Raw genomic sequence first — 55,129 nt, forward strand, 5'->3', positions numbered from 1 at the left:
CCTGGACCAATATCGACGGCTCCTACGGCAGCGGCACGCTGGATGCGGATGGCATCTTGCGTGGTACTGGGCATTACCCGGATGGTAGGAACAGCACCTTCGTGCAAGAACCATCGGGTGTTCTCACGACAGACTTCTTTGATGCGAACGGAGTTTTCTTAAACAGGCAAATAGAGAATGCTTGGGGATACACGCGAATAGAGTACTTTGATGCCGCCGGAAACCTCATCGAAGAACACTGGCGTGACGCATACGGGGCGTATGGCATCAAAACGTTCCAGCTTGATGGATCGAGCAGCGGAACTAGCTATTACCCTGACGGTAGTTACGAGACGTTCACGGACGACGGACATGGTTCATCCACCGGGCATGAATACTCCGCTGACGGTACTGAATTGAGCTATTGGTGGGGGGCACCCGACGGCAGTTATGGTTATGACGATTTTGATGCCTCTGGCGCCATAAGCGGTGGGGTCTATAACGTTGACGGTAGCCACAAGAGCTACACGAACGACGGGCATGGCAACATCACGACGCAGTTTTTTGATCCCGACAACAACCTGCTCAGCTATGTTGTTGTGAGCGATGATGGGCAGGGAAATGTCCACACTTCCACCTTTGATGCCACAGGAAACCTGATTTCTGAAGCTTGGCAGCACGCCAACTCTGCGCCTGAGGCTAACCCTATTACGGCAGAAGCCGCACAGCAAGGTGCTCTCTACACATTCCATATTCCGAGCGGCAGCTTTACTGACCCCGATATCGGGGATGTGTTGAGTTACAGCGCCAATCTGTCAGATGGCACCGCACTCCCAGCATGGCTGACATTCGATGCGCAGACACAGACGTTCTCTGGCACACCGCAAAACGCCGACGTGGGGCAGCTGCTGTCCATCGAAATCACGGCGACGGATCCTTTGGGGGAAAGTGTTTCGCAGACCTTCACCTTGAATGTTTCCAACGTCAACGACGCCCCGATGGTGCAGGAAGTTCTTATCCCGCAAGCCGCTCAGCAAGGTGTTGAGTTCAGCTATACCCTACCGCAGGGTGCATTTTCTGACATCGATGTGGGTGACAGTTTGAGTTACAGCGTTGAACTGGCGGATGGCACTGCGCTGCCGGATTGGTTGCATTTCGACGCCGAAACCCGCACGCTCAGCGGAACACCGGCCAACGAGGATGTCGGCAGTCTCGCGCTTAAAGTGACGGCAACCGATGCGGGTGGCTTGAGTGCCAGCCAGATCGTCAGTCTGGATGTTTCCAACGTCAACGACGCTCCAGTCGCAGATTCTTCAATCACGTCGCAAAATGCGGCAGAAGACAGTCTCTGGAGCTACGTCATTTCCGCAGATGCCTTTACGGATGTGGACGTGGGTGACAGTCTGAGCTACAGCGTGACACTTGCCAGCGGCTCTCCTTTGCCGAGTTGGCTGAGTTTCGATGCGGCAACCCGCACGCTCAGCGGAACCCCCACGAATGACGATGTCGGCCATCTCCTGCTCAAAGTCGTGGCTACTGACAGTGGCGGACTAAGTGCCAGTCAAGCCTTCGGCCTGAACGTTACCAATGTCAACGACGCACCGCAAATCGTCCTCATCGTGGTGGACCAGACGGCGGTGGAGCAGCAGGCCTTCAGCTATACCGTGCCTAGTGGTGCGTTCGTTGATGTCGATGCCGGGGACACGTTGAGCTATAGCTTGAGTATGGCCGACGGATCAGCACTCCCAATGTGGCTGTTCTTCGATGCAGCAACCCGAACCTTGTCGGGAACCCCGACTTGGGGTTCGGTGGGTGGATTAGACCTCTTGCTGACCGCGACCGATTTGGCGGACGCGTCGGCATCACAAACCCTCCATATCCTTGTTCAATCGCGGTCCGGAACGACGACGACCGTTGTGGGTACAGACGGCAACGATGAGCTTAATTTCTACTACTCTGGAGCTTCGGGTGTCATCGTCAAAGGCCTTGGTGGGGATGACGTCCTGGTCGGGACCGAAGGAGCGGACTATCTGTTCGGTGGAGATGGGGTTGATCAGCTCTATTCCTGGGAAGATGACGACTACATCGATGGAGGTGGCGGCGACGACAACATAGCCGGTGAACTGGGCAATGACATGCTCCTGGGCGGCACGGGGAATGATTCCGTCTATGGTGGCGCAGGTAACGACATGATCTATGGCCAAGATGGTGAGGACTTTTTGACTGGCGCCGATGGCGACGACTACCTGGATGGAGGTGCCGACTACGACAACGTAAACGGTGGCGCGGGCAACGATACGCTGCTTGGTGGCGCGGGCGGCGACGTGCTGTACGGCGATGAAGGCAACGATATTCTCTACGGCCAGGACGGCGACGACTACATGGGGGGCAACGATGGTGATGACACACTATATGGCGATGCCGGTGCCGACTGGCTGGTCGGAGGGGTCGGTGCCGATATCCTGGATGGCGGAACAGGTGCTGACTTCATGGAAGGCGGTGACAGCAACGACACCTATTACGTGGACGATGCCAACGACTCCATGCAGGAGAACGCAAACGCAGGCATAGATACGGTGATCAGTACCGTAACTCACACCCTGAGCGCCAATGTTGAAAACCTGACCCTTGCGGGGACCAGTGCGATCAACGGGACGGGTAACGCTCTGAGCAACGTCATTATCGGAAACAGCGCTGCCAACACTTTGAACGGCGGTGCTGGTGCCGACACTATGATCGGTGGTGCAGGGGACGACCTTTACGTCGTCGACAATGTCGGCGATGTGGTCACGGAGTTGAGTGGAGAAGGTGTCGACCTGGTCAATTCTTCAATCACCTATACCCTGGGCAGCAATCTGGAGAATTTGACCTTGACCGGCACCGGTGTCATCAATGGCACCGGAAATGCCTTGGACAATGTCCTGATAGGCAACAGCAAGGCCAACGTCCTGACGGGCGGTGCCGGGAATGACACCTATATTGTCGGCACTGGAGATACCACGATTGAAGCCGCTGGGGAGGGTGTCGATACTGTGCAGAGCTCGATCGCTTGGACGCTGGCAAACAATGTGGAGAACCTCGTTCTCACAGGAACCTCTGCCATCAACGGGACTGGCAACGCGCTTGACAACGTCTTGACCGGTAACAGTGGAGTCAACGTGCTCACTGGCGGGGCCGGCAACGACACGTATATCGTTGGCACTGGAGACACCACGACCGAGGCGGCAGGAGGTGGTACTGATACCGTGCAAAGCAGTGTCACCTGGACTTTGGCGACCAACGTGGAAAACCTGACGCTGACGGGTACGGCTGCTGTGAATGGCACCGGCAATACGGCTGACAACCTACTGCTGGGCAATACGGGCGCCAATACGCTGACCGGCAATGCAGGCAACGACACGCTGGATGGTGGTGCCGGCGCTGACATCCTCGTCGGCGGTACGGGCAACGACACCTACTGGCTGGGTCGCGGTTACGGCACCGATACCATCCAGGAGAACGATGTCACGGCGGGCAACACGGATTTGGCGAAATTCGGTGCCGATATCGCAACCGATCAGCTCTGGTTCCGCCAGGTTGGCAACAACCTTGAAATCAGTGTCATCGGCAGCGGGGATGCCTTCACAGTCAAGGACTGGTATCTCGGTAGTCAGTACCACGTGGAGCAGTTCAAGACGGCCGATGGCAAGACGTTGCTGGATAGCCAAGTGCAGAATTTGGTGCAGGCCATGGCCGGCTTCGCCCCGCCTGCAGCCGGGCAGACGACCCTGCCCCAGAGCTATGAATCGACATTGAACCCCGTCATTGCCGCCAACTGGCAATAAGACGTAGTGGGATCTCAAGGGCGCCTGGCCGCACGCTAGGCGCCCTTGTTTTTTTGCGGACCGAGCTGGAAAGTCTAAAAATTGTCGAATTAACGACATTTGACTGGATTTTTGAGTTGTCGGACCCCAATTTTTTTGAAAATAGGCCTAAATAACCTCTCATTTCTGCCGTTAACCAATGTACGTAACAGGATAAAAGCCTCCCGCTTTTCGGGCAGAGGCGAGAGCCCATCATGCAACTACCTAACATTGAGCGAACTGCCATCCGGTCGGCCGGCTCGGAGGTAGTTGTGCCCGCCGCCGCCAAGGTGATCCCGGTGGCGCCGGTGAATCCGCCGGCCCCTGTGGTGCAGGAATCCGCCAGCGTGGTGAATGACATCAACCCGGTGGTGCAGGCCCAGGCCAACCAGGCTGCTGCCGCTCAGGCCGACAACTCGTCCCAGGACTGGACGCAGCGCAAGGAAGCCGTAGCCCGGCAGGAAGAAGCGCCGCCCAAGGAACCCGTGTCCAAGATGCTGATTGACCACATGCACGCGGTCTGGAATGCCAGCGCGCGCGTGGTCGAGATCTGGATGCAGAACAACCCGACGCAGAACCCTGGTGTCAGCCAGCAGGTGCAGTCGCAGAACCAGGCAGCGAGCCGCTATGTTGATCCCCAGGCGACGCCAGGTGTGGTGGCCAAGGAAGTGCTGACCTACTCGCCGACCCGGATCAAGAAGACCGAGAAGCCGGAATAGACAGCCAGCTGGATATGGCCCGAAGCGGGGCGATAACATCGGGGCATGCTGCACAAGACCGCCCTCGTCCTTTTCTCTGGCGGGCAGGATTCCACTACCTGCCTGGCCCACGCGCTCAAGTCCTACGAGCGCGTTGAAACCATCGCCTTTGACTACCGCCAGCGCCACCATGTGGAGCTGGAAGCACGCGTGCAGGTGCTGGCCGAGATCCGTCGCCAGTTCCCGCACTGGGCCCCGAAGCTGGGGCAGGACCACATGCTGGATCTGGCCGTGCTGGGTTCGGTGAGCGAGACCTCGCTGACGCGCGAGGTGAGTTTCAAGATGGAGTCCAGCGGCCTGCCCAACACCTTCGTGCCGGGGCGCAATCTGCTGTTCCTCACGCTGGCTGCGGCTGTGGCCTACCGGCGCGACCTGCAGGTCATCGTGACGGGTGTGTGCGAGACCGATTTCTCGGGCTACCCCGATTGCCGCGACGACACCATGAAGGCCATGCAGTTGGCGCTGTCGCTGGGCATGGACAAGCGCTACCTGATCGAGACCCCGCTGATGTGGATCGACAAGGCTGACACCTGGCGCATGGCGGAGTCCCTGGGCGGCCAGGCCCTGGTGGACTTGATCGTTGAATACACCCACACCTGCTACATGGGCGACCGCACGCATCGCCACGCCTGGGGCTATGGCTGCGGCAGCTGCCCGGCCTGCGAGCTGCGCGCGCGCGGCTGGGAGCGTTACCGCGCGGCCCCTCAGGCCTGACGCAGCTGGAACAGCGCCAGGGTTTCGTCGCTGCGTCTTTCCAGTGTCCAGGTGCTGTTGTGGTACGCGGCCACACTGTGGCGGTGTGCTATTGAAACAATAGCGCCATTGCCTGACCTCACCATCTCGATCAGCTTGCGGTAGAGCGTCTTCTCGGCCTCTTCGTCGAGTGCGCTGGTGGCTTCGTCGGCAAACACCCAGGCTGGCTTCTTGAGGAAGACGCGCGCCAGGGCCAGGCGTTGCTGTTCACCACCCGAGAGTTTCTGGCCCCAGGCGGCTACTTCGTCCAGCTGGTCGGCCAGCTGCGGCAGCAGGGCTTCGTGCAGGGCTTGCTGCAATGTTGCGTCGTCGTACTTTTCGGCGGATTCCGGATAGGCCAGGGCGTCGCGCAGGCTGGCGTTGGGGAAGTAAGGCCGCTGCGGAATGAACATGCTCGATGGCGGCATGGCCACCTTGCCCGAGGCCAGTGGCCAGATGCCGGCCAGCGCACGGAACAGCGTGGACTTGCCGCTGCCCGAGGGGCCGCTGAGCAAAACGCTGTCACCCGGCTGTACCTGCAGCGCGGTATGCGCCAGCAGGCGGCTGCCGGTGGGCAGGTCCAGCGCGAGGTCCTGCACCTGCAGGCCGGCATCACTGGCGGTTTCATGCTTCAGCGCCGCGGCCTGGCTGGCTTTCTGGATCGCGGTCTCGAAATGCGTGAGCCGGTCGGTGGTGGCACGCCAGGCAGCCAGACTGTCGTAATTGTCGATGAACCAGGAGAGCGAATCCTGTACCCGGTTGAAGGCCGAGGCGATCTGCATCACCGTGCCCAATTGGATGGCACCGCTGAAAAAGCGTGGCGCCGCCACGAGGAAGGGGAACACAGTGGAGGCCTGGCTGAAGGTGGCGGTGAACATGGTCAGGCGCTTTTGCGCGTCGATCAGCTGCAGGTAGTTGTGCAGCACATGACCGAAGCGCAGGTTCAGCTGCTTGTACTCCACGGATTCGCCGCGGTCCAGCGCGATGGCTTCGCTGTACTCGCGTACACGCACCAGGTTGTGGCGGAAGTCGGCCTCACGGCGCTGCTGTTCGTAGTTCAGCGGGATCAGGCGACGTCCCACATAGTGCGTGAGCACCGTACCCACCGCGCAGTAGAGGATGGCCACCCAGAGCATGAAGCCGGGGATGGCGAATTCGCTGCCGTTCCAGCTGAAGGTGAATTCGCCGCTGAGCGCCCAGAGGATGCCGACGAAGCTCACGAAGGTGACCAGGGCGTTGAGCAGGCCCATGCTCAGGCTCACGGTGCTGCTGGTGAAGAGCTTGAGGTCCTCCTGCATGCGCTGGTCCGGGTTGTCGGGCGACTGGTCGGGCGCGAGTGAGGCATAGCGCGTGAGCTCCAGGTGGTAATAGACCTGGTGGTCCAGCCAGCGCCGCATGTAGTGGCGCGTCATCCAGGCACGCCAACGCATCTCCAGTTGCTGGGTCAGGTAGAAGCGGTAGACCGCGATGACGATGTAGATCAGCGCCAGCACGGTGTAGCGCATCATCTGTTCCAGGAAGACCGGGTAGTTCTTATCCTGCAACGCGTCATAGAACAAGCGATTCCATTCGTTGAACAGCACCAGCGTGTACACGAAGGCCAGGTTGAGTCCGACGATGGAGGTTAGCAGGGCGCGGGCTTTCCACTTTTCTTCCGACTTGAAGTAGGGCAGGGACAGGGCCCAGGCACGGGTGAGGAAGGCCTTGAAGTCGGCCGCTTTCTGGAGCAGGGACATGGGGGAGCTCACTAAAAGACAGGGGATGGTCAGCTGTTGGAGACGCCGCTGTCCACGTGGCCCGAGGGCACGTGCCGCGCGGCGGATTCGATGTGGCCGGTCTGGTCGTCAAAGAAGAAGTCGGGTTCGAACTCGCGCAGGAATTCGCCCTTGGGCAGGCCGCCCAGGAACATGGCCTCGTCCACCTCGATATGCCAGTCCATCAGCGTACGGATGGCGCGCTCGTGCGCGGGCGCACTGCGTGCGGTGACCAGGGCGGTGCGGATGCGCATGTTGGGCGTGCCTTCCTGTTGCAACCGGTGCAGGGCGGCCAGCAGGGGCTTGAAGGGGCCGGCCAGCAGCGGCTGGTGGGCCTTGTCACGTTCGTGCTGCTGGAACGCAGAGAGACCCTCGGCCTGGAACACGCGTTCGGCCTCGTCGCTGAAGAGCACGGCGTCACCGTCGAAGGCGATGCGGACTTCGTTCGGGTGCTTGTCCTGCGCGCGCACCGAATGGGTGGCCACGGTGGCGGCGGGAAAGCCCTGGCCCAGGGCAGCGCGCACGTCTTCCGGGTTGGCCGAGAGGAAGAGGTTGGCGTGCAGGGGCTTGAGGTAACGCCAGGGCGACTGGCCGCGCGTGAAGCTGCCGCGCTCGATCGGCAGGCCGTAGTGCTGGGCCGAGCGGAACACGCGCATGCCCGAGACCGGGTCGTTGCGCGAAAGGATGACCACTTCCACGCGCTGGGCCTGTGCGTCATTGAAGGCCAGCAGTTTTTTGACCATGGAGAAGGCTACGCCGGGCTTGGCCGGCTCGTCCAGCTTGTCGAGCTGGAGCTTCATGTAGGCGCGGTCCTTGTGGGGGCCGTGGCCGTGCTCGAAAACCTTGTTCTCTTCCTCGAAGTCGAACAGGGCTCGCGAGGAAATGGCGACGACCAGCTTGCCGTCCAGTGAGGCTCCCATGGGGTTTCCTTGTGTACTTGTCGCTACCTGGACAACCCGGCGATCATTTGCCTGCGTTGCGTATGCATGCAGACGATCTTAGCGCCGGCATGGCTTCAAGCCATGGGGGCTTGCCCTCAGGCCCAGGAGTCGATCAGCGGCTCGGCCTGCTCGATCAGGAACCTCTTGAAGGACTGCGCCGCCGGTGAGAGTTTTTTCTGGCTCAGATGGGTGACGTACCACTTGCCGACAATCGGCATGCCGCTGATGTCCAGCAGGGCCAGGTGGCCGGCTGCCAGCTCGTGGCGCACCGTTCGCATGGAGAGGAAGGACAGGCCCATGCCGGCCATGACGGCCTGTTTGATGGTCTCGTTGCTGGGCATCTCCATGGCCACCTTGATCGGGATTTCGTACTGTTCGAACAGGCGCTCCATGGCCGCGCGGGTGCCCGAACCCTGCTCACGCACGACAAAGGGATGGTCCTTGAGAATGTCGAAAGCCATGCGCTTGCGGCGCACCAGTGGGTGGTCCGGCGGGGCCACGATGCTCAGCGGGTTGCTGGCGAAGGGGGTGGCCTCGCAGTCCAGGTTGGCCGGGGCGCGGCCCATGACCACCAGGTCCAGCTCGTTGCGCGCCAGCATGCCCAGGATGTTGTCGCGGTTGTCGATGCGCAGCGCGATATCGATGCCTGGCATGAGCTTGGTGAAACGCACCAGCAGCATGGGCACGAAATATTTGGCGGTGCTGACGATGCCCAACTCGATGCGACCCTTCTTGGCCCCCACGTGCTCGGCCATGCTGGCTTCCAGGTCCTTGAGCTTGCCCAGAGCGGCGATGGCATGGACCAGGAACTCGTTACCGGCATGGGTGAGCTGGATGTTACGGCCCACCGGTTCTATCAGCGAAAGGCCGAAGGCCTCTTCCAGCTGACGGATCTGCATGGACACGGCCGGCTGGGTCACGAACAGGCGCTCGGCCGCCCGGGAAACGGATTTTTCGCGGGCGACTTCGATGAAGGTTTGCAGCTGCTTGAGCGTGTAGTTGCGCATGGTTTGATCAGACTTTCCTGATGCCTATTGCTGCGAAGATTATATTTCCTGATGAATCGAGGGGGATTTCAGGTCGGCAGTTGCAGCTGTTCCATGTCGATATGGCGCCCGAATTGTTCGGCCAGGAACTGCTCGCCGCGTTCCAGGATGAAGTAGCGCAGGGCCTCGGCCGCCGGTGACAGAAGCTTGGACAGGGTGTGCACCACGTTCCAGGCGCGCACCACCGGGCTGCTCTCGATTTCCAGGACGGCCAGCAGCTGGTTATCGAGTTCCAGGCCGATGGTGTGCAGCGAGAGAAAGCCCAGTCCCATGCCGGCCATGACGGCCTGCTTGATGGTTTCGTTGCTCGACATCTCCATGGTGAGCTGGTGCTCGAAATTGGCGTCCTTGAAGAACTGGTCCAGCGCCGCGCGTGTGCCTGAGCCCTCTTCGCGCCGGATCAGCTTGTAGCCCTGCAGGGCCTGCAGGGGCGGGTGGCCACGCTGCAGCAGGGGGTGGCCTGGTGGCGCCACGAAGACGTGGGGGTGAGCGGCAAAGGGTTCGGCGCGGGTGGCCATCTCGCGCGGCGGGCGGCCCATGATGGCGATGTCCACTTCGTTGGCCTGCAACATGCGCACCAGCTGGTCGCGGTTGCCGACGATGAGCCGGATGTCGATGCCTTCGTGCTCGCGCTGGAAGGCGGCCAACAGGCGGGGCAGAAAGTATTCGGCCGTGCTGACCATGCCGATGGTCAGTGTGCCGACCTCCAGCTTCTGCAGACGGGCTGCGGCGTCTTCCGCGTCCTTGAGCGTGGCCAGGATCTTGCGCGCAAAGACCAGCATGTACTCGCCGGCCGTGCTCAGCGTCACCTGGCGGCCCTTGCGTTCGAACAGTGGCATGCCCACGTGGCCTTCCAGCTCCTTGATCTGCATGGTCACGGCTGGTGGCGTGAGGTGCAGGGTCTGGGCGGCTTTGCTGAAGCTGAGCTGGCGCGCCACTTCGCTGAACACCCTTAGCTGGCGGAAAGTGGCGTTTTTCATTAAGCAATACCTGAATCCACAAGTAATGAATATTGAATATACCTTATTTGACAGATTTCTTACAGTCGATCGGGAAGAGCACGGCGCCGGAGCAACGGCGTCGGGCCCAGCACCCGTTTGCCGACCGCGAACGTAAACTGTCCAGCAGCACTCTGAGCGCCATCCATGCGCAGGGCAATCTGGTCAGCCGAGATTGTTTCGAACCGAGTGAGAACCGCCATGCCACAAGCCATCCTGCAAGCCCTGATCTTCGACGTCGACGGCACCATCGCCGACACCGAGGGCGCACACTGCACGGCCTTCAACCAGGCTTTTGACGATCTCGGCCTGGGCTGGCACTGGGACGAGGCGCTTTACACTCGGCTGCTCGAGGTCTCGGGCGGCAAGGAGCGTGTGCGTCACTACTGGAAGCAGGTCAACGCCGACCTCAAGGCCATCGACTCACAGGCCGTGCAGGACACCATCGCCCGTATCCACGAACTCAAGACTGCGTACTACGAAGCCGCCATCAACAGCGGCAGCATCCATCTGCGCCCGGGCATCCTCAACCTGTTCGACGAAGCCGCCAGCGCCGGCGTGCAACTGGCCATCGCCACCACGACTTCGCCGGTGAATATCGCCGCCCTGCTGCGTCGCGCCATGGGCCCGGCCTGGCGCCATGCCTTCGCGGCCATCGGCGATGGCTCCACCGCACCGCTGAAGAAGCCGCACCCCCTGGTCTACGAGCAGATCCTGCAGACCCTGCAGCGGGACCCGCGGGCCTGCCTGGCTTTCGAGGACTCGGGCAACGGCCTCAAGGCTGCCACCCTGGCGGGGCTGGCCACCGTGATCACGCCCACGCAGTACACACACCACCATGACTTCAGTCGCGCGCTGCATGTGCTGCCCGATCTGGGGGGAACGCACCTGGCCGATCTGCAGCAATGGCACCAGGCGCACTGGTCCGGCGAGCGACTGCTGAGCGTGGAATAAGCGCATGCCCCTGGTCCGCCCCACCACCCTGACCCAGTTCCTGATCGAGGAGCGGCGCCGTTTCCCGGATGCCCGCGGCGACTTCAACGCGCTGATTCTTGACGTGGCCCTGGCCTGCAAGGCCATCGCACGCGCGGTGGCTTTTGGCGAGCTGGGCGGCGTGCTAGGCTGCCATGTGGGGGAGAGCGGCACCACACTGAATGTGCACGGTGAGACGCAGCAGAACAGCGACATGCTCAGCAACGAGCTGTTCCTGCGCATGAATGAATGGGGCGGCAACCTCGCCGGCATGGCCTCGGAGGAGCTGGAGCATCCGCACCAGATTCCGGCCCAGCATCCGCGCGGCAAATACCTGCTGGTCTTCGACCCGCTGGACGGTGCCGACAATATGGACGTCAACGTGACGGTGGGCAGCATTTTTTCCGTGCTGCGTGCACCGGCCGACGTGGTGGCCCAGGGCCGCGACGTGACTCAAGAAGATTTCCTGCAGCCCGGTGCCCGGCAGGTGGCGGCCGGTTATGCGCTCTACGGCCCCACCACCATGCTGGTGCTGACGGTGGGCAATGGCGTGCACGGCTTCACGCTGGATCCGAATCTGGGTGAGTTCATGCTCACGCATCCGAAGATGCAGATCCCTGCCGACACGCAGGAATTTGCCATCAACGCCTCCAACAGCCGCTTCTGGGAGGCCCCCATCAAGCGTTATGTGGATGAGTGCCTGGCCGGCAAGACCGGCCCGCGTGGCAAGGATTTCAATATGCGTTGGATTGCGTCCATGGTGGCCGAGGCACATCGCATCCTCATGCGTGGCGGTGTCTTCATGTACCCGCGCGACAGCCGCGACTCCCGCAAGACCGGGCGTCTGCGCCTGCTTTATGAGGCCAATCCGATCGGTTTCATCATGGAGCAGGCCGGTGGCCGTGCCAGCACCGGGCGCCAGCCCTCACTGGGTGTGCTGCCGTCTTCGCTGCACCAGCGCGTGGGCCTGATCTTCGGCTCGCGCCATGAGGTCGAGCGCATCGAGCGCTACCATGCCGAACCGCAGCGGATCGAGAACGACAACCCCCTGTTCGCCGAACGCGGTCTGTTCCGCGTCTGAGCCAGGAGCCGCGCGTGCCTGAATTTTTAAGCTCCAGGAGACCTTTGTGTCTGAACGTCATCCCATCATCGCGATCACCGGATCCTCCGGCGCGGGCACGTCCACCGTAACGCGCACTTTCGCAAATATCTTCCGGCGCGAGGGGGTCAAGGCCGCCATGGTCGAAGGCGACAGCTTTCACCGCTACGACCGCAAGGAGATGAAGCTCCAGGCGGCCGAGGCCGAGAAGGCCGGCAACAAACATTTCAGCCATTTCGGGACGGATAACAATCTCTTCGGCGAACTCGAAACCCTGTTTCGCAGCTATGCAGAGTCGGGCCGTGGCCGTGCGCGCAAGTACCTGCATGACGAGGCAGAAGCCGCGCCCTACCAACAGGAACCGGGCACCTTCACGGCCTGGGAAGACCTGCCACCCGATACCGACATGCTGTTCTACGAGGGCCTGCACGGCGCCGTGGTCACGCCCGAGCACAACATTGCCCAGCACCCGGACTTGCGCATCGGAGTGGTGCCGGTGATCAACCTGGAGTGGATCCAGAAACTCTGGCGCGATCAGAACCAGCGCGGCTACAGCACGGAAGCCGTGACGGACACCATCCTGCGCCGCATGCCCGACTACGTGCACTACATCGTGCCGCAGTTCGCGCACACGCATGTGAACTTCCAGCGGGTGCCCATGGTGGACACCTCCAACCCCTTCATCGCGCGCGACATCCCTTCGCCGGAGGAGAGCATGGTCGTGATCCGCTTCGCCAACCCCAAGGGCATCGACTTTCCCTACCTGCTCAACATGATCGACAACTCCTGGATGAGCCGCGCCAACACCATCTGCGTGCCAGGCGGCAAGATGGAACTGGCCATGCAACTGATCTTCACGCCTTTCATCTGGCGAATGATGGAACGGCGCAAGCGCGCTCTGGGCGAGGCCGTGTAAGCTCGGCGCGTTTTCCCGATCCACCAGCGCCATGCCCGCACCGAAGTCTTCTTCTGCTTTCGACCTGATCCTGTTCGACCTCGACGGCACCCTGGTCGAAACAGCGCCCGAAATCTGCGACGCCGTCAATGACACCCTGCGGCACTTCCAGTGGCCCGAGGTACGGCAGGACCAGGTGGACCGTTGGATCGGGCACGGCACGCACGAACTGCTGGTCCAGGCCCTGGCCCGTGTGCGCGGGCTGCCTGAGGAGAGCATCCGTCGCGAACCCGGCTTGCCGGACGTTGCCGCCGTGTTCATGCAGCATTACGAACAGCGCTGCGGCACGCGCAGCCAGCTTTATCCCCATGTGCGGTCTGTGTTGCAGAACCTGCGCGCGCGGGGTGTGCGTCTGGCCGTGGTCACCAACAAGGAGACGCGTTACACCGAACGGGTACTGGTCGCGCATGCGCTGACATCCCTGTTCGAGCGCGTGGTCTGTGGCGACACGCTACCGACCAAGAAGCCCGATCCGGCGGGCATCCTTGCCTGTCTGCAGCAGTTGGGTGTGCCACCAGAGCGTGCCTTGTTTGTCGGTGATTCGTCGATCGACGTGGCCACTGCGCGCAACGCGGGGGTGCGGGTCTGGGCCTTGCCTTACGGCTACAACATGGGTCAGCCGATCGAGGCCTGCGGGCCGGACCGTGTGATTACCGATGTTCGGGCGCTCACAGAGGGCTGAAGCTCAGCCGAACTTTTCCAGCAGGCGCGTGGATTTCTCGATTTCCTCGATGGACCGCTCGCCGTTTTCTGCGTCGTAGACGGCTTCGATCATGGTGCAGGCCATCATGCGGTAGAAGGCCTTGTCCATGGCCTTGCGCGCAGCCGACATCTGCAAGGCCACGTCTTCACAGCTGCGGCCTTCCTGGATCATCTCTACCAGACCACGCACCTGACCTTCGATGCGGCGCAGGCGGTTGACCACGTCTTTCTGGTGATCGGCGCGGTAGACCGCCGCAGCGGTCTTGGAGGTTTCTGCAGCAGGGGCGGTGGGCTTACGGGGCATGGCAGCAGTCAGTTCTGGCTGGGGAATCCCGCAGTGTGCCAGAGAATTTCATATGCTTCGCCCGTTGTCCCGGACGGGCGCTTGGACTACCCTAGCGGGCATGCGCACCCCTTTGATTCTGCTGGCCCTTCTTCTGGTTGAGGGCGCCCAGGCCCAGGTTCCTGCCATGTTCAAGGACGCCGACCTCGGCTTGGGCGAAAAGCTGATCATCGAGAACAAATGTGTGGCCTGTCACCAGCAGAAGGCTGGTGGGGACGGCAGCGCCATCTATCGGCCCGCCGGGCGCATCTCGACGGCGGGTGCCCTGCGCGGCATGGTGGAGCACTGCAATACCGAGCTCAACCTGGGGCTCTTTCCCGAAGAAGTCACGGCGGTGGCAGCCGTGCTCAACCGGGATCACTACCGTTTCAGTAAATAGGCGTAAGGCCTCGGCCTGCGGCTGATGGGTGAAAACCCTTAGTCATTTCCGTGAATCGTGTTATATATTCATGAATACTGATATATTGATGTAATTGGGTGAACGCCTCGAAAGACAAAGTGCTTGGTGGCGTAAGCCGAAGCTGCAGGCCGGTGACAACCGCGGCAAGGAGTATGTGATGCAGGACAACGTGAGTTCGGGTCGGATCCGCAAGGCGCCCGAAAATTATCTGAGCCGCGACGGCATCCAGACCGTGGTGGCGCAGGCCCAGCAGGGCCGGCGCCATTTCATCCGTCAGGCCTTTGCCGCGGCTGCCGCAGGCGCGGCCGGCGCCACCGCGCTGGCCCAGGGCAACCCGGTGCCGACCGAGGGCGGGGATCCCAATATCCTCCAACTGCCTGAGCACACCAAAGGCCTGGGTCAGGGCGTGGCGGCCGAGGGCTACGGCAAGCCGTCGAAATTCGAATCCAATGTGCAGCGCCGACAGAGCCCGGGCCTGACCCAGACCACGCAGGCCTCGGTGTCCTTCGCTCCGCTGCAATCGCTGTTCGGCATTGTCACGCCCAGCGGTCTGCACTTTGAGCGGCACCACCAGGGCTGGTGGGACGTCGATCCGTCCAAGCATCGCTTGATGGTCAACGGGATGGTCAAGGCTGCCAAGGTCTTCACCATGGACGAGATCATGCGTCTGCCCTCGGTCTCCCGTTTCCACTTCATCGAGTGCGGTGCCAACACCGGCATGGAGTGGGGCAATGTGGCCGTTCCCACCGTGCAGTACACCCACGGCATGCTGTCCTGCAGCGAGTTCACCGGCGTGCCGCTGATCACCCTGCTGGAGCTGGCCGGAGCCGATCTGAAGAATGGCAAGTTCGTGCTGGCCGAGGGGGCCGATGGTTCCTCCATGACGCGTACCATTCCCATGGACCTCATCAAGTCTGGCGAGGTATTGGTGGCCTATGGACAGAACGGCGAGATGTTGCGCCCAGAGCAGGGCTACCCGCTGCGCCTGGTGGTGCCGGGTGTGCAGGGCGTGAGCTGGATCAAGTACCTGCGCCGCATCGAGGTGGGTGACATGCCTTACGCGGCCAAGGACGAGGCCATCCACTACATCGATCTGCAACCCGGTGGCCTGCACCGCCAGTACAGCGGTATCCAGGAATGCAAGAGCGTGGTGACCACTCCCTCGGGTGGCCAGGTGTTGCTGGACAAGGGCTTCTACAACATCAGCGGCCTGGCCTGGTCGGGCCGCGGCAAGGTCAAACAAGTGGACGTGTCAGCGGATGGTGGGCGCAACTGGCGTCGCGCACGGCTGGAGACACCGGTGTTGTCCAAGGCGCTGACGCGCTTCAACATCGACTGGGTGTGGGACGGCAAGCCGGCCCTGATCCAGAGCCGCGCGACCGACGAGACGGGTTACGTGCAGCCTACCTACAAGCAGTTGCGGGCCGTGCGCGGCACGCGTTCGATTTATCACAACAACGCCATCCAGTCCTGGCTGGTTCAGGAAAGCGGCGAGGTGAAAAATGTCCAGGTTTCTTGAAGCTGCCTTGCTGACCGCCCTGCTGGCTGCAGCGGGTGCGGCCCAGGCGCAGAACCCCAAGTACCCTGGCGTCGGCCGTGATGCGACGCCCAAGGAAGTGGCGGCCTGGGACATCGATGTGCGCCCCGACTTCAAGGGCCTGCCCGCCGGTTCCGGCAGCGTGGCCAAGGGTCAGGAGGTTTGGGAAGGCAAGTGCGCACTTTGCCACGGCATCTTCGGTGAATCGGGCGAGGTGTTCAGTCCCCTGGTGGGCGGCACCACGGCCGAAGACATCAAGACCGGCCGCGTGGCCAAGCTCAACGACGCTTCTTTCCCGGGGCGCACCACGCTCATGAAGGTGGCGACGCTCTCCACGCTGTGGGACTACATCAACCGCGCCATGCCCTGGAATGCACCCAAATCGCTGAGCACCGAAGAGGTGTATGCCGTGACGGCCTTCCTGCTGAACCTGGGCGGCATCGTGCCCGACAATTTCGTGCTTTCCGACCGCAACATGGCCGAGGTGCAGCAACGCATGCCCAACCGCCATGGCATGAGCACAGAACATGCGCTGTGGCCGGGCAAGGAGTTTCATGCACAGGCCCAGAAGGCGGATACGAGTAACGTCGCCTGCATGAAAAACTGCGTGACCGAAGCCAAGGTCTCGTCCTTCCTGCCCGACTATGCACGCAATGCCCACGGCAACCTGGCTGAGCAGAACCGTCTGGTGGGCCCGCAACACGGCGCCGACACCAGCAAGTCCGAAAGCCGGACGGCTCCCGCTTCGGTGGCCGTGGCACCCGTGAAAGAGCCTGCCAAGCCCATGCCCCGGGCCTCGGGTGACGCGACGGGCGACGGCAAGGCGGTCCAGGCGCTGCTCACCAAATACAGTTGCACGGCCTGTCATGCGGCGGACCGCAAGCTCGTAGGTCCGAGTTTTTCCGATATCGCGAAGAAACATGCGGGCAAGGCTGACTACCTTGCGGGCAAGATCAGGAGCGGTGGCTCGGGTGTCTGGGGCCCGATCCCCATGCCCGCACAGACCCTGAGCGAGACGGACGCAAAGACCCTGGGCAGCTGGTTGGCTGCGGGTGCGGGAAAATAGCGCACACCGTTAAGTACAAATCCCAATAGGGCAGGTAGATTTTTTCATTAGCATGGACTTATTCAAGGAGCATCACATGCAGACTCGTCGCGAGACACTGAAACACAGCGCCGTGGTGGCAGGCCTGATGGCTTCCGCCGGCCTGATCCCACAGCAGGCGGCGGCCTACGAGAAGGCAGCCTTTGAAGCCAAGACCCCGGCCGACGTGACCAAGGCCCTGGGTGCCGGCGCTCCCGTGGAAAGCAAGGATGTCACCATCGGTGGCCCGGACATTGCCGAGAACGGTGCCGTGGTCCCACTGTCGGCCAGCACCACGCTGGCTGGCGTCAAGCGCCTGCTGATCCTGGTCGAGAAGAACCCCTCGACCCTGGTAGCCATGTTCAATGTCAGCGATGCGGTGGAAGCCAATTTCGCCACGCGCGCCAAGATGGGCCAATCCTCGGACGTCTACGCCGTGGCCCTCATGAACGACGGCAAGGCTTTCTTCGCGAAGAAGGAAGTCAAGGTCACGCTGGGCGGTTGCGGCGGCTGATGAAGCGCCAACCGACCCGCCCAAGATTCACACAGATTTAGGAGTATCCAAATGGCAGATCCGATGCGCATCCGCGCGCAAGCCACTGGCGACAAGGCCACCGTGCGCGTACTCATGAGCCACGAGATGGAATCCGGCCAGCGCCGGGACGCGGCAGGCAAGCTCGTGCCGGCCTGGCACATCAACGAGGTCAGCGCCTCGCTCAACGGCAAGGTCGTGCTGACCGCCGAATGGGGCCCCGCTGTTTCGAAGAACCCGTTCATGCAATTTGTCGTCAAGGGCGCCAAGGCCGGAGACAAGATCAGCGTGAGCTGGAAAGACAACAAGGGCGACAGTCGCACCGACGAAGCCACGGTGTCCTGAGCGCAGCGACCGCAATGACAGATGGAGAAGGGCTCGGCCCTTCTCCATTTTTTGCTGAGACAAGAAGCAAAGAGGTGACAAGCATGAAACGTTGGACCCTGGCGCTAGGCGCCCTCATGATCAGCGGCACTGCGCTGGCACAGAAATCCTCGGCCGACAGCATCGCCGAATACCGCGCCATGCTGGCCGACGGCAACCCGGCCGAACTTTTTGAAGCCAAGGGTGAAGACCTCTGGAAGCAGAAGCGCGGCCCGAAGAACGTCTCGCTTGAAAAGTGCGATCTGGGCAAGGGCCCGGGCGTGGTCAAGGGGGCTTTCGTCGAACTGCCGCGCCACTTTGCCGACACCAACAAGGTGCAGGACCTCGAGTCGCGCCTGGTGACCTGCATGGAAACCCTGCAGGGCTTCAACGGCGCCGAGATCGCCAAGACGGCGTATGGCCGCGGCGAGCAGAACAACGTGACCGCGCTGGCGACCTGGATCGCCGCCGAGTCGCGCGGCCTGAAGTTCAACCTGCCCCAGAGCCACAGCCAGGAACAGGTCATGTACGAAGTGGGCAAGCGCCTCTTCTACATGCGCGGTGGATCGCACGATTTTTCCTGCGCCTCCTGCCATGGTGAAGAAGGCAAGCGCATCCGCCTGCAGGACCTGCCTAACCTGAGCAAGAACCCGGGGGATGGCGTGGGTTTCGCAGCGTGGCCGGCCTACCGTGTTTCCAACGGACAGATGTGGAGCATGCAGCTGCGTCTGAACGACTGCTACCGCCAGCAGCGCTTTCCCTTCCCGAATTTCGGCAGCGACGCCACCGTGGCGCTGAGCACCTATATGGGTGTGAATGCCAAGGGGGCCGAGAACATCGCCCCGGCCATCAAGCGCTAAAGAGGATCGACACCATGAAGAAAAATACTCTGTACATTGCGTCGGCGTCGGCCCTGGCCGCCGCCCTGGTGGCCGGTTGTGCCAGCCTGCCGAGCAGCGCCGAGCTGGACAAGATCACTGCCGATGTCGTCAAGGCATCCTTTCGTGACGAAGGCCAGGCCAAGGTCGACCGCCTGGTGCTGGACGACGCCAACCGCGAATGCATGAAGGCCGATGTGGCGGGCAAGCCGATCGATGAATCTGTGGCCAAGGCGATCGAGGCCGCCAACTTCAGTACCATCAAGTGGCCCGCGGGCGGCCAGTACATCGGCGACTGGAAAGAAGGCGAGAAGATCGCCCAGAGCGGGCGCGGCATGACCTGGAGCGATGCGGCCGGCAGCGAGAACGGCGGCAACTGCTACAACTGCCACCAGATCAGCAAGGAAGAAATTTCCTTTGGCACGCTCGGTCCGAGCCTGTACAACTACGGCAAGATCCGCGGCGTGAAGGAGCTGTACGCACCCGAGTCGGCTGCCATCATCCAGTACACCTGGGGCAAGATCTACAACTCGCGTGCCTACAACGCCTGCTCGCAGATGCCGCGCGCCGGCCACAAGGGCATCCTCAACGAACAGCAGATCAAGCACGTCATGGCCCTGCTGCTCGACCCCAAGTCGCCCGTCAACCAGTAAACCTCTACGATGGGCCCGGGCGTGTCCCGGGCCTTTTTTTCTCACACATATCAGTGAAGACTGAAATATGAATCTCTCCAAGCGTGAATTCATGCAGGTGCTGGGCGCAGGCAGCATGGCCGGCATGGGCCTGGGTGCCTATGCCGAAGCCGACGCGGCCACTGCGGCTCAAGGCCTGTACGACATCCCGAAGTTCGGCACGGTCTCCTTCCTGCACATGACCGACTGCCACGCGCAGCTCAAGCCCATCCATTTCCGTGAACCGAACGTGAACCTTGGCATCGGCGGCATGAAGGGCCGGCTGCCTCATCTCGTGGGCGAGCACCTGCTCAAGGTGGCCAAAGTGCGTCCCGGTTCGGCCGAGGCCCATGCACTGACCTATCTGGACTTCGAGAAGGCGGCACGTCGTTATGGCAGGGTCGGCGGCTTTGCGCACCTGGCCACGCTGGTCAAGCGCCTGCGGGCCAGCCGCCCCGGTTCGCTGCTGCTCGACGGGGGTGACACCTGGCAGGGTTCGGCCACCTCGCTGTGGACGAATGCGCAGGACATGGTAGACGCCTGCAAGCTGCTGGGCGTAGACATCATGACCGGCCACTGGGAATTCACCTACGGCATGGATCGTGTCAAGGAGATCATCGAGAAGGATTTCGCCGGCAAGATCGACTTCGTGGCGCAGAACGTCACCACCGCCGACTTCGGTGATCCGGTCTTCAAGCCCTATGTGATCCGTGAGATGAACGGCGTGCCCTGCGCCATCATTGGCCAGGCATTCCCCTACACCCCCATCGCCAACCCGCGCTACATGGTGGCCGACTGGTCCTTCGGCATCCAGGACGAGAACATGCAGAAGGTTGTGGACGAGGTGCGCGCCAAGGGCGCCCAGGTCGTGGTGCTGCTCTCGCACAACGGCATGGACGTGGACCTCAAGATGGCCAGCCGTGTGAGCGGCATCGACGCCATCCTGGGTGGCCACACGCACGACGGCATGCCTGTGGCCAGCGTCGTAAGCAACAAGGGCGGCCAGACCATCGTCACCAACGCGGGCTCCAATGGCAAGTTCCTGGGCGTGCTGGACTTCGAGGTCAAGGACAGGAAGGTGGCCGACTTCCGCTACAAGCTGCTGCCCATCTTTGCCAACATGCTGCCGGCCGACAAGGAGATGGACGCGCTGATCACCAAAGTCCGCGCGCCCTACGAGAGCAGGCTGAACGAGGTGCTGGCGGTGACCGAGGGCACCTTGTACCGCCGCGGCAATTTCAACGGCACCGGTGACCAGCTCCTGCTGGACGCGCTGATCGACGTGCAGGGCGCCGACCTGGCGTTCTCGCCCGGTTTCCGCTGGGGCACCAGCCTCTTGCAGGGTCAGGCCATCACGCGTGAGTGGCTCATGGACATGACGGCCACCACCTACTCCTACGCTACCCTTACCGAGATGACGGGCGCCACCATCAAGACAGTGCTGGAAGACGTGTGCGACAACCTTTTCAACCCTGACCCCTATTACCAGCAGGGCGGTGACATGGTGCGCGTGGGCGGCCTGCAGTACAGCTGCAACCCGCTGGCGGGCATGGGCCAGCGCATCGACAACATGCGCCTGAACGGCAAGCCGATCGAGGCCGACAAGCGCTACAAGGTGGCCGGTTGGGCCCCCGTGGCCGAGGAAGCGAAGAACGCTGGCAACAAACCCGTGTGGGACGTGGTCGAGACCTGGCTCAAGGCGCGTGGTGGCAAGGTGGCGCCGCGCAAGCTCAACAGCCCGAAGGTGGAAGGTGTGCTGCCCAACCCGGGTTACGCCGCACTGTAAAGCAGCGCTTCCGGAATAGAGCGGGCCCTGCGGGGCCCGTTTTCATGAGGGTGCTCAGCGGATCTGTTCGATCGAAAGCTTCTTGTCCTGCACGATGGCGGGCACCAATGCATAGCCCTGGTTCTGCCAGTGCACGAGTTCGGTGATGGCTGAGGGCGTGACCTCCACGAAGTCCTGCATGTCGGCTGCGGTGTAGCCGTAGTCCTGCATGGCCAGGCCGCAGACCTTGAACTTCACGCCCATGTCGGCGTAATAGCGCATGCGCTGCAGCACCTCCTGGTAACGCACCTGGTTCTTTTTCGCCAGGGCCACGATCTCGGTGCCATGCAGCAGTACGATGACGCTCATGTCCTCGGGGAACATGCTGTAGGGCGCCTCGGTCAGCGGGTTGACGAGGCTGCGTACCCAGTACAGGGCTGCACCCAGTTTGGCCGGGTCGTCGAGAAAGATATCGACCAGGGCCTTGGGATTCTTGTAGGGTGTCTGCACGACCCTGGCCTGGGCCAGCGCGGGACTGGTCTGCTGGACGGCCAGCAGGCCCAAGACGAGGCAGGCACGGACGAGCAATAGCACGGTGCTCGAGCGCAACATGGGGGAACTCCTTATGGCCAGAGGCCGAGCGAGACCGTCATGATAGTTCCCATGAGATATCGCTTGCTGTACAGGCTTCTGCTTGTGCTGACCCTGGGAGGGGTGCTTTCGGCCTGTTCGACCTTGCTGCCGGAAACCCATACCAACACCACGAGTTTTCTGAGCTTTGACGAGGCGCGCACGGCCATCGAGTCGCTGGAGCCGCGCAAGAGCGACCGCAAGGCGTTGGAGAACAACGGTTTCGCGCCGACCCAGCACCCTAATATGACCTGGTTGACCCATGCCGATGTGGCGCACCGATTTGCGTCGGGTGCGCTGCTCCGGCGTGCCGATCTGGACCAGGGGGTGTTGGCCTGCCTGGAAGCCCGCGACGCCTGCCGCGGCGTGGAGATCGTGGGCGCACGAATATCCAAGGTGCGCACGGGTTGGTTCTGGCCCGATTTCCTGAACTTCTACCGTCGCACCGAGACCACGGGTTGGCGTTTCAACGCGCTGGTGCTGTTCGTCGACGACCAGGTTGTCTACCGCACTTGGGGCGGCCAGCCCAAGGTGGACGAAGTGGAAATCATCAACCGTCCAATGGGGCCGCTACAGAACATCATCCCGTGAAGCGGTCGATGCGACGTCGATGGGACGGCGTCGGTGTGGTGCCCCCGACAGGAATCGAACCTGTATCTGCCCCTTAGGAGGGGGCCGTTCTATCCATTGAACTACGGTGGCTGACCAGAGCGTCATTGTAAATGGCGCTCTGGTCGGCCACCGCATGGCATCACTTGGTCAGCAGCCGCATCGCTTCCTCGATGCCCTTGATGGTCAGCGGGTACATGCGGTGGTTCATGAGCTGCTGCATGATGCTGATGCTCTGGCGGTACTGCCAGACGCCCTGGGGCTCGGGGTTGATCCAGGCGAACTTGGGGAAAGCGTTCGTGAGGCGTTGCAGCCATTCGGCGCCGGCTTCCTCGTTGTTGTATTCCACGCTGCCGCCGGGCTGCAGGATTTCGTAGGGGCTCATGGTGGCGTCGCCCACGAAGATCAGCTTGTAGTCCTTGTTGTACTTGCGGATGATGTCCCAGGTCGGGAATTTCTCGCTGTAGCGGCGGCGGTTGTTCTTCCACATGAAGTCGTAGACGCAGTTGTGGAAGTAATAGAACTCGAGATGCTTGAACTCGGTCTTGGTGGCGCTGAAGAGTTCCTCCACGCGCGCGATGTGCTCGTCCATGGTGCCGCCCACATCCATCAGCAGCAGCACCTTCACGTTGTTGTGGCGCTCGGGCACCATCTTGATGTCCAGGTAACCGGCGTTCTCGGCCGTGGCGCGGATGGTGTCGGGCAGGTCCAGTTCCAGTTCGTGTCCTTCGCGCGCAAAGCGACGCAGGCGGCGCAGCGCGACCTTGATGTTACGCGTGCCCAGTTCCTGGGTGTCGTCGTAGTCCTTGTAGGCACGCTGGTCCCAGACCTTGATCGCGCTCTTGTTGCGGCTCTTGTCCTGGCCTATGCGTATGCCCTGGGGGTTGTAGCCGTTGGCGCCGAAGGGGCTGGTGCCGCCCGTGCCTATCCACTTGTTGCCGCCTTCGTGGCGTTCCTTCTGTTCCTCGAAACGCTTCTTCAGCGTTTCCATGAGCTCGTCCCAGCCCATCTTTTCGATGGCGGCCTTTTCCTCGGGGCTCAGGTTGAGCTCCAGGTTCTTGCGCAGCCACTCCAGCGGAATGTCCTTGGTGAAGTCGGTCAGCATCTCCACGCCCTTGAAGTAGGCGGAGAAGGCGCGGTCGAACTTGTCGTAGTGCTTCTCGTCCTTCACCAGGGAGGTGCGGCTGAGGTAGTAGAAGTCGTCGATCGAGTAACCGGAGGTGGCGGCTTCGTCGTCCGGCACGGCCTTGGGGCCGACCACGCCTTCCTTGAGCGCTTCGAGCAGGGTCAGGTATTCCTTGACCGAGACCGGCAGCTTGGCAGCACGCAAGGTGTAGAAGAAGTCAATCAGCATGGGCTTCTCCTTTCAGCGCGGCTTGTCCAGCAGGTAGAGCAGCTGGGCCCGGACCTCGGGCCATTCGCCGCTACGCAGGCTGTACATCACAGTGTCGCGGATGGTGCCGTCGCGTCGCAGCGACTGGCCGCGGATCACGCCGTCCTTTTTCGCACCCAGGCGCTCGATGGCAGCCTGCGAGGCAAAGTTGTAATTGTCAGTGCGCCATCCCACCACATGGCAACCCAGGGTGTCGAAGGCATGCGTGAGCATGAGCAGCTTGCAGGTTGTGTTGACGTGGGTGCGTTGCACGCTTCTGGCGTACCAGGTGTAGCCTATTTCCACGCGTTTCACGGCCGGCAGGATGTCGTGGTAGCTGGTGCTGCCCAGCACGCGGCCGCTGAGTTCCTCCACGACGGCAAAGGCGAAACGGTGCCCGTCTGCGCGGGCCTTCAACGCCGTTTCGACGTAGCTGCGGGTTTCGTCGGGAGCCGGTACCGAGGTCACACGCAGGCGCCAGAGTTCGCCGTCGGCTGCCGCAGCGCGCAGGCCGGCTTCGTGTTCGGGCCCCAGCGGCACCAGCTGCACGCCGCGTTGCGCCAGGGTGACGGGCTCGACGAAAGCCATCTCAGCTTTCCTTGTCCTTGCGGCTGCGTTGCCAGCGACGGGCCCCTTGCAGGCCGAGGCCGCCGCCCAGGCCCACCAGCAGAATGGCGCCAATGCTCTCGTTGCCATAACCTTCGGCAAAGAGGTCCCAGCCCAGCAGATGGCCGAGCCAGTAGCCGGCCAACGCCCCGCCGACAAAGCCGATGGCGTCGGACAGGCCTTCGAGCAGGAGTTTGTTCGTCATCGCGCAGGCCTCAGCGGTTATGGCGTTGCATGAAGACCAGCTTCTCGAACAGGCTCACGTCCTGTTCGTTCTTGAGCAGCGCGCCGACCAGGGGCGGCACGGCCACTTTCTCGTCCTGGCTTTGCAGGGCGGCGGCCGGGATGTCCTCGGCCAGCAGCAGCTTGAGCCAGTCCAGCAGCTCGCTGGTGGAGGGCTTTTTCTTCAGGCCGGGCAGGTTGCGCACGTCGAAGAAGGTCTTCATGGCCGCGCCCAGCAGCTCCTGCTTGAGGCCGGGGAAGTGCACGCCCACGATCTTGGCCATGGTCTCGGCGTCGGGGAACTTGATGTAGTGGAAGAAGCAGCGGCGCAGGAAGGCGTCGGGCAGCTCCTTCTCGTTGTTGGAGGTGATGAAGACCAGGGGGCGGTGCTTGGCCTTGATCAGCTCGCGGGTCTCGTAGCAGTAGAACTCCATGCGGTCGATTTCCCGCAGCAGGTCGTTGGGAAATTCGATGTCGGCCTTGTCGATTTCGTCGATCAGCAGGGCGACAGGCTGGTCGGCCGTGAAGGCCTGCCAGAGCACGCCCTTGACGATGTAGTTGTGGATGTCCTTGACCTTCTCCTCGCCCAGCTGGCTGTCGCGCAGGCGGCTGACCGCGTCGTACTCGTAGAGGCCCTGCTGGGCCTTGGTGGTGGACTTGATGTGCCACTGCAGCAGGGGCAGCTTCAGGGCCGCGGCCACTTCCTCGGCCAGCATGGTCTTGCCGGTGCCGGGCTCGCCCTTGACAAGCAGGGGGCGCTTGAGCGTGATGGCGGCATTGACCGACAGCATCAGATCCTGGGTGGCAACGTAGTTCGTGGTTCCTTGGAATTTCATGGCTCGGCAGGTGGGTCAGGGGCTGGAAAACCGGGTTTTGGCGGCAGATATAATGCGTAGCTAATTTAGATCAACCACTGGCTGATTGTCCTCGCAAAATGAACAAACTGTTGCTGACGCTTATCTCCCTGCTTGTCGCTTCTGCGACGGTGTTCTCTGCCCACGCCCAGGACGTCAAGGGTGACGCCAAGGCCGGCGAGAAAAAGAACGCCATGTGCATCGGCTGCCACGGCATCCCGGGCTACCAGGCCAGCTTCCCCGAAGTTCACCACGTGCCCATGATCTCCGGCCAGAACGCCAAGTTCATCGTCTCGGCCCTGAACGCCTACAAGAAGGGCGAGCGCAAGCACCCCACCATGCGCGCCATCGCCGACAGCCTGAACGACCAGGACATGGCCGATGTGGCCGCCTACTATGCCGAACACGGCATGGGTGCCGCCGCCCCCGCCAAGGCCGCGCCGGCTGCGTCTGCCAAGGTGGCTGAGCTGCTGAACAAGGGTGGTTGCATTGCCTGCCACGGTGACGGTTTCAACAAGCCGATCGACCCGAGCTACCCCAAGGTTGCAGGCCAGCCCGCTGACTACCTCTTCGTGGCACTCAAGTCCTACAAGACCGAAGGCAACGCCACCTGGGGCCGTGCCAACGGCATCATGGGCGGGATCGCCAAGCAGTTCTCCAACGCCGAACTCAAGGAACTGGCTGCCTATGTCAGCAGCCTGCCGGGCGACGTCAAGACCGTGCCGCAGAGCAAGTTCCGCTAAGCGTTTCGTGCTCTATAAGAAGCCGCTCATCGAGCGGCTTTTTTGTTTTGTCTCCGGCTGCTGCGCGTAACTTCGCGTTGCGAAGTTTTCCGGTGCCGCAACCCGCAAGCGGGTTGTCGCGCCGCGGCAATCAGTCCTTGGTGGCCCGCTGCTGCACGCAGGCGATGTAGGCCGCGCCGTCGGGCGGGCGGCCCGCGCGCTGGCTTTCCCAGACCATGCGGCCCAGGCAGTCCATCACCTCGTGGTGCGCGGCGTGCAGGTCCTTGCGCCGCGCTGTCAGCAGTTCAACGGCCTGGCGTATGCCGCGCGGCTGGTCGATGCTGCATTGCTCGCTGATGGACAGGTGCATCGACAGGTGCAGGAAGGGGTTCTCGCGGCCCGACTCGGCCTGTGCCATGCTTTTCAGGGCCTCGTCCAGGTCGGCGAACTCGGCGTGGTACTCCGGGTGCTCGTTGATCCATTCGCTGGCCAGCAACTCGATGGCTTCCAGGGGCTGGTTGGCGCGGGACTTGGCATAGACGCCGCAGAAGAAGCGGCGCACATCGGCCTGGGAGGGCTGAAACATCATGCCCGGATTATCGGTCAGGCCAGCCGCTGAGAGATGGCGCGCGCCGCCTGCAACAGGGCCGGCAGCAGCGTTTCCTGTGCCACCTTGGCATTGGTGCGATTGGCCTGTCCGCTGATGTTGAGGGCAGCGATGGTGTGGCCGGCGCGGTCGGTGATGGGGGCGGCCAGCGAGATCAGGCCTTCCTCCAGTTCCTGGTTCACCAGGCTCCAGCCCTGGCGGCGTACCTGCTGAATTTTGGTCAGCAGGGCGTCCAGGTCAGTGACCGTGTGTTTGGTCAGGGCCTTGGCGCGCGAGGCCTTCAGCCGTTTCACCAGTTCATCGTCACTGAGGTCGGCCAACAGCACCCGACCCAGTGAGGTGCAGTAGGCGGGCAGGCGCGAGCCCACGCCGAGGGTGTTGCGCATGATCTTGTGCGTGGGCACGCGCAGCACGTAGACGATGTCCGTGCCTTCGAGCACGGCAGCCGAGCAGGATTCCTTCACTTCTTCCACCAAGGCTTCCATCACTGGCTCGGCCAGGTTCCAGATCGGCATGGATGAAAGGTAGGCAAAACCCAGGTCCAGAATGCGCGCGGTCAGACGGAACAGTCGACCATCGCTTTCCACGTAGCCCAGGGTTTGCAGCGTGAGCAGGATGCGGCGCGCGCCGGCGCGCGTGAGCCCGGTGCGGGCCGCCACGTCGCTCAGGGTCTGCTGCGGCGCTGCGCTGCTGAAGGAGCGGATGACCTCCAGGCCGCGGGCAAAGGACTGTACGTAGCTGTCGCCGGGCTGCGGAGCTGTCGCGGGGGTGGCAGGGGGCATGGGGTCTTGGGTAAGGCCTGGTTTAGAATTCATTATACGAACAAATGTTCGATATACGAACAGGAGAAGACTCGATGATCAACAAGATCGCGGCCTCGGTGGCCGAGGCACTGGCCGGCGTGAAAGATGGATCGACCGTCATGATCGGCGGTTTCGGCACGGCCGGCATCCCGCTGGAGCTGATCGACGGCCTGATCGCGCAGGGCGCGAAGGACCTTACCGTGGTCAACAATAACGCGGGGAATGGCGACACGGGCTTGGCCGCATTGCTGGCCACGGGCCGGGTACGCAAGATCATCTGCAGCTTCCCGCGCCAGGCCGACAGTTTTGTCTTCGACGGTCTGTACCGTAGCGGCAAGCTCGAACTTGAACTCGTGCCCCAGGGCACTCTGTCCGAACGCATCCGTGCCGCGGGCGCCGGCATCGGCGGCTTCTTCACCCCCACGGGCTATGGCACGGATCTCGCCAAGGGCAAGGAAACCCGCGTGATCGCCGGCAAGGGTTATGTGCTCGAATCACCGATCCACGGCGACGTAGCCCTGGTCAAGGCCGAGCATGGCGATCGCTGGGGCAACCTGACCTATCGCAAGACGGCACGCAACTTCGGCCCCAGCATGGCGATGGCCTGCAAGCAGACCATCGCCAGCGTGCACGAAATCGTGGAGCTGGGTGCATTGGACCCCGAGGCCGTGGTGACGCCCGCCATCTACGTCAGCAAGATCGTAAAGATCGAACGTCAGGCCACGCAGGCCGGCGGTTTCAAGAAGGCAGCATGAGATGAGCTATCAAAAACGTAGCAAAGACCAGCTGGCCGCGCGCGTGGCCCAGGACATCCCCGAGGGCGCGGTGGTCAATCTCGGCATCGGACAGCCCACGCTGGTGGCCAACCACATTCCCAAGACGCGCGAGGTGCTGTTGCACAGCGAAAATGGCCTGCTGGGCATGGGCCCCGCGCCGGTCGCGGGCGAGGAGGACTATGACCTCATCAATGCTGGCAAGCAACCGGTGACGCTGCTGCCAGGCGGCTCCTACTTCCACCACACCGACAGCTTTGCCATGATGCGTGGGGGGCATCTGGACATCTGCGTGCTGGGCGCCTTCCAGGTCAGCGCCACGGGCGATCTGGCGAACTGGCACACGGGCGAGAAGGATGCCATTCCCGCCGTAGGCGGGGCCATGGATCTGGCCGTGGGTGCCAAGCAGACCTGGGTCATGATGGATCTCTTGACCAAGCAGGGCGAGAGCAAGATCGTGCAGGCCTGCAGCTATCCGCTGACGGGTATCGCCTGTGTGAAGCGCGTCTACACCGATGTCTGCACGCTGGACTGCACGCCACAAGGGCTCAAGCTCGTCGACCTGGTCGAGGGCCTGACACACGCCGAGCTGGAAAAGATGATCGGCCTGCCGATCGCCAAGTGAAAAAGGAACGAACATGAACCAGGCCTTCATCTGCGATGCCATCCGCACCCCCTTCGGCCGTTACGGCGGCGTGCTCTCCAGCGTGCGCACAGACGATCTCGGTGCCATCCCGATCGCTGCGCTGATGGCGCGCAACCCGAAAGTAGACTGGGCGGCCTTGACCGACCTGATCTACGGCTGCGTCAACCAGGCTGGCGAGGACAACCGCAACGTGGGCCGCATGGCAGCCTTGCTGGCGGGCTTGCCACCTGAAGTGTCGGCCTCCACCGTGAACCGCCTGTGCGGCTCGGGCCTGGACGCGCTGGGTAGTGCGGCACGCGCCATCAAGGCCGGCGAGGCCACGATGATGATCGCCGGCGGCGTGGAGAGCATGAGTCGCGCGCCCTTCGTGATGGGCAAGGCTGAGAGTGCCTTCAGCCGCAATGCCGAGATCTTCGACACGACGATCGGCTGGCGCTTCGTGAACAAGCTCATGAAGCAGAAATATGGCACCGATTCCATGCCCGAAACGGCCGAGAACGTGGCCGACGAATACAAGATCAACCGAGAGGACCAGGACAGGATGGCCCTGGCCTCGCAGCTCAAGGCTGTGGCCGCGCAGAAGGCCGGCTACTTCGATGCCGAGATCACGCCCGTGACCATCGCCCAGAAAAAAGGTGATGCCATTGTGGTCAGCAAGGACGAGCATCCGCGTGAGACCTCCCTGGAAGCCCTGGCCAAGCTCAAGCCCATCGTGCGCGAAGGCGGCACGGTGACGGCGGGCAACGCTTCGGGCGTGAACGACGGCGCCTGTGCCATTTTGCTGGCCACAGAAGAGGCGGCCCGCAAGAACGGACTGACGCCGCGCGCCCGTGTCGTTGGCATGGCCACGGCCGGCGTAGCCCCGCGCATCATGGGTATCGGCCCGGCACCGGCCACGCAGAAAGTGCTGGCGCTCACGGGTCTGACGATGGCCCAGATGGACGTGATCGAGCTCAACGAGGCTTTTGCCGCCCAGGGTCTGGCCGTGCTGCGCCAGCTGGGGGTGCGCGATGACGACCCCCGTGTCAACCCCAATGGTGGCGCCATCGCCCTGGGTCACCCCCTGGGTGCTTCGGGTGCGCGTCTGGCTACGACCGCTTTGAACCAATTGCACAAGACCGGTGGTCGTTACGCCCTGTGCACCATGTGCATCGGCGTGGGGCAGGGCATCGCGGTCATCCTGGAGCGCGTCTGAGGCCAGCATAGTTGCCTAAAACCTCAAGCCAAGCCGGGTCTAGCCCGGCTTTTTTTCGCCCATTGGAAAACTGATTTTCCCGGGCCGCCTTGTACCCCGGGCGTCTTTGCTCAACACTGCGGGATTCGGGATGCGAGGCATCCCTCACGCATGAACGAGGAGACTTTTGATGAGCAAGAAAATCGGCTGGATCGGCCTGGGTCGTATGGGCGAGGCGATGGTGACCAAGCTGCTGAAGGCCGGCCATGCCGTCCATGTGTGGAACCGGACCGCCTCCAAGGCTGCGCACCTGGCCGAGTACGGCGCCAAGATCGAAACGAACAAGATCGACCTGGCCACTTGCGATATCGTTTTCACCATGGTCTCCACGACCGACGACCTCAAGGAAGTGCTGTTCGGTGCCGGCGGCCTCGTGACCGGCGCCAAGAAGCCCCAGGTGGTGGTGGACAGCTCCTCCATCTCGCAGGAAGGCTCGGCCGAGATCCGCGAGAAGCTCGAAGGTATGGGCGTGGGTTATCTGTGCACCCCGGTCTCGGGCAATGCCAAGGTGGCCAAGGCCGGCAAGCTGCTCACGGTGTCGTCCGGCCCCAAGGCGCTGTATGAGCAGGTCGAGCCCTATCTGCAGGCCATGGCACGCAAGGTGATGTGGGTGGGCGAGGGCGAGCTGGCCCGCATCTGGAAGATCGCGCACAACACCATGTTTGGCGTGATCATCCAGAACCTCTGCGAGATCACCGTGCTGGCCGAAAAGGCCGGCATTCCGCGCAACGTCTTCCTGGAAAGTATCAACGACTCGGTGCTCGGTTCCATGTACACGCGCTACAAGACGCCGGTGCTGAGCAACCTGAACTTCGACCAGGTCACCTTCACGCCCAAGCTCCTGCTCAAGGACATGGACCTGGGCATGAGCGCGGCGAAGGCACACGGCGTGCCCATGCCCTCAGCGGCGGCCACGCGGGAATCGATCGCACGCATGGTGGGCCACGGACACGACAACGTGGACTTCGCCATCCTGCTGCAGGAGACGGCGAACGATGCCGGCCTGCAGATCAAGCCGCTGAACCTGCAGATTCCCGACGGCCTGAGCAGTTAAGCCATGTGTGCAGCGCGCACCCTGATCCGCGGCGCCACCGTCATCACCCTGGACGCGCTGGGCGATCTGCCGCGTGCCGATGTGCTGGTGACGGGTGACACCATCACGGAGATCGCACCCACTATCAATGCTGACGACGCGCTGGTCGTGGATGCCAAGGGCTGCATCGTCATCCCCGGTCTGGTCAATGCGCACATGCACACCTGGCAGACCGCGCTGCGCGGACTGGCGGCCAACTGGACACTGCTGGAGTATTTCAAGAACATGCACGCGGGTCTGGCCACGGTGTTCGAGCCGCAGGACCTGCACATCGCCACGCTGGCAGGTGCGCTCAACCAGCTCAACTGCGGCACCACCACCCTGGGCGACTGGTGCCACAACAACAAGACCCCGGCACACAACGATGCGGCGGTGCAAGGGCTGCTGGAAAGCGGTATCCGCGCCGCCTTCTTCCACGGCACACCCAAGCCCGACCCCAAGCCGGGTGAGCGCCCCTTCTGGGAAGTGCCGCACCCGCGCGCCGAAGTCGAGCGTCTGCTGAAGAAACACCAGGGTCATCCGCTGCTCAGCGTCCACGCCGCCGTGCTGGGGCCGCACTACTCCACACTGGACGTGGCCTTGCACGACTTCCGCATGGTGAAGGAGCTGGGCATCATCGGCTCCCTGCACCAGGGCGGTGGCGCGGCGCGCACCCCGGACGGTTGGGAGAAGCTGGAGGCCGCAGGCCTGCTGGGGCCGCAGATCAACATCGTGCACGGCCACGCGCTCAGCGATGCACAGCTCAAACGCTTCTGTGAACTCGGCATGAGTTTCTCCGCCGCGGCCGAGAACGAGATGACGCAGGGCCATGGCCACCCCATCACGGGCCGCTTGCGCGCCCTGGGCAAGGCGCCCTCGCTGGGCGTGGACCTGGAGAGCGTGCTCAGCGGCGACATGCTGACGCAGGCACGCGTGGCCCTGGGCATGCAGCGCAGCCTGGACAACGTGGCCTATCGTGAAGCGCGCGGCACCATCCCGCCCACCTCCACGATCAGCACGCGCGAGGCATTGCAGTGGGTCACGGTGGAAGGCGCGCGCATGCTGGGCCAGCTCGACCGCATCGGCACCCTGGCCGCCGGCAAGCAGGCAGACCTGGTGCTGATCCGAGCCGACGACCTGAACATGCAGCCCGTGCACGACCCCGTGAGCACGGTGGTGATGCAGACCACGCTGGCCAATATCGACAGCGTGATGGTGGCCGGGCGCTGGAAAAAGCGCCACGGCAAGCTGGTCGATGTGGACCTGACTCCCAAGCTTGCCGCGCTGCAGGCTTCGGGCCGCAAGATCACGACGGCGTTGGGCTTGTCGAGGTAAGAAAAAGCAAGCTGCCTACGCCTTGGGGGCCGAGGGCGGCGGTGAGTGTTTGGACCATAACTATTTGAAGGAGACAGACATGAAACGTGTTCTTATTTCTGCAGCCCTGCTGTTGTGCGCCGGTGTGGCGCTGGCGCAGGCTTATCCGAACAAACCAATCCGTATCGTGGTGCCCTTCACGCCCGGCAGTGCCACGGACATCATGGCGCGCATCGTGGGTGAGAAGCTGGGCACGGCCTGGGGCCAGACCGTGATCGTCGAGAACAAGCCCGGCGCGGGCGGCACGGTGGGCTCGGCCTTCGTGGCCAAGAGCGAGCCCGATGGCTACACTCTGCTGGTGGTCTCCACCGGCCACGTGGTCAATCCGGTGCTTTACCCGGGCCTGAGCTACGACACCGTGGGCGACTTTGCCGGCATCACGCCGCTGGCCTCCCTGCCCAATGTGCTGGTGGTGGGGGCGGGCAGCCCTATCAAGAACGTGCAGGAGCTGATTGCCGCGGCCAAGGCAAATCCCGGCAAGCTCAACTACGCCTCGGCTGGCACCGGCAGCGCCACGCACGTGAACGCGGAGAAATTCCGTGCCGTCACGGGATTGCAGGCCACCCACATCCCCTTCAAGGGCACACCCGAGACCATCACCGAGACCGTGGCCGGCCGTGTCGACTTCATGTTCACGCCCGTGCTTTCTTCCATCCCCATGATCCGCGACAACCGCATGCGCGCCCTGGCGGTCAGCACGGCACAGCGTTCCTCGGCCCTGCCAGAGGTGCCCACCGTGTCCGAGGCCGGCGTGCCCGGTTTTGTGTTCGATTTCTGGGTCGGCCTGCTGGCGCCGGCCAAGACGCCGCGCGACATCGTCAACAAGCTCAACCAGGAGGTCAGCAAGGCCCTGGCCCTGCCCGATGTCAAGGAGCGCATGGCCAAGCTCGGCGGTGAGCCGATGCCGATGACACCTGAGCGTTTTGACGCCTTCATCCGCGAAGAGCACGCGACCCTGAGCGTCATCATGAAGGACGCGCCCAAGTAAAGCCTGGCCATGGCCCCTGCAAGCACCCGTGCCGGTTCGCAGGGGTGCTGTCCTGAACCCTTGCGGAGATCCGTGTCCATGCAGCCACTGCGCGTCAACATTTTCAACACCTCCAGCAACCTGCCGCTGCTCGCCGCACAGGAGGCGGGTTGTTTCGCCCGGCGCGGCCTGGTGCTGGAGATCCAGCACACGCCGAACTCCGATGCACAGCGCGCCGGCCTGGCCGAGGGCCGCTTCGACATAGCGCACGCCGCAGTGGACAACGCCGTGGCCATGGTGGAAGCGGGGCAGGACGTGCTCATCGTGCTCGGTGGCGACGCCGGTATGAACGAGTTCATGGTGCGCCCGGAGATCAAGGCCATCGCCGATCTGCAGGGCAAGGTGCTGGCCGTGGACGCGCCCAACACGGCCTACGCCCTGGTGGCCAAGAAGATCCTCAAAAACCACGGCCTGCTGGAGAACCGCGACTACACCGTGCGTCTGGCTGGTGGCACCGGCCCGCGTGCGGCCGCCATGGTGGCCGATCCGCAACTGGCGGCGGCCATGATCAACCCGCCGTTCTCCTTCACGGTGCGCCAGCAGGGCCTCAAGAGCCTGGGCAGCCAGTTCGCCCTGCTGGGTCCCTACCAGGCGACTGGCGCTTTCGTGCTGCGCAGCTGGGCGAGCGCCCATGCGGAGCTGCTGCAAGACTATCTGGCGGCGTATATCGAAGGTCAACGCCTGGTCATGAACCCCGCCCACCGCACGCAGATGATCGATCTGCTGATGCGCAGCTTCAAGCTCGACCAGGTGGCTGCGGCCGGTACTTATGAAGCGCTGCTCACGCCGGGTGCCGGCCTCGCGCCGGATGCCCGATTCAACACCGAGGGCTTCCGCGCTGTGCTGGCCATCCGTGCCGAGATGGAGGGCATGTGGGGCGGCACCCCGCCGGCCCCGACCAGGTACATCGACCTGTCGCCTTTCGAGCAGGCTGTGCAGAAGTGTTCATAACAAGAGGAGATCAACCATGAAACGTTTTGCCGTGACCGTGTTGTCGGCGTTGGCCCTGGGCTCGGCCCTTGCGCAGGGCTACCCGGCCAAACCCGTCAAGTTCATCGTGCCTTTCACCGCGGGCAGCGCCACCGACATCGTGGCGCGTACCGTGGGTGAGTCCATGAGCCGCAGCATGGGCCAGCCCATCGTCGTCGAGAACAAGCTCGGCGCCGGCGGCACCATCGCCGCCGCGCAGGTCGCCAAGAGTGAGGCCGACGGTTACACCATCCTCGTGCACTCATCGGCGCATGCACTGAACCCGGCGCTCTATCCCAACCCGGGTTACGACACGCTCAAGGACTTGACCGGCGTGACCACGCTGGCGGCCATTCCCAATGTGCTGGTGGCGCACCCGAACAAGGGCTGGAAGACCCAGGCTGATCTGATCACCGCGGTCAAGGCCAGCCCGGGCAAGTTCAACTACGCCTCGGCCGGCATCGGCAGCGGCACGCACATGAACGCGGAGATCTTCCGTCTGCAAGCCGGCATCGACGCCCTGCACGTGCCCTACAAGGGCACACCCGATGCGATGAACAACGTCATTGGCGGCTCCAACGACTGGTTCTTCGCGCCCCTGGCCTCGGCCCTGCCTCTGATCCGCGACAACCGCCTGCAGGCCCTGTCGGTCAGCACCAAGATGCGTGCCTCCACGCTGCCGGACGTTCCCACCAGCATCGAGGCCGGCCTGCCCGCCTCCGACTACACGCTGTGGGTGGGCATGATCGTGCCCATGGCCACGCCCACCGCCGTGGTGAAAAGGCTGAATGAGGAAGCCCTCAAGGCCCTGGCGTCGCCAGAACTCAAGGAACGCATGGCCAAGCTGGGCGCCGACCCCTTCCCCATGGCGCCCGAGGCCTTCAACGCCTATATCAAGAGTGAAATCGAGGTGGCCGAGCGTATCGTCAAGGCGGCCAACCTGAAGGCGCAGTAGCGCGGACCGACTTCCCATGAAGATCCATTTCACTGGCATAGGCAAGATGGGCCTGCCCATGGCCGGCCACCTGGCCGCCGCCGGGCACGCGCTGACCGTCAGCGACCCCTGTGACGAACGCCGCGAACTGGCGCAGGAGCAAGGTCTGACCGTGGCGGGCGATGCCGCCGCCGCCATGGCGGCAGCCGACGTCGTCTTTTCCTCCTTGCCGCATGATGCGATCCTGCGCACGGTGGCCAGCGAGGTGGCCGCCGCTGCACGGCCCGGCACCGTTTACGTGGACACCAGCACCGTCTCGCTGCAGGCTTCGGCCGACGCGGCGCAGGCGCTGGAGGGCAAAGGCCTGGCCTATCTGCGCACCACCGTCTCGGGCAACAACAAGATGGCCGAGGCCGCACAGCTCACGGTGATGGCTTCGGGCCCGCGGGCGGCCTACGACCAGGTGCTGCCGCTGCTCAAGACCCTGGGCCCCAACCACTTCTACCTGGGCGAGGCCGAGCAGGCGCGGCTGATGAAGCTGGTGGTGAACCTCATGATCGCGCAGACCAGCGCCATGCTGGCTGAAGCCCTGACCCTGGGGCGCAAAGGTGGACTGGACTGGCAGGCCATGTGGGAGGTGCTGACAGCCAGCGCCGTGGCCTCGCCCATCGTCAAGGCCAAGTCCGCGCAGCTCAGCCAGCGCGACTTCACGCCCACCTTCACGGTGGAGCAGATGATCAAGGACCTGGACCTCATCCTCGGTGCCGGTGCCGCCAGCAACGTGCCCCTGATGCAGACCGCCATGACGCAGAAGCTCATGCACGCCGCCGTGGTGCAGGGCAATGGCCTGGACGACTACGCGGCCATCATCAAGGTGCTCGAGCGCGGCGCCGGCTTGAACCCGAAGCTGTAATCTCGACCCTGCCGATCCTTCTGGAGATACCTGTGACCCCCTTCGTCTACACCGCCCAGCCCGCGCGCGTCGTCTTCGGCGCGGGGTCCCTCTCGCAACTGGCCCAGGAGATCGATGCCCTGGGATGCAAGCGCGCGCTGGTGCTGTCCACGCCCGAGCAACGGGCCTCGGCCGAGATGGTGGTGGGCCTGTTGGGTACGCGCGCGGCCGGAGTGTTCGACCGTGCGGTCATGCACGTGCCCATGGAGACTGCGCGGGAGGCCCGCGAGGTGGCGCACAAGCTCGGCGCGGACTGCGCCGTGGCCATCGGTGGCGGCTCCACCACGGGCCTGGGCAAGGCCATTGCGCTCGATTCGGGCCTGCCCATCCTGGCCATCCCCACCACCTATGCGGGCTCGGAGATGACGCCCATCTACGGCATCACCGAGTCCGGCCTCAAGAAGACCGGGCGCGACATCCGCGTACTGCCGCGCACCGTGATCTATGACCCCGAGCTCAGTCTGAGCCTGCCTGTGGGCTTGAGTGTGACCAGCGGCATCAACGCCATCGCGCATGCGGCCGAGGGCCTGTATGCGGTGGACAGCAACCCCATCATGAACCTGATGGCCGAGGAAGGCATCACGGCGCTGGGCCGCGCGTTGCCGGCCATCGTTAAGAACGCAGGCGACATGGACGCGCGCTCCGACGCGCTCTACGGCGCCTGGCTCTGCGGCACGGTGCTGGGGCACGTGGGCATGGCCCTGCACCACAAGCTCTGCCATACCCTGGGCGGCAGCTTCAACCTGCCGCATGCCGAAACCCATACCATCGTGCTGCCGCATGCCCTGGCCTACAACAGCAAGGATGCGCAGCAAGCCATGGCGCGCATACGCCGTGCGCTGGGTGGTGGCTCAGCTGCCCAGGCCGTCTACGACCTGGCCAAGAACAACGGCGCACCCGTGGCACTCAGGGACATCGGCATGAAAGCCGCCGATCTGGACAAGGCCTGCGAGATCGCCCTGCAGAACCAGTACCCCAATCCGCGCCCCCTGGAGCGCACGGCCCTGCGCCAGCTCTTCCAGGACGCCTTTGACGGCGTGCGCCCCGCGGCCTGACCCCACCCTTCCCTTATTCCCTGTCCCGGCAGGGGTTATGTGACAATTAAATTGCGTGCAATTTAATTGCGTGAAATAATTCAGCCCATGCCAAGCAAAACGATCTCTCCCGACCAGGCCCTGCGGCTGGACAACCAGGTCTGCTTTGCCCTGTACTCGGCCTCGCACGCCATGTCCAAGGCCTACAAGCCGCATCTGGACGCGCTGGGCCTGACCTACCCGCAATATGTGGCCATGCTGGTGCTGTGGGAGCGCGACGGGCTGACCGTCTCCGAGATCGGCGAACGTCTCTACCTCGACTCGGGCACGCTCACGCCCCTGCTCAAGCGCCTGGAAGTCGCGGGTTACGTCAGCCGCCTGCGTGACGCGGCCGACGAGCGCCGGGTGCTGATCCAGCTCACCGCAGCCGGCCGCAAGCTCAAGACCAGGGCGGCCTCTATTCCCGCCTGCATGTTCGAAGCCATGCAGTGCGCGCCGTCCGAACTCGTTTCCCTGACCCGCCAGGTCCAGCAGCTGCGCGAGCGCCTGCAGGCCTGATCTCCTTTTTTCATCCCTTTTCACCACCACCATAGGAGCTCACCATGCCCACCGTACTCGACAAAGTTGTCTACACCGCCAAAGCCCACACCACCGGCGGCCGCGAAGGCCGTGCCACCACCGACGACGGCCTGCTCGACGTCAAGCTGTCGCCGCCCAAGGCCATGGGCGGCGCCGGCGGCGCGACCAACCCCGAACAGCTGTTCGCCGCCGGCTACTCGGCCTGTTTCATGGGCGCGGTCAAGCACGTGGCCGGCATGAAGAAGGTCGCCGTTCCGGCCGACGCTGCGATCGACGCTGAAGTGGACATCGGCCCGATCCCCCAGGGTTTCGGCATCGCCGTGCGTCTGGCCGTGAGCCTGCCGGGCCTGGACCGCGCCGTGGCGCAGGATCTGGTGGACACCGCCCACAAGGTCTGCCCCTATTCCAATGCCACCCGCGGCAACATCGTCGTGGACCTGCGCCTGGTCTGAGGTCATGAAAAAAGCCGCCGGGCTCCAAGAGCCCGGCGGCTTTTTCTTTGGGATCGGGAAATGCTCAACCCGGTTTGATGCCGGCCTTGATCACCACCTCTTTCCAGCGGGCCTGCTCCTTGGCAACGAACTCGGCGTACTCCTTCGGTGGGCCGCCGCCGGGGATGGCGCTTTCCGCTTCGTGCTTGGCCACGACGTCGGGTGCACGCAAGGCCTTGGCGCATTCCTGCTGCAGGCGCGTGATGATGTCCTGCGGTGTGCCGGCCCGGGCGTGGATGCCGTACCACTGCACGGTCTCGAAGCCGGGATAACTTTCGGCCACGGTAGGCACGTCAGGCAGCACGGCGATGCGCTGCGTTGAGCCCACGGCGAGGCAGCGCAGGGCGCCGCTCTTGATGTGCGGCAACAGCGCCGGCGTGCCTGCCGAAAAGAACTCGATGCGGCCGGCCAGCACGTCCGTCAATGCCGGGCCGGTGCCGCGGTAGGGGATGTGGGTGATGAACATCCCCGCTTTCAATTTCAGGGCTTCGACGGCCAGATGGCCCGCGCTCGCGTTGCCAGCCGAGGCGTAATTGACCTGGCCCGGCCGCGATTTCACATAAGCCACAAAAGACTTCAGATCGGTCACGGGCACGTCCTTGTGCACGCAGAAGAGGCTGGGGATGCGGTTGAGCAGCGTGACCGGCACGAAGTCCTTGTTCACGTCGTAGCCGGCATCGGGATAGATCAGCGGGTTGACCGCCATCAGGCCGATGTGGCTCATGACGATGGTGTAGCCGTCGGCCGGCGAGCGCAGCATCTCCTGCATGGCCGGCACACCGCCGCCGCCGCCCTTGTTGTCGATCACGAAATTGGCGCCCATCTGCTTGGTCAGTTCCGCGGCGATGCTGCGCGCCACGATGCTGGAGGTGCCGCCGGGCGCGAAGGGAACGATCCAGCGTATGGGCTTGTTGGGCCAGCCACTCTGGGCCTGGGCCGTTACGCCGCTGGCTGCCAGGCCGGCCGCGCCCATCAGCTTCAGGCAGTCTCGCCGGGACAGGTCAGCGTCTTCTCGGTTCATGGGGCTCTTTCGGGTGATGTGTACAAGGAAGTTTTATCTGCCAAATCGGCGACAGGGGCAATTTGGGGAATTACGTAAGGGATAGCCCCCGTATGCAGGCTATCCGTGCACAGGCTCAGTCCAGCTGGATGCCCGCACTCTTGACCACCATGCCCAGGCGTTCGATCTCCGAGGCGATGAATTTGTCGAACTCCGCGGGCGTGGTCGGGGCTGGTGTCACGCCCTGGGCCGTGAAGTTCTTGACGACCTCGGGGGAACGCAGGATGCGGCCGACCTCGGTGGAGATCTGTTCCACGACGGCGTTGGGGGTCTTGCCGGGCGCGACCAGGCCGTACCAGTGGTCATAGACCACACCGGGTACGAAATCCGAGATCACGGGGACTTCGGGCATCAGCGGCGCGCGCTGCGCCGTGCTCACGGCCAGCGGGACGAGCTTGCCGTCCTTGATGAAGGGCAGGGTCAGGCCCAGGGGGGACCAGTAATAGGCCGAGCGGCCGGCCGTGGTGTCTACCAGCGCGTCCGTAGTGCCTTTGTAGGGCACGTGCACGATGTCCAGCTTGGCCATCGCCTTGAACATCTCGCCGTTGAAGTGGGTACCGCTGCCCACACCGGCCGAGGCAAAGTTGAACTGGCCGGGTTTGGCGCGCACCAGGGCCAGCAGTTCGGGCGCGGTCTTCACGCCCAGCGAAGGCGCCACCACCAGCACGTTGGGTACGCTGGTGCCGAAAGTCACGCCGCGAAAATCCCTCAAGGTGTCGTAAGGCAGCTTCTTGTACAGCGTGGGGTTGATGGCGTGCGAAGCCGAGGTGAACATCAACGTGTGGCCGTCGGCAGCGGCTTCTGCCACGGCGCGGCTGCCGATGGTGCCGCCCGCGCCGGGCCGGTTGTCGATGATCACAGGCTGGCCCCAGGCGGCCTGCAGGCCACGGCCAATCTCACGCGCCACGATGTCCACCTGGCTGCCGCCCACGAAGGGCACGACGATGCGGATGGGTTTGCTGGGGAATTTGTCTTGGGCCTGCACTTGCAGGCCGGCGGCCAGCAAGGCAAGGGTCAACACTTTCACGAGTTGTATCAGCATGTCTGTCTCCTGGTTATGTTTCTTGTCGATGAGGAAATGGGTTCAGGCCAGTGCGGCCATGCCGGCGCGCGCGACCTGGGCGTCCTGGCTCGATAGCACGCCCGAGACGCCGATGCCGCCGACGATCTGCCCGTCCAGCACCAGCGGGAAGCCGCCTTCGAGCGGGGTGATGCCGGGCACGGCCAGGAAGCGCAGGCCTTCGCCGCCGGCGGCGATACCGTCCTGGAACATCTTGGTCGGGCGGCGGAAGTTGACGGCGGTGAGCGCCTTGCCCGTGGCGATGGACAGGCTGGAGTGCTGGGTCTGGTCGCGCTTGAGCGCGAGCACCACGTCACCGCTGGCGTCGGCGATCACGATGGCCACGGGCCAGTGCTGGCGCTCGGCCTCGGCTTCGGCGGCCTGCAGGATGGCCTTGGCCTGCTTCAGCGTGAGCGGCGGGCCGTAGGGCAGGGGAGCGTCCAGTGCGGGCTGGTCAGCGGGGCCAGGCCGGCCCATTCCTTGGCTCATGCAGCGTCTCCTCATTCTTGTAGTGAGCGGCCATGATAGGAACGATGCGCTCTATCGGGTAATACCGATTTGCGAGAGCCGCTATAAGCCCAGCTTATGGGCGAGGCGGCCGGCACGGGGCGTTGGGGCGCGAAGGGACGCTAGCGCACAGACGGGCCCCGGCGGGTCGAAATAGCATTTCCCGAGCGCTCATGTTCTTGCGCGTCCGCAGAGGGAGGAAATTCGATGCAACACGAAAACACACTGTATGAAGTCCTGGGGCTGAGTCCACGCGCCAGTACGGAAGTGATCCGGGCCGCCTATCGCTGCCTGGCCCAACACCATCACCCCGACAAGAACGCCGGCGCTGCCGTCGCCAATGAAAGGCAGGCGCTGATCAACCGTGCCTACGCCGTCCTGTCGGATCCGCACCAGCGTGATGTGTATGACCTGAGAATCGGGCTGAACCACAGTTTCTGCGAGCGACGTGGCGTGCCGGTTGAGACCCACCGGTCCGACACTTCGGTGACTGCAGGCCGGGCCATGTCGAGGCCGTTCGTGTTTCGACCGCTGTGACTGACGCAAGCGTCGTCCAGCGGTGCAGGCCCGGTTGAGGGAAACCGGGCCGGGCGGCCGTTCAGGAGCGGCCCATCACCCGCGCGAAAATTTCGGGGGCCCGGCTGGTCTCGTGTCCGCGCCAGGCCACGATCTGGTCCGGACGGATCAACACCAGTGGTGCCTCATAGAGAGCAAGCAGTTCCGCCGCCGTGTGTCGCACCACCTTCAAATCCAGCCCGGCCTGCCGCGATGCGTGCTCGAACCCGCTGGCATCCGGCGCGTCCTCGCCCAGCACCAGCAGCGTCCATTCGAAGTTGAACGTGTCGTAGAGTGAGCGCCCGTCCGCCAGCCAGGCGTGCGGCGGCCGCCCGCCCGGACAGGCACTGGGCACGTAGGTGTTCGGTGCATCGGGTGGTGCAGACGTGCCGTCCGCCACGATGATGGGGCTGCCGTCGTAGCGGCCGCCGAAGGTCACACCCGGGATGTTGAACTCCCGGCGCACATGGCCGTTCAGGTACTCCGAAGCGGCGGCCCGGGCCAAGGCGCCGGCAGGACTGTCTTCCTCGAGCTCGGGGGCCGCGTCGTACAGGCCGATCGAATCCGCAAATTGCCGCGCGTAGCCGGTGTTGCGCATGGCCAGGGGCCGGCGTTCGCGTTCGTAGCTCCCCAGCAGGCCGGCGCCAGCCTGGCCCTTGAGCACGGCGGCCAGCTTCCAGCCCAGGTTGACGGCGTCTTCGACCGCGGTGTTGTAGCCCAGGCCGCCGGTGGGTGTGAACAGGTGCACTGCATCGCCGCCCAGCAAGACGCGGCCGCGCTGGAAGGACTCGGCCACCAGGGCGTGGCCGGCCAGCCACGTCGCCATGGACAGGATCTCGATCTCGATGTCCTGTCCAAAGGCCAGCGCGAACAGGCGCCGGGCATCGGCCTCGGTCAGCGCTTCGGTGGCCTCGTCGTCGGCCATCTGGATGTGGAAGGCGAATTCGCTGACGCCGTCGACCGACATGATGAAGGCGCGCAGCTGCGGGTTGACCACCACATACATCCAGGCCCGGTCGTTGGCGTTGCGGGCGTAGAAGTCGGGCGCCTTCAGGTACACCGCGAGCATCTTGCCGCCCATGAACTTGCGCTTGAAGCCTGTGCCGCCGCCCCAGGCGATGCCCAGTTGCTTGCGCACGAAACTGCGTGCGCCGTCGGCGCCCACGAGGTAGGCGGCGTGCACGGCGACCGGCTCGCCGCCATCAACGGCCTGCACCACGGCCTCGATGCCGGAGCCGGTGTCGGTAAACGATGTGAGCTGCCAGCCGTAGCGCACGTCCACCGAGGGCAGCCGCTGCGCCTGCTCGCGCAGCTGCACTTCCACGAACTTCTGCGAGACGCGGTGCGGCAGCTCGGCGGCGCTCCATGAACCCGACATCGCCTTGATGGCCTGCGGCGCAGCGGCTGCGGTGGGCAGGCGCAGGCGGGCCAACTCGGTGCCGGCAAAGCGTGTCAGGTAGGCGATGTCGGTGGGGTGGTCGGCCGGCAGGCCCATGCTGCGGATCTCCTGCGCAAAACCCAGGCGCCGGAAATGTTCCATGGTGCGGGCCTGCGTGGCATTGGCCTGCGGGTTGAAGGCGGTGCCGGGCTTGGGGTCGACCAGCAGGCAGCGGATGTTGCGCCGCCCCAGCTCGTTGGCCAGCATCAGGCCGCAGGGGCCGCCGCCGGCGATCAGGACATCGGTGCGCAGGGGCTGGGTCATCAGGGTGTGCTGGCCGACTTGAGGAATTGCCGGTTGAGGTAGCGATAGGTATTGGAGCGTTGCTCCGTCTTTTCCCGGCATGTCCCGTTGGCGGGGCACAGGCTCTCCCTGGTCATGATCAATTCCTGCAGCACAGGGACATTGCCCTCGCTTGAAAACTTCCACTCCACCCGGATGCTCTCAGTCTCCGTGCCGCCGTTTCTGTCGCTTCTGGCGCTCTCGCTGAACTCCGCCTTGTGCAGCACCACGGGCTTGTCGTCTTGCAGCTGAAGGATGTATTTCTCGCCCTCGGTCGAGCCCTGGGCAAAACCGGCGACGCTGGAAACGATTTCAGAGACACCATCACCGTCCAGGTCCAGCACCTGGAACTCCGGGCCGATGCTGGACTTGACCTCGACGACTTCCTGCTGCCCGGGGCGTACCAGCAGGGCGCCGGGCTCGGCATTTTTACCGCGCCCGCCCAGAGTGATGCCGGCCAGGTAGACCGTTTCACGGCTGAGCAGCTGGACGGCCTTGACGTCGAAGACCTCGATCTCCTCGTCCGACTTCCTTTTCCACCAGTCGATGATCTGTTCCCTGGCGGGCGCTCCCCTGTCCGCGGAAACTGCATTCGCGGCGGTGGCATCTGCCGCAGCTTCCGGGGCCTTGGGGGTCGTGGGAGAGGCGGCCAGAGGCGGGGCGCCGACGACGGGCTCGCGCCCGGATTCGCCGCAAGCGACCAGGCACAGGCAGAGCAGGCCCACGGATCTTCGCCACATTTCCCACTCCTTTCCCGCTGTGTGCATCCCCTGGGGACGATGCCGCCATTCTGGCAGCAGATCTCAGTTCACGCCAAAACGCCCGGTCCACTTCTGCTCGTAGTTCATGCGCGCGAAGTGCTCGGCCATGAAGTCGATGAAGGTGCGCACCTTGGCCGAGAGGTGCTTGCGGCTGGGGTAGGCCAGGTTGATGGTGAGGCGGGGCAAGTCCCACTCATCCAGCACGGGCACCACACGACCGGCCACCATGTCGTCGTACACGATGTAGGTGGGCTGCACCAGGATGCCCATGCCGTCGAGCGCGGCGGCGCGCAGGATCTGGCCGTCGTTGGACTCCAGCAGGCCCTTGACGTGCAATGCCGTTGTCTGGCCGTCGCGCGTGAAGCGCAGCTCGCTGGGGTTGTTGGCGTAGGTGTAGATCAGCAGCTTGTGCTGCGCCAGTTCTTCCAGCGTTCGGGGCCGCCCGTGTTTGGCCAGATAACGCGGGGAGGCGACCAGGATGCGGCGCGTCTGCGCCAGGCGGCGGACGGTGATGTTGGAGTCGGGCTCGAACTCGCGCGTGCGGATGGCCACGTCGATGTTGTTGTCGATGATGTCCAGGTAGCGGTTGGCCGCTTCCACGTGCACCGTGACGTTGGGGTAACGCTCGGTGTAGGCGCGCAGCAGGGGCGCCACATGCTGCATGGAGAAGGACAGCGAGGCGCTGATGCGCAGCGTGCCCGTGGGATTGAGCGTGCTGGCGTTGACGGCGTCCTCGGCGTCCTTCATGTCTGCGAGCAGGGTCTTGGCGCGGCTGAAGAACTCCTGGCCGGTGTCGGTCAGGAAGAGCCGGCGCGTGTTGCGTTCGACCAGGCGCGCGGCCAGCCGGTCCTCCAGCGCCTGCAGGTGGCGGCTGGCGGCGGCGTTCGAGAGGCCCAGGGCCTCGGCAGCACGGCTCAGGCTGCCGGTTTCGGCCACCTGGACGAACAGCTCAATTTCGGCAAAACGGTCCAAACCGGTCTCCAGTTTTTTCGCTGCGCGGAAAAGTCATTTGCGGCAGCGCTCTTTCCCAAATTGTCGCGGACTTTTACATTTGCTCCGATAAGCAAGAACCCGCAGGAGACGATAGATGCGCAACCTCAACGAGGACACCATCACCCAGGCAGTGATCGAGCGCTTTTCCAGGACGCCCGACCCGCGCCTCAAGGAGATCATGACCAGTCTGGTCCAGCACCTGCACGCCTTTGCGCGCGAGGTGCGGCTGACCGAGGAGGAGTGGTTCAAGGGCATCCAGTACCTGACCGCCACCGGCCAGATGTGCAGCGACACGCGCCAGGAGTTCATCCTGCTGTCCGACACCCTGGGCCTGTCCATGCTGACCGTGGCCATGAACAACGACAAGCCGGCGGGCTGCACCGAGCCCACGGTGTTCGGCCCCTTCTTCCTGGAGCAAGCCCCTGAATACCAGCTGGGCGACGACGTGGCCAATGGTGCCAAGGGCGAACCCTGTCTGGTGAGCGGCACGGTCAAGGGCCTGGGTGGCGAGCCGATTCCGAATGCGCTGATCAACGTCTGGCAGGCTGATGCTGAAGGCAACTACGACGTGCAGTACGAGCACCTGGCTCATCCCCAGGCGCGCGGCATCCTGCACGCCGACGCGCAGGGGCGCTTCCATTTCAAGACCATCCTGGCCGAGGCCTACCCCATCCCCAGCGACGGACCGGTGGGCGCCATGCTGAATGCCACCAAGAACCACCCCTGGCGGCCAGCCCATCTGCATTTCATGATCGAGGCACCCGGGTATGAGCGCCTGATCACCCATGTGTTCCGCGACCACGACCAGTACCTTGATTCCGACGTCGTGTTCGGCGTGCGTTCCACCCTGATCGCCGACTGGGTCCAGGAGCCCGACGGCAGCTACAGCCTGAAGTACGACTTCGTGCTCAACCCCGAAAAGTGAGATAGGGCCGCAGAGCCCTACAGCCCCATCAACCACCCGAGGAGACCCTATGCAGAAGCGACAGATCATCCAGTCCGCGCTGTGCGCGGTGCTGCTGGCCACCGGCGTCATGGCCGCCCAGGCCCAGCAGACCTTCAAGCTGACCATCGCGTCCAGCCACCCCACGGCCCTGCCCTGGGTCGGGCTCATGAGCACGGTCTTCGTGCCCGAGGTGAACAAGCGTGTGGCCGAGCTCAACAAGGGCTACAAGATCGAATGGCGCGAGGCCTACGGCGGCCAGCTCTACAAGATGAACGCCACGCTCACCAGCGTGGAGCAGGGCGTGACCGACATCGGCTGGGTCTTCCATAACCTGGAGGCCGCCAAGATGCCGCTGGCGCAGTTCGGTACCGTGACACCCTTCACCACTGACGACGTGCGCATCATCCTGGACGTCGTGAACAACATGCACGAAACCGTGCCCGCGCTCAAGCGTGAATGGGAGCGCAACAACGCCGTCTTCCTGGGCGCCACGGGGGTGGACAGCTACCACCTCTTCACGAAACAACCGATCAAGAGCTACGACGAACTCAAGGGCCGCAAGATCTCGGCGCCGGGCTCCATCGGCCTGTGGCTGCGCAATTCGGGCGCGGTGCCGGTGGACGGCTCGCTGACCAGCTATTACACCGACATCCAGTCTGGCGTGTCCGACGGCACGGTCTCGATTGCCACCGGCATCCTGCCCAACAAGATCTATGAAGTGGCCCCCTACATCACCAAGGTGAACATCGGCGCTCTCTACATCGGCGGCATGGCCATGAACAAGGACAGCTACGAGAAGCTGCCCAAGGAAGTCCAGCTGATCGTGCGTGACGTTGGCAAGCTCTACTCGCAGGAGCTGGGCAAGGTGCTGATGCAGCGGTACGAGGGCGCGCTCAAGACCATGGTCGACGTGGGGGCCAAGCAGTCCCCACCGGTCACGCTGAGCGAGTTCAGTGCCGCCGAGCGCGAGAAATGGGTCAAGACCATGCCCAACCTGGCAGCCGACTGGGTGAAGAACAACGCTTCCAAGGGGCCGACCAAGGAGATAGTCACGACCTACATGAACGAGCTGCGCAAGCGCGGTGTCAAGCCGGTCCGCGACTGGGACAAGGAGCTCTGAGCCCGGCTCCTGCTGCCGACTGCGACGAACATTGCCACCGCCTGCTCAAGGCGGTGGCGTGAAGGAAATGCCTCATGAGTTATGAAGCCAACACGGACCTCGAGTCCGGGCCCGGGCCTGCCACACCCACGAGCTGGTTCGGCCGTCTGGTCGACAGCCTGAATGCCGCCGGCTCGGTGGTGATTGGCGCCATCATGGTGCTGATGTGCGCGGACGTGCTGCTGCGCAACCTGATCAATCACCCGATCGAAGGCGTGGCCGAACTGGTGGCCACCAGCGTCATCATCATCGTCTTCCTGCAGCTGCCGGCCACGCTGCGTCATGGCCGCATGTCCCGCGCCGATCTGTTTATCGACCCCTACGTCCAGCGTCGCCCGCGCGCCGGCCGGCGGCTGCGTGCCTTTTTCTCGGCGGCCGGCATCTTTGCCTGCGGTGTGATCGCCTACGCCAGCTGGAAACCCTTCCTGCGCGCCTGGACCGATCAAGAGTTTCTGGGCGTGGAAGGCGGTTTCACCTTCCCGACCTGGCCCATGCGCGCCATCGTGGTCATGGGTGCCGCGCTGGCGGCCGTGCAGTACGCGCTGCTGGTGTGGCAGGACCTGAAGGAGTCGCAGCATGTCTGATCTCCAGGTCGGCGCACTCTCCATCCTGCTGATGCTGGCGGCCATCTATTTCGGCATGCACATCGGTGTCGGCCTCATCGTCACGTCCTTTCTCAGCGTCTGGCTCATCAAGTCACCCGAAGTGGCGGCGCGTTTCGTCGCAGCCTCGGCCAATGACGCCATCCGCGATTACCTGTTCGGTGTGATTCCGCTTTTCGTGCTCATGGGCATGCTGGTCAGCGTCTCCGGGGTGGGGCGCGACACCTTCGATGTATTCCAGTGGCTGACGCGACGCATCCGCGGCGGCCTGGGTCTGGCCACGGTGGGCGCCAATGCGGTGTTCGCCGCCATCACGGGCATTTCCATCGCCTCGGCCTCGGTCTTCACCAAGGTGGCCGTGCCCGAGATGATCCGCCACGGTTACACGCCGCGCTTTTCGGTGGGCGTGGTGGCCGGTTCCTCGGTGCTGGGCATGTTGATCCCGCCTTCGCTGCTGATGATCATCTATGGCGTGCTGGCCGAGGAATCGGTCGGGCGCATGTTCATCGCCGGCGTGATCCCCGGCATCGTGCTCGCCACGGGTTTTGCGGTCCTGATCGTCGCCATGGCCTATCTGCGCCCGTCCATGATCCTGGTGCCAGGCCAGACCGCGGCCCAGGCCGAGGCGTCACACGAGACGCTGGTGAGTGCCGCCATCAAGTTTCTTCCCATCCTGCTGCTCATCGTCCTGGTGCTTGGGGGGCTGTACGGTGGTCTGTTCACGCCCACCGAGGCCGGTGCCGTGGGAGCGGCCGGCGCGCTGGTGATCGCGCTGGCGCGCCGCCGCCTGAGCTGGTCCAAGCTGTGGAACGTGCTGGTGGAAACGGGGTATGTGTCGGTATCGGTGCTCTTTCTCATCATCGCGGCCATGGTCTACAGCCGTATGCTGGCGCTCAGCGGCATGCCGGCGGCGGTGACCGAAGGCATCACCCACCTGGGCCTGGGTTCCTGGGGCTTTCTGGCCGCCTATGTGGCCATCGTGCTGGCACTGGGCTGCATCATCGACTCGGTTTCCATCATGCTGATCATGCTGCCCATCGTGCTGCCCATCGCGCGCAGCTTCGGCATGGACGTGGTCTGGTTCGGCGTGGTGACCGTGGTGGCGGTGGAGATCGGCCTGCTGACGCCGCCCTTCGGTGTCTCGGTCTACACCGTGAAATCGGCGCTGAACGACCCGCGCATCAACATCCGTGACATCTTCGCCGGCAGCTTCCCATTCGTGCTGATGATGTGCCTGGTGCTGGTGCTGCTGATCGCTTTTCCCAAGCTGTCCACCTGGCTCGCTTATATGTAAAGGACTACTGACATGCTGTTCGCCTTCATCCTGATCGACAAGCCCGAGCACGGGGAATTGCGCCAGCGCGTACGTCCCGAGCACAAGGCCTACCTGGGCGCCGTGGCCGAGCGCATGGCTTTTGCAGGCCCCTTCACGCACGACGATGGCAAGACCATGCTCGGCAGCCTGCTGGTGATTGATTTTCCCAGCCGCGATGCTGCGCACGCCTGGCTGGCCCAGGAGCCTTTCACCCGGGCCGGCCTGTACGCCAGCACGACCATCCACGCCTTCGTGAACCTGTGGCCGCAGAAGGCCGGCTTCCCGCCGGCGGCCTGAACGGAGCGGATCAGTGATCAAGCACATCGTCATGTGGAACGTGCGCGGCGATACGCCGGCCGAGAAGCTGCGGTCGATCTCGCAACTGCAGCGCAGTTTCGACAGCCTGCGCGGCCGTATCCCCGGCCTGCTGCACCTGGAGATCGGCGTGGACAGCAGCCGCATCGACTACGCCTGTGACGTGGTGCTGTATTCGGAATTCGAGAGCCAGGCGGCGCTGGACGCCTATGGCACGCACCCCGAGCACCTGCGCGTGAAGAACGAAGTCGCCGACCTGCGCATCACCCGCCACCAGGTGGATTACGACGTTTCCTGATTTTTATTGAACCGACGAGCAAGACCATGAGCAATTCCTTGAACGATGAACTGTTGATCCGCCAGCTGGTGGAGCGTTGGGCCGTCTGGCGCGACGCCGGCGACTGGGAGCGTTTCGCGACCGTCTGGCACCCGGAGGGCGTGATGATGGCCACCTGGTTCCAGGGCCCGTTTGCAGAGTTCATTCGCGTGACAAAAGAAGGCTGGGCCAAGGGCGTGAGCATCCTGCACTTCCTGGGCGGCTCAGCCATCGAGGTCGCGGGGGATCGTGCGATCGCCCAGACCAAGATGACCATCTCGCAGCGCGGCATGGTCGAAGGCGAGAACGGCCCCGTGCTGTGCGACGTGGTCTGTACCGGCCGCTTCTACGACTTCGTGACCAGACACCAGGGCGCATGGAAGGTGTTGCACCGCCAACCCATCTATGAGAAGGACCGCATCGACCCGGTGGACTCCACGGCTGTGCTCAAGCTCGACCAGCAGGCCCTGGCCGGCTTCCCCGAGGGCTACCGCCACCTGGCCTACATCCAGACGCGCATCGGCTACACCGTGAAGATGGACATGCCCATGCTCAAAGGTCCGGTGGTGGACGAGTTGTACCAGCGCGGTGCGCGCTGGCTGGCCGGCGGCGCACTCGAGCGCTGAGGTCCGGCATCTGACCACGAGGAGACAAACATGGACAAGAATCTGATTCCCGGCCTTCAGCGCCGCGACATCCTGTGTGCCCTGCCGGTCGCCGCCCTGGCGGGGCTGGCACCCAAGGCCTGGGCGCAGAGTGCCTACCCGAATCGTCCTTTGCGCGTGATCGTGCCACAGCCTCCCGGCGGAGGTTTCGACTTCGTGGCGCGCGCCCTGGGTGAGCGCCTCACCAAGCAGATCGGCCAGAGCGTGGTGGTGGAGAACAAACCTGGCTCGGGCACCCTGGTGGGCACCGACGCGGCCGCCAAGGCCGACCCGGACGGCTACACGCTGCTCATGGGCTCGGTTTCCAATATCGCACTCAATATGGGCCTGTACGACAAGCTGTCCTACGACAGCCTGCGCGACTTCGAACCCGTGGGTCTGGCCGTGAGCTACAGCTACACGTTGATGGCGCGCAAGGACCTGCCGTTCAACTCCCTGCAGGACGTGGTGGCCTACGCCCGCGCCAACCCGGGCAAGCTCAACTACGCCTCGGCCGGCAATGGCTCGGGCCAGCACGTCCTCGCGGCAGCACTGTGGCATCTGGCCGGTGTGAACGTCACGCACATCCCCTACAAGGGCGCGCAGGCGGCCTATCAGGATTTGCTGGGTGGCCGCGTGGACCTGTTCTTTGACCTCTCTTCCACCGCACGCGGCCAGGTCCAGGCCGGCACCGTCAAGGCCCTGGCCCTCTCGGGCGCCGAGCGCAACCCCATGCATCCGGATGTGCCCACCATCCTGGAAAGTGGCGTGGCCCCGTTGGACCTGGAGTCCTGGTTCGGCTATTTCGTGCCTAGCAAGACCCCGATCGCCGTGCAGGAGCGCCTGCGCAGCGAACTGGCGAAGGTGATTGCCCAACCCGAGCTGCAAGAAACCTTCCGCAAGGCTGGTGGCAAGCCACTGGCGCTCAACACCACACAGACCCGCGCGCTGGTCAAGCGCGATGTGGAGCGTTGGACCAAGCTGGTGCGCGACATCGGCATCAAGGCCGAATAAACCTTCTCCCGGCACCACCGCCCGTGGCGCCGGATAATTCTTCTTTCACACAGGCCTCCATCACCATGAAAATCGACCAAAGCGCTCTCGACCAGCTTTTCCTCAATGCCCGCACGGCCAATGGCTTCCTCGATAAACCCGTGCCGCTGGCGCTGCTGCAGGAGGTGTACGACCTCGCCAAAATGGCGCCGACGTCCATGAACACCCAGCCCACGCGTTATGTGTTCCTGAACTCGCCTGCATCGCGCGCACGCCTCAAGCCCGCGCTGAGCCCCGGCAACCTGGACAAGACCATGCTCGCACCGGTGACCGTGATCGTGGCCACCGACACCAAGTTCTACGAACACATGCCCCAGGTCTGGCATGGTGCCGGCGCCAAGGAGAACTTCGAAGGCAACGCCACCCTGGCCACCAACACGGCCACGCGCAACGGCACGCTGGGCGGCGCCTACTTCATCATGGCAGCGCGCGCCCTGGGCCTGGACTGCGGCCCCATGAGCGGCTTTGACATCGCCAAGGTCAATGCCGAATTCTTCCCCGACGGCCGCTTGACCGCCAACTTCCTGATCAACCTCGGCTACGCCGACCACAGCAAGGAATTCAAGCGCAACCCACGCCTGTCTTTCGACCAGGCTTGCACCGTGCTCTGAGCAGAGGCTTAGAACAGTCACCTGGGCTGTCTCGTACACTTCAGGCCTTCCTCAGTCCGGGGAAGGCCTGAAGAAAGTTTTCCCTTGAATTTCCCCGTCATCACCGATCCCTACTTCTATCTGGTGTCGGTGCCCGCGGTGCTTTTGCTGGGCATCAGCAAGAGTGGTTTCGGCGCAGGTTTCGGCTCGCTGGCGGTGCCCCTGATGGCGCTGGCCGTCACGGTGCCGCAGGCTGCGGCCATCCTGATGCCGGTGCTGCTGCTCATGGACCTGCTGGGCATCACGGCCCTGCGCAATGAGTTTGACAAGGACCTGCTCAAATTCCTGCTGCCCTTCGGCCTGCTGGGGACCTTGATCGGTGCGCTGCTTTTCAAGCTGCTGTCCGCTCCTATCGTGGCCGGTATCGTGGGCGTGTTCACGCTGCTCTTCCTGGCGCAGCGCCTGCTGTTCCCGCCGCGCGCCGACAGCACGCCGCCGCCGCGCTGGCTGGGGGGGCTGCTCACCACGGCGGGCGGTTTCACGAGTTTTGTTGCGCACGCCGGTGGGCCGCCCATCGCGGCCTATGTGCTGCCGCTCAAGCTCAAGCCCGTGGTGTTTGCCGCCACCCTGTCCTGGTTCTTCTTTTTCATCAACCTGTCCAAGTGGGTGCCCTATGCCTGGCTGGGCCTGCTGGATTGGCGCAACCTGGCCACCTCCATCGCGCTGCTGCCGCTGGCGCCCGTGGGCGTGTGGATCGGCGTGCGCATGGCACGGCGCATCGACCCCAAGCTGTTCTACCAGTTGATTTACCTTGGCCTGCTGCTGACCGGCACCAAGCTGGTCTGGGACGCTTTCCATTGACGTCCCGCAGGGGCTAGGGGGCTAGGACTTGTCGGTGGGCGGGTGCTGGCGCTCGGCCCGCTCCTGGGCCATCTGTTCTTCCAGCTGCTGGCGTCCCTGGCGGACCACGGCGATCAGCTTGTTGCGGTCTTTGAAGTGCGGGTGCATCTTCTCGAACAGCTCCAGGTTGTGCTGGCGGAAACGCCAGGCGAAGGCGCGAGCCTGCTCCTGCGTGTGGCCCAGCAATTCCAGCACGCTGCGCGCGCTGCGCAGGCTGGACTCGAAAAGTTCACGCTGCACCAGCTGCACACCACGTTCGCGCAGTTCGTGCCAGTGCGTGACGTCGCGCGCCCGCGCCACGATCTGCAGGCCGGGAAAATTCTCGCGCACCAGGTCCACGATCTTGAGCGATTGCTCCTTGTCGTCCACGGCCACGACCAACACCCTGGCGCTGGCGGCGCCGGCGATGCGCAGCAGGTCCAGGCGGGTGGCATCGCCGTAGTGCACGCGGTAGCCGAAGCTGCGCGCGGCTTCGATCATGTCGGCGTCGTGGTCCAGCACGGTGCTGGGGATGCCCTGGGCCAGCATGACACGCGCCACGATCTGGCCGTAGCGGCCGAAACCGGCGATGAGCACCGGCGCCTCCTGCGGTTCCGAGATCTCGTCCGGTTTGGCGCCGCCGGCCGCGGCCAGGCGCGGTGCCAGCAGCTTGTCCACCGCCACCATCAGCAGGGGGCTGAGCAGCATGGACAGGGCCACTGCGCCGATCAGCAGGGAAGTGGTCTCGTTAGAGAGCAACTGCGCCCCGGCCGCAGTCTGGAAGACCACGAAAGCGAACTCGCCACCCTGGGCCAGCAGCAGAGTGACGACCGGGCGCTCGGGCAGCGGCACGCGCATGAAGCGCGTCATCGCATAGATCAGCACCGCCTTGATGGCCAGAAAGCCCAGCACCAGCAGGGCAATGAGTCCGGGCGCGGAACGCAGCACCGAGAGGTCGATGCTCATGCCCACCGCGATAAAGAACAGGCCCAGCAGCAGACCCTTGAAGGGTTCAATGTCGGTTTCCAGTTCGCGCCGGTATTCGCTCTCGGCCAACAGCACACCGGCGAGGAAGGCGCCCAGGGCCATGGACAGGCCGATCTGTTGCATCAGCGACGCGATGCCCACCACCAGCAGGAGGGCGGCAGCGGTGAAGATCTCGGGTGTGCGGCTGCGTGCGATCCAGCGCAGCACGGGGCGCAAGAGCAGGCGGCCGCCCAGCACGATGCCACCGATCACGACCACGATCTTGATCAGTTCGGCCCAGCGGAAGTCATCGTTGGCCTGGCCCGGCTCGGCGCCCAGCAGGGGCAGCAGCGCCAGGATGGGGATGGCGGCCACGTCCTGGAACAGCAGGATGGAAAAGCCCGCCTGTCCGCCCGGGGTGGGCAGCAGATTGCGTTCGCCCATGACCTGCAGGGCGATGGCCGTGGAAGACAGAGCCAGGCCCAGGGCGGCCACCAGCGGGGTTTTCCAGCCACCGAGCTGGGCGGGAAACACCAGACCCAGGGCGTAGAGGCCGAGGAAGAGGGCGGCGCTGCAGGCCAGCACCTGGGCGCTGCCCCAGCCGAAGATGGGCCGGCGCAGGCTCCAGAGACGGCGCGGCTCCAGTTCCAGCCCGATCAGGAAGAGCATGAGCACCACGCCGAATTCGGCGAAGTGCAGCACGTCCTGCACCTCGCTGACCAGGCCCAGGCCCCAGGGGCCGATGATGATGCCCGCGCCCAGGTAGCCAATGATGGCGCCCAGGCCCAGGTATTTGCTCAGGGGCACGGCGATGACCGCGGCGCAGA

General features: G+C 63.8%; 59 protein-coding genes and 1 tRNA gene (2 of these 60 cut by a window edge). 40 read left to right on the plus strand and 20 right to left on the minus strand.

Annotated features, from left to right (window positions below):
- The 3 genes from AC07NT_RS01045 to queC form a co-directional block, all read left to right on the plus strand.
- A protein-coding gene (locus AC07NT_RS01045) for a putative Ig domain-containing protein (protein ID WP_498598283.1) crosses the window boundary here: on the plus strand, positions 1–3,803 show its end. 7,861 nt of this gene lie to the left of the window's left edge; only the last 3,803 of its 11,664 coding nucleotides appear in the window; its start codon lies beyond the left edge, outside the window; the stop codon is at positions 3,801–3,803.
- Positions 3,804–4,036: 233 nt separating this feature from the next.
- On the plus strand, positions 4,037–4,540 hold the full coding sequence (locus tag AC07NT_RS01050; RefSeq protein WP_498598282.1) for a hypothetical protein: 504 nt from the start codon (positions 4,037–4,039) through the stop codon (positions 4,538–4,540).
- Between the two features lie 48 nt (positions 4,541–4,588).
- Positions 4,589–5,293, plus strand: a complete 705-nt coding sequence (gene queC, locus AC07NT_RS01055; RefSeq protein WP_498598517.1) for a 7-cyano-7-deazaguanine synthase QueC — start codon at positions 4,589–4,591, stop codon at positions 5,291–5,293.
- Here queC and AC07NT_RS01060 read toward each other — a convergent pair.
- The 4 genes from AC07NT_RS01060 to AC07NT_RS01075 form a co-directional block, all read right to left on the minus strand.
- Positions 5,284–7,047, minus strand: coding sequence for an ABC transporter ATP-binding protein/permease (locus AC07NT_RS01060; RefSeq protein WP_498598281.1), 1,764 nt, complete (start codon positions 7,045–7,047; stop codon positions 5,284–5,286). The two genes, queC and AC07NT_RS01060, sit on opposite strands and share 10 nt — an antisense overlap.
- Positions 7,048–7,076: 29 nt before the next feature.
- Positions 7,077–7,985 carry a 5'-nucleotidase gene (locus AC07NT_RS01065; RefSeq protein ID WP_498598280.1) on the minus strand — a complete coding sequence of 303 codons (909 nt, stop codon included), beginning with the start codon at positions 7,983–7,985 and terminating at the stop codon, positions 7,077–7,079.
- Between the two features lie 116 nt (positions 7,986–8,101).
- Entirely contained in the window at positions 8,102–9,013 is a 912-nt protein-coding gene (locus AC07NT_RS01070) for a LysR family transcriptional regulator (RefSeq protein ID WP_498598279.1), read from the minus strand.
- A 68-nt stretch (positions 9,014–9,081) separates the two neighbouring features.
- Positions 9,082–10,032 (minus strand): LysR family transcriptional regulator, encoded by a 951-nt coding sequence (locus AC07NT_RS01075; RefSeq protein WP_498598278.1) that lies wholly within the window; start codon positions 10,030–10,032, stop codon positions 9,082–9,084.
- 219 nt (positions 10,033–10,251) lie between these two features.
- Here AC07NT_RS01075 and AC07NT_RS01080 point away from each other — a divergent pair, with 219 nt between their 5' ends.
- From AC07NT_RS01080 to gph, 4 genes are read left to right on the plus strand one after another with little or no spacing between them, the layout of a single operon-like run.
- Positions 10,252–11,004, plus strand: coding sequence for an HAD-IA family hydrolase (locus AC07NT_RS01080; RefSeq protein WP_498598277.1), 753 nt, complete (start codon positions 10,252–10,254; stop codon positions 11,002–11,004).
- Between the two features lie 4 nt (positions 11,005–11,008).
- Positions 11,009–12,103, plus strand: a complete 1,095-nt coding sequence (locus tag AC07NT_RS01085) for a class 1 fructose-bisphosphatase (protein WP_498598276.1) — start codon at positions 11,009–11,011, stop codon at positions 12,101–12,103.
- A 46-nt stretch (positions 12,104–12,149) separates the two neighbouring features.
- Complete coding sequence (locus AC07NT_RS01090) at positions 12,150–13,037, plus strand: phosphoribulokinase (RefSeq protein WP_498598275.1); 888 nt, start codon at positions 12,150–12,152, stop codon at positions 13,035–13,037.
- A 31-nt stretch (positions 13,038–13,068) separates the two neighbouring features.
- On the plus strand, positions 13,069–13,758 hold the full coding sequence (gene gph, locus AC07NT_RS01095) for a phosphoglycolate phosphatase (protein ID WP_498598274.1): 690 nt from the start codon (positions 13,069–13,071) through the stop codon (positions 13,756–13,758).
- 3 nt (positions 13,759–13,761) lie between these two features.
- Here gph and AC07NT_RS01100 read toward each other — a convergent pair whose 3' ends face one another.
- A complete protein-coding gene (locus AC07NT_RS01100) occupies positions 13,762–14,082 on the minus strand; it encodes a metal-sensitive transcriptional regulator (protein ID WP_498598273.1) in 321 nt (106 codons plus the stop codon).
- A gap of 100 nt (positions 14,083–14,182) precedes the next feature.
- Between AC07NT_RS01100 and AC07NT_RS01105 the strand changes: the two genes are divergently transcribed.
- The 8 genes from AC07NT_RS01105 to soxB all read left to right on the plus strand — a co-directional run bounded on the left by AC07NT_RS01105 (position 14,183) and on the right by soxB (position 21,372).
- Positions 14,183–14,500 (plus strand): hypothetical protein, encoded by a 318-nt coding sequence (locus AC07NT_RS01105; RefSeq protein WP_498598272.1) that lies wholly within the window; start codon positions 14,183–14,185, stop codon positions 14,498–14,500.
- Between the two features lie 178 nt (positions 14,501–14,678).
- The gene (gene soxC, locus AC07NT_RS01110) at positions 14,679–16,040 is read left to right on the plus strand and encodes a sulfite dehydrogenase (RefSeq protein WP_498598271.1); all 1,362 of its coding nucleotides are present in this window, start codon (positions 14,679–14,681) and stop codon (positions 16,038–16,040) included.
- Entirely contained in the window at positions 16,024–17,124 is a 1,101-nt protein-coding gene (locus AC07NT_RS01115; RefSeq protein WP_498598270.1) for a c-type cytochrome, read from the plus strand. Before soxC ends, AC07NT_RS01115 begins: the two co-directional genes overlap by 17 nt.
- Positions 17,125–17,200: 76 nt before the next feature.
- Positions 17,201–17,656: a thiosulfate oxidation carrier protein SoxY gene (soxY, locus tag AC07NT_RS01120; RefSeq protein ID WP_498598269.1), complete on the plus strand. Its 456-nt coding sequence runs from the start codon at positions 17,201–17,203 to the stop codon at positions 17,654–17,656.
- Positions 17,657–17,707: 51 nt separating this feature from the next.
- Positions 17,708–18,019 carry a thiosulfate oxidation carrier complex protein SoxZ gene (gene soxZ, locus AC07NT_RS01125; RefSeq protein WP_498598268.1) on the plus strand — a complete coding sequence of 104 codons (312 nt, stop codon included), beginning with the start codon at positions 17,708–17,710 and terminating at the stop codon, positions 18,017–18,019.
- An 83-nt stretch (positions 18,020–18,102) separates the two neighbouring features.
- Positions 18,103–18,897, plus strand: coding sequence for a sulfur oxidation c-type cytochrome SoxA (gene soxA / locus AC07NT_RS01130; RefSeq protein WP_498598267.1), 795 nt, complete (start codon positions 18,103–18,105; stop codon positions 18,895–18,897).
- A 14-nt stretch (positions 18,898–18,911) separates the two neighbouring features.
- Positions 18,912–19,568 carry a sulfur oxidation c-type cytochrome SoxX gene (soxX, locus tag AC07NT_RS01135; protein ID WP_498598266.1) on the plus strand — a complete coding sequence of 219 codons (657 nt, stop codon included), beginning with the start codon at positions 18,912–18,914 and terminating at the stop codon, positions 19,566–19,568.
- Positions 19,569–19,635: 67 nt separating this feature from the next.
- The gene (soxB, locus tag AC07NT_RS01140) at positions 19,636–21,372 is read left to right on the plus strand and encodes a thiosulfohydrolase SoxB (protein ID WP_498598265.1); all 1,737 of its coding nucleotides are present in this window, start codon (positions 19,636–19,638) and stop codon (positions 21,370–21,372) included.
- A 54-nt stretch (positions 21,373–21,426) separates the two neighbouring features.
- Here soxB and AC07NT_RS01145 read toward each other — a convergent pair whose 3' ends face one another.
- Entirely contained in the window at positions 21,427–21,963 is a 537-nt protein-coding gene (locus tag AC07NT_RS01145; protein WP_498598264.1) for a DsrE family protein, read from the minus strand.
- Positions 21,964–22,014: 51 nt separating this feature from the next.
- On the opposite strand from AC07NT_RS01145, the gene AC07NT_RS01150 reads away from it, so the two are divergent.
- Complete coding sequence (locus AC07NT_RS01150; RefSeq protein WP_498598263.1) at positions 22,015–22,572, plus strand: hypothetical protein; 558 nt, start codon at positions 22,015–22,017, stop codon at positions 22,570–22,572.
- A 36-nt stretch (positions 22,573–22,608) separates the two neighbouring features.
- Here AC07NT_RS01150 and AC07NT_RS01155 read toward each other — a convergent pair.
- The 5 genes from AC07NT_RS01155 to AC07NT_RS01175 form a co-directional block, all read right to left on the minus strand.
- Positions 22,609–22,683, minus strand: a tRNA-Arg gene (locus AC07NT_RS01155).
- Between the two features lie 49 nt (positions 22,684–22,732).
- Positions 22,733–23,944: a vWA domain-containing protein gene (locus AC07NT_RS01160; protein WP_498598262.1), complete on the minus strand. Its 1,212-nt coding sequence runs from the start codon at positions 23,942–23,944 to the stop codon at positions 22,733–22,735.
- A gap of 12 nt (positions 23,945–23,956) precedes the next feature.
- Positions 23,957–24,550 (minus strand): GNAT family N-acetyltransferase, encoded by a 594-nt coding sequence (locus AC07NT_RS01165; protein ID WP_498598261.1) that lies wholly within the window; start codon positions 24,548–24,550, stop codon positions 23,957–23,959.
- A gap of 1 nt (position 24,551) precedes the next feature.
- Complete coding sequence (locus AC07NT_RS01170) at positions 24,552–24,773, minus strand: hypothetical protein (RefSeq protein WP_498598260.1); 222 nt, start codon at positions 24,771–24,773, stop codon at positions 24,552–24,554.
- 10 nt (positions 24,774–24,783) lie between these two features.
- Entirely contained in the window at positions 24,784–25,626 is an 843-nt protein-coding gene (locus tag AC07NT_RS01175) for an AAA family ATPase (protein ID WP_498598259.1), read from the minus strand.
- Between the two features lie 98 nt (positions 25,627–25,724).
- On the opposite strand from AC07NT_RS01175, the gene AC07NT_RS01180 reads away from it, so the two are divergent.
- Positions 25,725–26,387 carry a c-type cytochrome gene (locus AC07NT_RS01180; RefSeq protein WP_498598258.1) on the plus strand — a complete coding sequence of 221 codons (663 nt, stop codon included), beginning with the start codon at positions 25,725–25,727 and terminating at the stop codon, positions 26,385–26,387.
- A gap of 130 nt (positions 26,388–26,517) precedes the next feature.
- Here AC07NT_RS01180 and AC07NT_RS01185 read toward each other — a convergent pair whose 3' ends face one another.
- Positions 26,518–26,952: a DUF1841 family protein gene (locus AC07NT_RS01185; protein ID WP_498598516.1), complete on the minus strand. Its 435-nt coding sequence runs from the start codon at positions 26,950–26,952 to the stop codon at positions 26,518–26,520.
- Between the two features lie 17 nt (positions 26,953–26,969).
- Positions 26,970–27,755, minus strand: a complete 786-nt coding sequence (locus AC07NT_RS01190) for an IclR family transcriptional regulator domain-containing protein (protein ID WP_498598257.1) — start codon at positions 27,753–27,755, stop codon at positions 26,970–26,972.
- Between the two features lie 74 nt (positions 27,756–27,829).
- On the opposite strand from AC07NT_RS01190, the gene AC07NT_RS01195 reads away from it, so the two are divergent.
- From AC07NT_RS01195 to AC07NT_RS01250, 12 genes are all read left to right on the plus strand, one after another.
- Positions 27,830–28,531 (plus strand): 3-oxoacid CoA-transferase subunit A, encoded by a 702-nt coding sequence (locus tag AC07NT_RS01195; protein ID WP_498598256.1) that lies wholly within the window; start codon positions 27,830–27,832, stop codon positions 28,529–28,531.
- Position 28,532: 1 nt separating this feature from the next.
- Positions 28,533–29,174, plus strand: a complete 642-nt coding sequence (locus AC07NT_RS01200) for a 3-oxoacid CoA-transferase subunit B (RefSeq protein ID WP_498598255.1) — start codon at positions 28,533–28,535, stop codon at positions 29,172–29,174.
- 13 nt (positions 29,175–29,187) lie between these two features.
- Complete coding sequence (gene pcaF, locus AC07NT_RS01205) at positions 29,188–30,390, plus strand: 3-oxoadipyl-CoA thiolase (RefSeq protein WP_498598254.1); 1,203 nt, start codon at positions 29,188–29,190, stop codon at positions 30,388–30,390.
- Between the two features lie 169 nt (positions 30,391–30,559).
- Positions 30,560–31,483 (plus strand): NAD(P)-dependent oxidoreductase, encoded by a 924-nt coding sequence (locus AC07NT_RS01210; protein ID WP_498598253.1) that lies wholly within the window; start codon positions 30,560–30,562, stop codon positions 31,481–31,483.
- A gap of 3 nt (positions 31,484–31,486) precedes the next feature.
- On the plus strand, positions 31,487–32,836 hold the full coding sequence (locus AC07NT_RS01215; protein ID WP_498598252.1) for an amidohydrolase family protein: 1,350 nt from the start codon (positions 31,487–31,489) through the stop codon (positions 32,834–32,836).
- Positions 32,837–32,915: 79 nt separating this feature from the next.
- A complete protein-coding gene (locus AC07NT_RS01220; RefSeq protein ID WP_498598251.1) occupies positions 32,916–33,863 on the plus strand; it encodes a Bug family tripartite tricarboxylate transporter substrate binding protein in 948 nt (315 codons plus the stop codon).
- 78 nt (positions 33,864–33,941) lie between these two features.
- Positions 33,942–34,853 carry an ABC transporter substrate-binding protein gene (locus AC07NT_RS01225; RefSeq protein ID WP_498598250.1) on the plus strand — a complete coding sequence of 304 codons (912 nt, stop codon included), beginning with the start codon at positions 33,942–33,944 and terminating at the stop codon, positions 34,851–34,853.
- 16 nt (positions 34,854–34,869) lie between these two features.
- Entirely contained in the window at positions 34,870–35,826 is a 957-nt protein-coding gene (locus AC07NT_RS01230; protein ID WP_498598249.1) for a Bug family tripartite tricarboxylate transporter substrate binding protein, read from the plus strand.
- Between the two features lie 16 nt (positions 35,827–35,842).
- Entirely contained in the window at positions 35,843–36,718 is an 876-nt protein-coding gene (locus AC07NT_RS01235) for an NAD(P)-dependent oxidoreductase (RefSeq protein ID WP_498598248.1), read from the plus strand.
- A gap of 32 nt (positions 36,719–36,750) precedes the next feature.
- Positions 36,751–37,812: a maleylacetate reductase gene (locus AC07NT_RS01240; protein ID WP_498598247.1), complete on the plus strand. Its 1,062-nt coding sequence runs from the start codon at positions 36,751–36,753 to the stop codon at positions 37,810–37,812.
- Positions 37,813–37,899: 87 nt separating this feature from the next.
- Entirely contained in the window at positions 37,900–38,349 is a 450-nt protein-coding gene (locus AC07NT_RS01245; RefSeq protein ID WP_498598246.1) for a MarR family winged helix-turn-helix transcriptional regulator, read from the plus strand.
- 44 nt (positions 38,350–38,393) lie between these two features.
- A complete protein-coding gene (locus AC07NT_RS01250; RefSeq protein WP_493033331.1) occupies positions 38,394–38,822 on the plus strand; it encodes an organic hydroperoxide resistance protein in 429 nt (142 codons plus the stop codon).
- 64 nt (positions 38,823–38,886) lie between these two features.
- Here the strand turns inward: AC07NT_RS01250 and AC07NT_RS01255 are convergent, their stop codons facing one another.
- From AC07NT_RS01255 to AC07NT_RS01265, 3 genes are all read right to left on the minus strand, one after another.
- On the minus strand, positions 38,887–39,882 hold the full coding sequence (locus tag AC07NT_RS01255; RefSeq protein WP_498598245.1) for a Bug family tripartite tricarboxylate transporter substrate binding protein: 996 nt from the start codon (positions 39,880–39,882) through the stop codon (positions 38,887–38,889).
- 115 nt (positions 39,883–39,997) lie between these two features.
- Positions 39,998–40,963: a tripartite tricarboxylate transporter substrate binding protein gene (locus tag AC07NT_RS01260; protein ID WP_498598244.1), complete on the minus strand. Its 966-nt coding sequence runs from the start codon at positions 40,961–40,963 to the stop codon at positions 39,998–40,000.
- A gap of 42 nt (positions 40,964–41,005) precedes the next feature.
- The gene (locus tag AC07NT_RS01265) at positions 41,006–41,470 is read right to left on the minus strand and encodes a GlcG/HbpS family heme-binding protein (RefSeq protein WP_498598243.1); all 465 of its coding nucleotides are present in this window, start codon (positions 41,468–41,470) and stop codon (positions 41,006–41,008) included.
- Between the two features lie 225 nt (positions 41,471–41,695).
- On the opposite strand from AC07NT_RS01265, the gene AC07NT_RS01270 reads away from it, so the two are divergent.
- Positions 41,696–42,025 carry a J domain-containing protein gene (locus AC07NT_RS01270; protein ID WP_498598242.1) on the plus strand — a complete coding sequence of 110 codons (330 nt, stop codon included), beginning with the start codon at positions 41,696–41,698 and terminating at the stop codon, positions 42,023–42,025.
- Positions 42,026–42,086: 61 nt separating this feature from the next.
- Here AC07NT_RS01270 and AC07NT_RS01275 read toward each other — a convergent pair whose 3' ends face one another.
- The 3 genes from AC07NT_RS01275 to AC07NT_RS01285 form a co-directional block, all read right to left on the minus strand.
- A complete protein-coding gene (locus AC07NT_RS01275; RefSeq protein WP_498598241.1) occupies positions 42,087–43,745 on the minus strand; it encodes an FAD-dependent oxidoreductase in 1,659 nt (552 codons plus the stop codon).
- A complete protein-coding gene (locus tag AC07NT_RS01280) occupies positions 43,745–44,503 on the minus strand; it encodes a hypothetical protein (RefSeq protein ID WP_498598240.1) in 759 nt (252 codons plus the stop codon). The genes AC07NT_RS01275 and AC07NT_RS01280 overlap by 1 nt, the downstream gene beginning before the upstream one ends.
- A gap of 63 nt (positions 44,504–44,566) precedes the next feature.
- Complete coding sequence (locus AC07NT_RS01285) at positions 44,567–45,496, minus strand: LysR family transcriptional regulator (protein WP_498598239.1); 930 nt, start codon at positions 45,494–45,496, stop codon at positions 44,567–44,569.
- Between the two features lie 115 nt (positions 45,497–45,611).
- On the opposite strand from AC07NT_RS01285, the gene AC07NT_RS01290 reads away from it, so the two are divergent.
- From AC07NT_RS01290 to AC07NT_RS01335, 10 genes are all read left to right on the plus strand, one after another.
- Positions 45,612–46,442, plus strand: coding sequence for an intradiol ring-cleavage dioxygenase (locus AC07NT_RS01290; protein WP_498598238.1), 831 nt, complete (start codon positions 45,612–45,614; stop codon positions 46,440–46,442).
- Between the two features lie 49 nt (positions 46,443–46,491).
- Positions 46,492–47,583 (plus strand): C4-dicarboxylate TRAP transporter substrate-binding protein, encoded by a 1,092-nt coding sequence (locus AC07NT_RS01295; protein ID WP_498598237.1) that lies wholly within the window; start codon positions 46,492–46,494, stop codon positions 47,581–47,583.
- Between the two features lie 74 nt (positions 47,584–47,657).
- Positions 47,658–48,206: a TRAP transporter small permease subunit gene (locus AC07NT_RS01300; RefSeq protein WP_498598236.1), complete on the plus strand. Its 549-nt coding sequence runs from the start codon at positions 47,658–47,660 to the stop codon at positions 48,204–48,206.
- Entirely contained in the window at positions 48,199–49,518 is a 1,320-nt protein-coding gene (locus tag AC07NT_RS01305; RefSeq protein WP_498598235.1) for a TRAP transporter large permease, read from the plus strand. The genes AC07NT_RS01300 and AC07NT_RS01305 overlap by 8 nt, the downstream gene beginning before the upstream one ends.
- Positions 49,519–49,530: 12 nt before the next feature.
- A complete protein-coding gene (locus AC07NT_RS01310) occupies positions 49,531–49,836 on the plus strand; it encodes a YciI family protein (protein ID WP_498598234.1) in 306 nt (101 codons plus the stop codon).
- 13 nt (positions 49,837–49,849) lie between these two features.
- Entirely contained in the window at positions 49,850–50,152 is a 303-nt protein-coding gene (locus tag AC07NT_RS01315; protein ID WP_498598233.1) for a Dabb family protein, read from the plus strand.
- 26 nt (positions 50,153–50,178) lie between these two features.
- Positions 50,179–50,796: a nuclear transport factor 2 family protein gene (locus AC07NT_RS01320; RefSeq protein ID WP_498598232.1), complete on the plus strand. Its 618-nt coding sequence runs from the start codon at positions 50,179–50,181 to the stop codon at positions 50,794–50,796.
- A gap of 30 nt (positions 50,797–50,826) precedes the next feature.
- Positions 50,827–51,828, plus strand: coding sequence for a Bug family tripartite tricarboxylate transporter substrate binding protein (locus AC07NT_RS01325; RefSeq protein ID WP_498598231.1), 1,002 nt, complete (start codon positions 50,827–50,829; stop codon positions 51,826–51,828).
- Between the two features lie 65 nt (positions 51,829–51,893).
- Positions 51,894–52,478, plus strand: a complete 585-nt coding sequence (locus AC07NT_RS01330) for a malonic semialdehyde reductase (RefSeq protein WP_498598230.1) — start codon at positions 51,894–51,896, stop codon at positions 52,476–52,478.
- A gap of 84 nt (positions 52,479–52,562) precedes the next feature.
- Positions 52,563–53,318, plus strand: a complete 756-nt coding sequence (locus tag AC07NT_RS01335) for a sulfite exporter TauE/SafE family protein (protein WP_498598229.1) — start codon at positions 52,563–52,565, stop codon at positions 53,316–53,318.
- A 21-nt stretch (positions 53,319–53,339) separates the two neighbouring features.
- Here AC07NT_RS01335 and kefC read toward each other — a convergent pair whose 3' ends face one another.
- Positions 53,340–55,129, minus strand: the 3' portion of a protein-coding gene (gene kefC / locus AC07NT_RS01340; RefSeq protein WP_498598228.1) for a glutathione-regulated potassium-efflux system protein KefC. It continues 43 nt past the right edge of the window; 1,790 of the gene's 1,833 nt are visible here — the last part of the coding sequence; the start codon falls outside the window, past its right edge — the gene reads right to left on this strand; its stop codon occupies positions 53,340–53,342.

The organism is Hylemonella sp. GW821-FHT10B10 (assembly GCF_059415585.1).

Coding starts and splice junctions, on each gene's coding strand:
- AC07NT_RS01050 (WP_498598282.1), top strand. CDS start 4,037: ATGCAACTACCTAACATTGAGCGAACTGCCATCCGGTCGGCCGGCTCG.
- AC07NT_RS01060 (WP_498598281.1), bottom strand. CDS start 7,047: ATGTCCCTGCTCCAGAAAGCGGCCGACTTCAAGGCCTTCCTCACCCGT.
- AC07NT_RS01065 (WP_498598280.1), bottom strand. CDS start 7,985: ATGGGAGCCTCACTGGACGGCAAGCTGGTCGTCGCCATTTCCTCGCGA.
- AC07NT_RS01070 (WP_498598279.1), bottom strand. CDS start 9,013: ATGCGCAACTACACGCTCAAGCAGCTGCAAACCTTCATCGAAGTCGCC.
- AC07NT_RS01075 (WP_498598278.1), bottom strand. CDS start 10,032: ATGAAAAACGCCACTTTCCGCCAGCTAAGGGTGTTCAGCGAAGTGGCG.
- AC07NT_RS01080 (WP_498598277.1), top strand. CDS start 10,252: ATGCCACAAGCCATCCTGCAAGCCCTGATCTTCGACGTCGACGGCACC.
- AC07NT_RS01085 (WP_498598276.1), top strand. CDS start 11,009: ATGCCCCTGGTCCGCCCCACCACCCTGACCCAGTTCCTGATCGAGGAG.
- gph (WP_498598274.1), top strand. CDS start 13,069: ATGCCCGCACCGAAGTCTTCTTCTGCTTTCGACCTGATCCTGTTCGAC.
- AC07NT_RS01100 (WP_498598273.1), bottom strand. CDS start 14,082: ATGCCCCGTAAGCCCACCGCCCCTGCTGCAGAAACCTCCAAGACCGCT.
- AC07NT_RS01105 (WP_498598272.1), top strand. CDS start 14,183: ATGCGCACCCCTTTGATTCTGCTGGCCCTTCTTCTGGTTGAGGGCGCC.
- soxC (WP_498598271.1), top strand. CDS start 14,679: ATGCAGGACAACGTGAGTTCGGGTCGGATCCGCAAGGCGCCCGAAAAT.
- AC07NT_RS01115 (WP_498598270.1), top strand. CDS start 16,024: ATGTCCAGGTTTCTTGAAGCTGCCTTGCTGACCGCCCTGCTGGCTGCA.
- soxY (WP_498598269.1), top strand. CDS start 17,201: ATGCAGACTCGTCGCGAGACACTGAAACACAGCGCCGTGGTGGCAGGC.
- soxZ (WP_498598268.1), top strand. CDS start 17,708: ATGGCAGATCCGATGCGCATCCGCGCGCAAGCCACTGGCGACAAGGCC.
- soxA (WP_498598267.1), top strand. CDS start 18,103: ATGAAACGTTGGACCCTGGCGCTAGGCGCCCTCATGATCAGCGGCACT.
- soxX (WP_498598266.1), top strand. CDS start 18,912: ATGAAGAAAAATACTCTGTACATTGCGTCGGCGTCGGCCCTGGCCGCC.
- soxB (WP_498598265.1), top strand. CDS start 19,636: ATGAATCTCTCCAAGCGTGAATTCATGCAGGTGCTGGGCGCAGGCAGC.
- AC07NT_RS01145 (WP_498598264.1), bottom strand. CDS start 21,963: ATGTTGCGCTCGAGCACCGTGCTATTGCTCGTCCGTGCCTGCCTCGTC.
- AC07NT_RS01150 (WP_498598263.1), top strand. CDS start 22,015: ATGAGATATCGCTTGCTGTACAGGCTTCTGCTTGTGCTGACCCTGGGA.
- AC07NT_RS01160 (WP_498598262.1), bottom strand. CDS start 23,944: ATGCTGATTGACTTCTTCTACACCTTGCGTGCTGCCAAGCTGCCGGTC.
- AC07NT_RS01165 (WP_498598261.1), bottom strand. CDS start 24,550: ATGGCTTTCGTCGAGCCCGTCACCCTGGCGCAACGCGGCGTGCAGCTG.
- AC07NT_RS01170 (WP_498598260.1), bottom strand. CDS start 24,773: ATGACGAACAAACTCCTGCTCGAAGGCCTGTCCGACGCCATCGGCTTT.
- AC07NT_RS01175 (WP_498598259.1), bottom strand. CDS start 25,626: ATGAAATTCCAAGGAACCACGAACTACGTTGCCACCCAGGATCTGATG.
- AC07NT_RS01180 (WP_498598258.1), top strand. CDS start 25,725: ATGAACAAACTGTTGCTGACGCTTATCTCCCTGCTTGTCGCTTCTGCG.
- AC07NT_RS01185 (WP_498598516.1), bottom strand. CDS start 26,952: ATGTTTCAGCCCTCCCAGGCCGATGTGCGCCGCTTCTTCTGCGGCGTC.
- AC07NT_RS01190 (WP_498598257.1), bottom strand. CDS start 27,755: ATGCCCCCTGCCACCCCCGCGACAGCTCCGCAGCCCGGCGACAGCTAC.
- AC07NT_RS01195 (WP_498598256.1), top strand. CDS start 27,830: ATGATCAACAAGATCGCGGCCTCGGTGGCCGAGGCACTGGCCGGCGTG.
- AC07NT_RS01200 (WP_498598255.1), top strand. CDS start 28,533: ATGAGCTATCAAAAACGTAGCAAAGACCAGCTGGCCGCGCGCGTGGCC.
- pcaF (WP_498598254.1), top strand. CDS start 29,188: ATGAACCAGGCCTTCATCTGCGATGCCATCCGCACCCCCTTCGGCCGT.
- AC07NT_RS01210 (WP_498598253.1), top strand. CDS start 30,560: ATGAGCAAGAAAATCGGCTGGATCGGCCTGGGTCGTATGGGCGAGGCG.
- AC07NT_RS01215 (WP_498598252.1), top strand. CDS start 31,487: ATGTGTGCAGCGCGCACCCTGATCCGCGGCGCCACCGTCATCACCCTG.
- AC07NT_RS01220 (WP_498598251.1), top strand. CDS start 32,916: ATGAAACGTGTTCTTATTTCTGCAGCCCTGCTGTTGTGCGCCGGTGTG.
- AC07NT_RS01225 (WP_498598250.1), top strand. CDS start 33,942: ATGCAGCCACTGCGCGTCAACATTTTCAACACCTCCAGCAACCTGCCG.
- AC07NT_RS01230 (WP_498598249.1), top strand. CDS start 34,870: ATGAAACGTTTTGCCGTGACCGTGTTGTCGGCGTTGGCCCTGGGCTCG.
- AC07NT_RS01235 (WP_498598248.1), top strand. CDS start 35,843: ATGAAGATCCATTTCACTGGCATAGGCAAGATGGGCCTGCCCATGGCC.
- AC07NT_RS01245 (WP_498598246.1), top strand. CDS start 37,900: ATGCCAAGCAAAACGATCTCTCCCGACCAGGCCCTGCGGCTGGACAAC.
- AC07NT_RS01250 (WP_493033331.1), top strand. CDS start 38,394: ATGCCCACCGTACTCGACAAAGTTGTCTACACCGCCAAAGCCCACACC.
- AC07NT_RS01255 (WP_498598245.1), bottom strand. CDS start 39,882: ATGAACCGAGAAGACGCTGACCTGTCCCGGCGAGACTGCCTGAAGCTG.
- AC07NT_RS01260 (WP_498598244.1), bottom strand. CDS start 40,963: ATGCTGATACAACTCGTGAAAGTGTTGACCCTTGCCTTGCTGGCCGCC.
- AC07NT_RS01265 (WP_498598243.1), bottom strand. CDS start 41,470: ATGAGCCAAGGAATGGGCCGGCCTGGCCCCGCTGACCAGCCCGCACTG.
- AC07NT_RS01270 (WP_498598242.1), top strand. CDS start 41,696: ATGCAACACGAAAACACACTGTATGAAGTCCTGGGGCTGAGTCCACGC.
- AC07NT_RS01275 (WP_498598241.1), bottom strand. CDS start 43,745: ATGACCCAGCCCCTGCGCACCGATGTCCTGATCGCCGGCGGCGGCCCC.
- AC07NT_RS01280 (WP_498598240.1), bottom strand. CDS start 44,503: ATGTGGCGAAGATCCGTGGGCCTGCTCTGCCTGTGCCTGGTCGCTTGC.
- AC07NT_RS01290 (WP_498598238.1), top strand. CDS start 45,612: ATGCGCAACCTCAACGAGGACACCATCACCCAGGCAGTGATCGAGCGC.
- AC07NT_RS01295 (WP_498598237.1), top strand. CDS start 46,492: ATGCAGAAGCGACAGATCATCCAGTCCGCGCTGTGCGCGGTGCTGCTG.
- AC07NT_RS01300 (WP_498598236.1), top strand. CDS start 47,658: ATGAGTTATGAAGCCAACACGGACCTCGAGTCCGGGCCCGGGCCTGCC.
- AC07NT_RS01305 (WP_498598235.1), top strand. CDS start 48,199: ATGTCTGATCTCCAGGTCGGCGCACTCTCCATCCTGCTGATGCTGGCG.
- AC07NT_RS01310 (WP_498598234.1), top strand. CDS start 49,531: ATGCTGTTCGCCTTCATCCTGATCGACAAGCCCGAGCACGGGGAATTG.
- AC07NT_RS01320 (WP_498598232.1), top strand. CDS start 50,179: ATGAGCAATTCCTTGAACGATGAACTGTTGATCCGCCAGCTGGTGGAG.
- AC07NT_RS01325 (WP_498598231.1), top strand. CDS start 50,827: ATGGACAAGAATCTGATTCCCGGCCTTCAGCGCCGCGACATCCTGTGT.
- AC07NT_RS01330 (WP_498598230.1), top strand. CDS start 51,894: ATGAAAATCGACCAAAGCGCTCTCGACCAGCTTTTCCTCAATGCCCGC.